Consider the following 57,062-nt stretch of genomic DNA (forward strand, 5'->3'; position numbering starts at 1 on the left):
ACGTCGCCGCCACGCTTCGCGCGGAGATCCTGCCGATGCAGGCGCTCGATATGGCCGCATGGGGCGCCGGCGGTGATCTCACCGGGCTGACGCATCATTCGGATCATGGGTCGAACTATATGGCGATGGTCTATACCGACCGCATCGTCGAGCTCGGTGCCGTCCCCTCAACGGGAACGGTTGGCGACAGCTACGACAATGCCCTCGCCGAGGCGATCAACAACCTCTACAAGACCGAACTGATCCGCCAGCAAGGGCCCTGGCGGACCGTCGAACAGGTCGAGCTCGCGACTCTCGAATGGGTGTGGTGGTGGAACAACTCCCGCCTCCACGGCGAGCTCGACATGCGCACCCCACTCGAGGTTGAACAGGCGTACTACGCTGACCTCGAATCAGCCAATCCGGCACCCGCCAGACAAGGCTCCCGATAGGAACGAAAGTCAGGCCGATTCACTTCAACGCTCGGCTGGCGGCTGTCAAGGACGCATGGTCCGTTTTTCCGCTCGGTAGCACGGAGGTGAGCGCGCAGTTGCGCTCAGTCATGCAGGCGGCTGCAGGGGGTGGTGTGGGCGATGAAGCGTTCGACGCCGCCTTCCAGCAGGTGGCACAGTCGTGCCTGTCGGCTGGCTCTTCGATTATCGAGTTTGGGCCCGGTGGCTGATAGGCAAGTTGACCTTGCTACTGACCTGCCGGCGGCGCCAAACGTCGTCACGCCTGGCGCATTTGACGAGTAATCGAGCAGGGCGACGGTGCTCTCTGGACTCAGCGAGCACCGTCATGACAACGTTGCCTGGCCATCGCTCGGCCGTGTTGAGGAACTGCCACTTCGACTGCAAGGCCGTGTATTTCACAACCGAGATACTGGCTCAAATTCTGTACTATCGGTCTCTCCGGCACGAGCGAAAGTGCGTGGGATGTCTACGCTCGGGTGCCGGCCGGGGCAACTGGATAAGGTCATCCAGGAATGTCCGCAGCTCCCGCACGAATCCTGGGCGGATTGAATGTCATGCACAGGCGCAGAGCCGCCGTCGCATACTCGTACCTGTGGATAACGTTGATAGGACTGGGAGTGGAGCCGCGCCCCTATGCGTCTTCTTCTCGCCATCGACTCGCGGACTTCGATGTCGCGAGGTGCTGTCGCCGTAGCGGCAGCACCGAACGACTCTTGAGCGGCGCCGCGTATATGGAGGTCACTCGCTGGAGCTGCCTTCGCCACGGCACGGCTGTCCGGATAGAGCCAACCGGTCAGGGCTTTTCCACTCGCCTGACGTCCCCACTAGTGTTGCCGAGAACGGCAGGAGCCCACGTGACCGAGACCCTCAATCTGCCCCAGACTGTGTCTGCGGCACGCGCCGACGAGTTCGCCTCAGCAGTCAATAGCGGCGCTAGCAAGCTCTACGTACCCTCCAAGGTCAGCTTCAAGGGCACGGTTGCCGCATCATTGGCGACACAAGCCGTCATCACCTGGGGCACGAAGCCAGCAGCGGCGGCGCTACAGACGAACCTCGATGTCGATGCGCCTAGAGTCTCGGAAGCGCTTGAACGAAACGCGCCCCTCCTCGCAGCGATTCACCTTGCTCCAACCGTCATTGATGCTGCCGGCAATGACATCACTGACCAGGCTCGAACGCTCGCGGAAACCGCGACCGCCTCCTCCTCTGACCTTCCCCAACTGGGTACAGGCGTGAGCGTTGGCACCAATCGCACTGTCATGGCCGTCGACCACATCCCAGACTTTGAGAAGCCGCACGGGCTCTACCCTCACCCTGCTCTTGACGAATTCGCGCGCCCTTTCTACGCGGGTTCCGACCGTATGGACGTGTCCAAGCTGCGTGGCAGAGCGCCCCTCGGGCACCGAGCCCTCGGGGTGGGCCCACTGAACCCGGAAGGCTTCGGGGACAAGTACTCCGCGACAGGGCGAGCTCTCGGCATGCTGTTGTTCGAGCTCGTCCAGAACACAGATCTTCATGCTCGTCGGACCGCGCGGGGGCACACCCTCCCGAAGTCAGTTCGACTCGTGCAGCTGCGCGGATACTCACAGACCCGGGCCACGATGTCGCAGACCAGTGACCGCAACGATCTGTCGAACTACTACCAGCGCGCCCCGTCCGTCGGTGATGATGACCAGCTTCGTTTCTTGACCGTCTCAGTCCTCGATTCCGGACCGGGGCTCGCGCGCACGCTCCTTGCTCGTGAGAACGAGTTCAGTCCCACCCCGGACAAGGAGTTGGAGTACTTCCTTCGCGCTCTTCGCATGACTTCTCGTGGCCGCACTCGAGAACCCATGCGCGGCATGGGTCTTCGGCGTGTGCAACGATTCCTCAGCGCGCTCGGCGGTTACGCGCGTATCCGCAGCGGCCGATTCGAGGTCTACCGGGACTTCACCCGGTTCCCATACTTGGAAGGCGCTGACGACGAGAGGTTCTGGTACGGGGGTCTTCAGCGACCTTCAGAAAGTCCCATGCTTGCCGGCACCAGCTTCACTCTCGTCATCCCGCTTCCGCCATTGGCGTCCACAGACACCTTGTGGGAGGTAGCCGGGGATGACTGACGCCTCAAGGATGCAGGTCATCCAGGACACCTACATCTTCAGTGCCAGGGTTACACCCAGCAACATGCCCGGCCGCACCGTGACAGTCGCCTTCTTCGCGACCGACAAGCGCGCTGGCAGCGATGTCGGCAGCCAGCTACGGGACTTCTTCGCCCGCAACGCTCTGAGCTCTGAGCTGTGGCTGGTGGGGCCTGCGTACGTAGCCGAAGAACTGCGGCGTATCCGCGATTCCGCCTCGCTCACGGAGCGCCTCGAGCACGCCGCGAAGCTTGACGCAGTGCGGGTAGTCGTCTTTGATCACGAAGGCGTGTGGGCTGAGCTCGATACCGACGCTGACAAGATCGTGGATACCAAGACCGCTCAGCAGGTCCGCGACGAGGGACTCAAAGTCATGTTCTGCGAAGGCAGTGGCCTCATGCAGGCGCACGCTGGCCTGCACTACGCTAAGCCAAGCGGCGGACACACCCAAAGCTTCCTGCGGGCAGGCCCCGTCTTGGCCCGCAGCCCCCTCACCTACTTTGCTGCTGCTGCGCTGCTGCCGTGGGCCTCGCAACGGGAGTACAGCCGCGTTTGGGTAGACACCAACGCCATTGCCGGCGTCGGGTTCGCGCTTTCCGCTCTCCAATCCGCCTTCAGCGGTGTACCGACCGTCACGTCCGTTGATAGCTTCGGCGGACACGTTCGGCTTGCAAAGAATCCGCCGAATCCTGTGGATCAACCACTCATCATTATTTCGGCGAGCACATCTGGCGGCCTAGCCGTGCGTATCAGTGAACGCTATGGCGTGCCTTTGGATGACATCGCCACCCTCTTCTTCGTTGGAGCATCGCCGATGGGCACGGTTCTGTGCGACCTTACTCGAACCTCAGCCGATGATGCCGACGAGTACAAGATCGATCCGATCCCAACCTGGTCCGCGGACTCGTGCGAGTTGTGCGAGGAAGGACTGATCACAGTAAGCCTCGAAGGTGAGGACTTCGTCCCCGAAGCAACCCGGGCCACCACCCGGATGCTCAAAGCCGAGTACGGCAGCCAGCAACTCAGCGATTTCATGTACGACTTTGTCGGGCGTGGCGCCATCCGGGTCGGAACGTCCCACGGTTCCTCCCCGGGAGAATCGCGTAGCGTGGATGTGCGCCTCGCGGACGCCCTCCAAGACTCAGAAAGCGCGATCCGAGCGCGCGTTGTCCGCGAGCTTAAGCTGGCGCTTCCAGGGCACATTCGTTGGATCGTGACGCTGAGCGATCCAGACTCCAACGCCGTCGCGGAGATCGCCAAAGAGTTGTGCGATCTCGCGGGCCTGGACGCGACTATCGTTGGCGCAACGGAACTGGACGAGAAGGCGGAGCTTAGTGGCGGACACGCCTTCGTCGTCGCCGGCACAGTCGCCAGCGGTCGGTCACTGTTGAATATCAGCCGCCAATTGAGGTACCTCCACGAGGACCACATCCACTACTTCATCGTGTGCGCTCGGCCGCGCGGGTCGGCGAGCTGGAAGTCATTCAAGAGCGATCTGCAGTACGGTGAACGACCCGGCTATTATCCGCTACGCAGCATCTGGACCGTCGACAACGAACCGGATCGACGCGACCAGAACTCGTGGGCCTTGGAGCTCGAGTTGCTTCGCCGTGCGGACGCGTGTCTGCGTCGCCAACCGTCGAACGGTAAGCGGGCACCGGAGCTCACTTCCTTGGAGGCGCGAATGAGCGAGTTGACGCGCACCTCCGAGGATGACTCGGCGCCGCTGACGCTTTTCCCCGCGCCCGGCTACGGCGTTACGGGCGACGAATTACAGCTCAATCCCAACTTCGCCTTCTGGAAGTTCCAGTTCAAGGACCTCGACCGATTCGCTGATGGGAGAAACCCCAGCCAAGCGGAGGTGTTCTTCACAATGTCGGCCGTGCTCCACGCCTTCCGATACTCAAAGGAGGGGCGCTACGCGCTCTTCGGGATACCCGGACACGGGTACGTGCTCGACCCCATGAACTTTGGCCGATTCAACGACCCAATCATCCAAGCGTCGATCCTCCGCGCGGCCCGCGGGATGGAACTCGATTACTCCTCGCACGAAGAGACCAGCGCGATCATGACGGATCAGATCGTCGATATCCTCGCCGCTCGCGATGACCTCGGTAAAGGCGGCGCGGCGACCGAGTTCGCCCTCGCCATCGCTAGAGGAGTCACGGATCCGACGTCACCAGGGGCACTCCGGCTCGCACCTGCCGACCTCGCCCGCATACTCGCTTTCATCGAGGAGGTTGACCATGCAACGTCGCCGCTCTTGGCCGCTCTACTCCAGTACACCAAACTCAGCGCCGATGGTGAAGGTTTTTCGACCCGGCGTCTGTAGACCGTTTGGGGAACACGACACCACCTCGCCGGCTGTCGGCGGTGCTGCCAGGACTCACCGTCAATCGCGGGTCGAGGTCTTCGCGACGAACTCTCGCAGGCACGTCACCACAGTCCTGGCCGACGCCGACGAGCATCGTGAGCCAACGAGGTTGCAAGTCCGTCGCGTACTCGGCCTCCCTGGACGAGATATGCGTCATGCCAAGAACCTCCCCGCGGAGCCGGAACCACAGGCGAGGTGCAAGGAACACGCCTTCTGCGTCTGGGTCCGAGATCGGCGTGATTCCGCGGATGGCGTGGGCTGCACGGGAAACTCTAGGGCGCGCAGCGGGAAAGTCGGCGTAGCGCGAGTGGAAACGACGCAATTGGGGGTGGCTGAAACTCATGCTAGGTGGCGTGTAGATCGAGAATCCTAAACACACCACAACCACATGGGATGTCGCAGGACAACGTGAACGGCTGAACACCCGGATTTCGGGAGTTCAGCCGTTTTGCGGTTGCTTTGCGCGCCTCCTCGGTGGAAGGCGCGAGCGCGCACATGAGGGGTCTGCGCGTCATGTTCTGACAGCGTGCCACGCACATTCCTCTTCGAGCGGATGTCGCGGGCTGAGCCCGGTTACTGATCCTCCCCCGCGCCCTCGCCGACGCTCTCGGACACATGTGATGGCATGAGCCGCTCGAGCGCCCAGCCGATGTGCTGCTCGATCGCGCGCACAGCGGCGTCCGGATCTCCGCTGGCGAGGACGTCTCGAAGGGCGGTGTGCTTGTCGGCTGCCGTGCCCTGGAAGTAATCGGTGTCGGTGCGCGCGTGCAGGAACACGGATACCTGACTCCGCACGAGATGCCAGGTGCGATTGAGACGCTCGTGCCCGGCGGCTTCGTAGACCAGGTCGTGGAAATCAAGATCGAGGGCGACGGATTCGGCGAAGTGCTCGCGCTCTGTCGTCTCACGCATCTGCTCGATCACCGCGTCCATGGCGTCCAGGATCTCCGGCGTCATCCGCGTCGCCGCGCGTTGCATGGCGAGTCGCTCGATGGCGAGTCTCAGCGAGTAGACCTCTTCGATGTCGGTGGCAGTCATCGTGATGACCCTTGCGCCTCGATGCCGACGGATCTCGAGCAGACCCTCGCCCGCGAGAATCGAGATCGCCTCGCGGATCGGTCCACGGCTCACCTGCATGCCGTTCGCGATCTCCACCTCCTTGAGGCGCTCACCCGGGCCGATCGCTCCGCGGGTGATCATCTCGCGGAGTCTGTCGGCCGCCAGAGCAGCGAGAGCAGGAGTACTGGCGGCGATCGGCGCATCGAGATCCATGCGCGTTCCTCTCCTCGGTGTCCGCGGTGGCACCACGGCTGTTCGGTACCGCCCGAGAGTACACCAGCTGAGGTTCGATTGCTTATTGTTTGTTGTTGACAATCTTGGATCTGCCCTGACAGACTGCTCAGGCAGGCGGCCGCATCGGCGGAGCAACCGCCAGGGATGTCCCATCGCTGGCATGTACGTCGGCGTGCGCGAGGAGGCGCAGCAAATGGTCGAGATGACACGGAGACAGTTCTTCGGTGCCGCAGCGGCGCTATCGGCCGCGGGGATGCTGAGCGCATGCAGCTCGCCATTCGACGACACCACGGCCAGCGGGGGACGCACGCTCGAGTTCGTGACCTTCTACACCGGCCCGGACGGCGCGATCATGCAGGGCATCATCGACAAGTACAACGCGCAGTCCTCCGAAGCGCAGATCCGGATGTCGGCCCCCGCGTACGGCGGCGACTACTTGACCAAGCTCGTCACCGCATCCATCGCCGGGAATCCGCCGGCGATCATGGCGCTGCACAGCTACGAGGTCCCGCCGCTGCGCCGGTTCCTGCACACGATGGACCTCGACCGCATGGGGCTCTCGCGCAACGACTTCCTTCCAGGAACCCTGGAACTCGGTGCGCACGAGGGCAAGCAGCTCGGCGTGACCATGAGCACGGGCCCGCAAGCCATGGTCTACAACCGACGCATGTTCGAGCGGGCCGGGCTCAACCCGGACCGGCCACCGACGGATGCCGCTTCGTTCGTGGCTGCAGGCAAGGCCATCAAGGAGACGGGGCCGTGGGGGTTCATCCGAGAGCCCGCGTCCTGGAGCCCGTGGTTGAGCATGAACTGGCAGAACGGCGGCGAACTCGTCGACGGCGACCGTGCCCTGTTCAACTCGAAGGAGATGATCGAGGCCGTCGAGATGGAACGCCGCTGGATCCACGAGGACAAGATCTCCCCCACGCAGCTGCTCGACGGCGTGCAGATGGGCCAGCAACTCTACGACGAGAAGGTCGGAATGATCTTCATCGGACCGTGGGGCCTCCAGTCCGTCATCGATGTCAACGCCCAGCAGGGCCTGGACCTCGCCGTCGCCCCGATGCCCGCGTTCTTCGATGCCGCGCCCGCCGTGGCCGCGACCTCGCACGTGTACTGCATACCGAAGCAGGCGCGCAATGACGACTGGATCCGCACGGAGTCGGAGAAGTTCATCTCCTGGCTGATCCGCGAGGGCAGCTCGACCTGGGGCCGGGCGCAGGCGCCGGCGTATATCGGCGCGAAGGAGGACATGCTGGCCAGTGAGGATCCCGTCGTCACCGCCATGCAGACCTTCGTGGACGAATCACCCCGCGCACGCTTCGTGCCCTATGCGCCGAGATGGAACCTCGCCTTCAGCTACGCCACCAACGCCACGCAGTCCGCGATCTACCGCAATCAGGACCCCACCGCGCTGCTCAATGCAGCGGCTAAGCAGGCCACGGCCGCGATTCAAGGAGCTCGACGATGACCTCCGCACGTACGCACACCGTAGAGGAGTCCACGGACACTCGATCGGCCACCGTCCCCGGATCCGCTGACCGGTCGCACAGAAGACGTCTGCACCGGGAGCAGACCAGGCGCCAGCGCACGAAGATCGGGCTGCTCTTCGCTGCTCCGTTCCTGGCGCTCTTCCTGTTCCTCTGGGGCGCACCCATCATCAGCGGATTCTGGCTCAGCCTCACGGACACGAACGTCGCCGAGGGCACCGGGGGGTTCGTGGGTCTCTCGAACTACGCCAGCCTGCTCACCGATCCTGACTTCCTGTCGGCCCTCGGCAACACCGCCCTGTTCGTCGTGCTGAACGTGCCGGTCCTCGTGGCAGCCGGTCTTCTGCTCGCCCTGATGCTGAATCAGAACCTCGGCGGGCGCGCCGGAATCCGCGCGGCGTTCATCTCTCCGTACCTGCTGACGGGAGCGGCCGTCGCCATCATCTGGCAGACCGTCCTGAATCCTCTCGGCGGAAACCTGAACCAGATCCTCAGCTCCATGGGGATGCCGGAGCAGGCCTGGTTGAGCAACCCGGGTGAGGCCATGGGCGCTGTTGTGCTCATCACCCTCTGGTGGCGAGTCGGCTTTCCGCTGCTCGTGCTGCTCGCCGCGCTGCAGGACATTCCTGCGCAGCTGTACGAGTCGGCCAGGCTCGACGGTGCGAACGTGTTCCAACGGTTCCGCTATGTGACTCTCCCGGCGATCGCACCGGTGCTGATGCTCGTGATCCTGCTGCGCCTGATCGATTCGTTCAAGGTCTTCGAGCAGGTCTACCTGGTCACCGCCGGCGGGCCGGCAGGCTCCACCCGTGTCGTCCTGCAGATGCTCTACGAATCCGGCTTCCGCGATTTCCAGACCGGCTATGCCGCCGCGATCGGGTGGGCGCTCGCGCTGATCATCCTCGTGGTCACCGCCGTCCAACTCATCATGACGCGAAGGGGAGCACAATCATGACCGCCGTCCTCTCGAACTCGGAGTCCACGGTGTCCGCCGATGCCGGCACCACCCGCCCCGCTCGTACCAAAGGCGCGAGCAGGTCGAGCACCCGCGGGCCGCGCGAACGTCGATCCCGGCGCGTCGCGACGCTGATCGCCACGATCTTCGCCATCGGCTGGACGCTTCCGCTGCTGTGGGTCATCATCGGCTCGTTCAACGGGGCGCGCGCGACGACAGGCGCGGGGTTCCTGCCGACCGAACCGACCCTCGGCAACTGGACGCAGCTCGTCCAGCCCGACGGCCGCGCGGTGAACATCTTCGTCGCCTTCGCGAACAGCAGCATCGTCGCGATCGTCTCGACGGTGCTCGCGCTCATCGTGTGCTCGATGGTCGCCTACGCCCTCGCCCGACTTCCGTTCCGATTCAGCACGGCGCTGACCACGGTCATCCTGCTCACCATGCTGATCCCCGCCGAGGTCGTGCTCGTCCCGCTCTTCCAGCAGTTCGCGGCGCTGGGCATCCTGAACACGTACGGCGCGCTCATCCTCCCGCATGTGGTGTCGCTGTTCGGGGTCGTGCTGCTGCGGCAGTTCATCATGAACCTGCCGATCGAGCTCACGGATGCGGCGAAGGTCGATGGTGCGAACGCGTGGCAGAACTACCGCTACATCGTGCTGCCACTCATCCGCCCCGGCCTCGCCACCCTCGGCATCCTCGTCTTCCTGGCGGCATGGAACGACTTCCTCTGGCCGCTGATCGCGACCAGTTCGCCATCGATGCAGACCCTCCCCCTGGCGCTGATCACGTTCCGTTCGGCGTACGGTGACGTCGACTACGGGGTCGTGATGGCCTCGACCGTCCTCGCCATCGCCCCACCGCTTCTCGTCTTCCTCTTCGCCCAACGCTTCATCGTCGAGGGCATCAGCAACACCGGCTTGAAAGGCTAGTCATGACAGATCTCAAACGACCCACCCACGCGGGCCACAACGTCGAGCACCCGGGGGCTGCGGCATCCAACCCGGACGCGAAGCACATCTCCTCGGCGAGCATCGCCGTCGATGCGAGTGCACCGAGCAGGGCGATCACGCCGATCTGGGCGAGCGTCGGATACGACGAGATCAACTGGACCTACCGTCCGACCGGAAAGAAGCTGCTCCGCGGGATCCGCGAGTTCTCCGCCCAGCCCTTCCACGTGCGACCGCACTACATGTTCTGCAGCGGCAGCGGATTCGGTCTGCCGCACTGGGGCAGCGGAAACGTCTACCACGAGGATGCCGACGGAAACCCGTTCTACGACTTCACGATCCTCGACCAGACGTACGACGCCATCGTCGGCGCAGGGCACCACGTGCTCGTCGAGCTGGGCTTCACGCCGAAGGATCTGGTGCCTGACAAGGCCTATGACGTCTTCACCGCGAACTCCAGCCCGACCGTGTACAGCAGCTACGAAGACGGTCTCTGGTCGTTCCCGCCCAAGGACTACGGCAAGTGGTCGGGCCTGTGCGCTGCGGTCGCCGAGCATGTGCTCGAGCGCTACGGCGCCGAAGAGGTGTCGACGTGGGTGTGGGAGCTGTGGAACGAGCCCGATATCTTCTACTGGCGCGGTACGCCTCAGCAGTACTACGACCTGTACACCGTCACGGTCGACGCTGTCCGCGGAGTGCTGCCGAAGGCGCGCATCGGCGGTCCCTCGGTCACCGGCGGCGACAACGGCGCGAGCTTCCTGCGCGGATTTCTGGAGCATTGCGACCGCACCGATACGCCGCTGGACTACGTGTCCTTCCACACGAAGGGCTCGTTCTTCACCCCGTGGCGCACCTACGGTCCCACGGGTGGTGAGGCACCGGAGCGGGAGTCGCCGACGACCATGAAGATGCTCTTCGAGATCGACCGGCTGCTCGCCGTCATGGAGGAGTTCCCGCGGTACGCGGCGCTGCCGGCGATCATCGACGAGTGCGACGCCGGCGTGCCCGCGCACCACGGCGCCTACGACAACTCCAACTTCCGCTTCCAGAACACGGAGTACTACCCGGTCTTCCAGGCCAAGCTGATGAAGAAGCTGCTCGATCTGAGCGAGAGCCGCCAGGACAACATCGAACAAGCGACCACGTGGTCTTTCTACTTCGAAGGGGAGCGCTACTTCGAGGGGACTCGCGCCTGGTTGACGGCCGGCGGCGTCGAGAAGCCGTTCCTGAACGCCTACCGCCTGTTCGGCAAGCTCGGCGGGGAGCGCCTCGCGGTGACCTCCGACGCCGCCTGGCCGATCGATGATCTGTCCGGGATGCCGTTCGGCATGCCCGAGGAGGTCGACGCGCTCGCGACCCGTTCAGACGACGGCACCATCGCGGTGCTGGTCTGGCGCCACGCGGATGATCAGTACAGCACTGATTCCGCCGAGACCGCCGTGCGGCTGTCGCTCACAGGACTCGCCGCGTCTGGCTACACGGTCGCCGAGTACCGCATCGATGCCGATCACTCCAACGCCCACACGGTGTGGACGGCTCTGGGGTCCCCGCAGGATCCGACTGAGGAAGAACTCGCCCGCATCACCGCCCGCCAGGGCCTCGAGACGGTCGGTGACGCACGCCGGATCGACACCGTCGACGGCGCGCTCAACCTCGAGGCGAGCCTGCCGCTTCCGTCGGTGTCCCTCTTCGTCCTGGAGACGCGATGACGCTCGATCCTCGCCCCGCCGGCGGCACCGCAGCGCGCCGGTCACGGCTGTTCATCGACGGCGAATGGCGTGACGCCGCCGACGAGAGCACCATCGAGTTGATCGATCCGGCTACCGGCGCACTGATCGGCTCGGTGGCGCGCGCCACCGAAGGCGATGTCGATGACGCTCTCGCCGCCGCAGCGCGGGGTTTCGCCCACTGGCGGACGTCGGCACCCCAGCGGCGGGCCGATGTGCTGTCGCAGGCGGCTCGTCTGCTGCGGGAACGAACCGAGAGCATCGCCGCGTCGATCACGGCGGAGCAGGGCAAGACGCTGACAGAGGCGCGAGCCGAGGTCGGGCAGTCCGCGGACTATTTCGACTGGTACGCCTCCGAGGCCATCCGTGACGTCGGCCGAAGCGTCGCCGCAGGGCCGGGGCAGATCGCGCAGGTCGGGCGTCGTCCGATCGGCCCGGTCGCCGCGTTCTCGGCATGGAATTTCCCGGCATCCCTTCCGGCGCGCAAGATCGCCCCGGCGATTGCCGCCGGATGCAGCATCGTCGTCAAACCGGCGGAGGAGGCACCCAGCGCGGCGGCAGCACTCGTCGTCGCGCTGCGGGATGCGGGGCTTCCCGCGGACGTGGTCTCGCTCGTCACGGGCGATGCATCCGCCATCGCCCGTCGGCTCATCGGGTCGCCCATCATCCGCAAGATCACGCTGACCGGCTCGATTCCGGTCGGGCGCGAACTGGTGCGTCTGTCGGCCGAGAACCTCCAGCCGCTGAGTCTCGAGCTGGGCGGGCACGCGCCGGTCATCGTGCTCCCGCAGAGCGATGTCGTCGCTGCGGCGAAGGCCTTGGCCGCAGCCAAGTTCCGCAACGCGGGTCAGGTCTGCATCTCGCCCACTCGCTTCTTCGTGCACAGGGATCAGGCCGAACTGTTCGCACAGACGTTCGCGGAGGTCGCTTCCTCGTTGCGCGTCGGCCCCGGCACGGACCCCGGGGTCGATGTGGGTCCTCTCGCGAACAGTCGCAGGCGGGACGCGATCGAGGTGCTCGTGGACGATCTGCGTGACGGCGGGGCCCGTTTCCTCTCCGGCGGCAAGCGGCCAGACGGGCTGGGCGGCTGGTTCTACGAGCCGACCGTGGTCACGGATGTCGGCGCCGATGCGCGGATCCTCCGTGAGGAGCCGTTCGGGCCGATCGCACCGATCCTTCCCTACGATCGCATCGACGAGGCGGTCGATCGCGCCAACGACGTCGAGCAGGGGCTCGCCGCCTACGTGTTCGGGGCCGATCCGGAGCAGCTCGACGCGGTGGCGGCACGGCTCGATGCGGGGATGATCGGGCTCAACACCACCGCGCTTGCCGCCCCCTCGGCGCCGTTCGGGGGAACCAAGGGCTCGGGCTACGGCAGAGAGGGCGGTACCGAGGGCCTCGACGAGTACACGTTCGTGAGCTACCGGATGAGTCCATCCGACCAAGGGGCTGCCGCGTGAGCCGCGGTCGCGTCCTCATCACGACGGCCTACCTGTTCCCTGACGGGGAGGTCGACCGGATGCTCCGCGACGCCGGGTTCGAAACGACCTTCTCCAAGTACCAGGACCGTGTGCGCACCGGTGCCGAACTCACGGATGCCGTCGCCGACGTAGATGCGATCATCGCCGGGACGGATGCATTCACCGCCGAGGTGATCGAATCCGCACCGCGGCTCCGGATCTTCGGCCGCTGCGGTGTCGGCTACGACAACATCGATGTGGCCTCGGCGACCGCCAACGGAGTCGCAGTGACGTTCACGCCGGGGGCGAATCGGGTATCCGTGGCCGAGCTGGTGCTCGGTCAGATGATCAATGCGGCGCGCATGCTCCCTCAGAACATCGCCGCGGTGCGTGCCGGCGGCTGGCAGCAGCGCAGTGGGCGAGAACTGGCGGGATCAACCCTCGGCATCATCGGCCTCGGCTCGATCGGAAAGACAGTGGCGACCACGGCCATTGCTCTCGGCATGACCGTCGTCGCCTACGACCCCTTCTTCGATGAGGCCTTCATTGCGATGACGGGCGTGCGTCCGGTCAGCCTCGAAGAGCTGCTGACGGCGTCGGATTTCGTGAGCCTGCACATCTTCCTCGATTCGTCGACGCGCGATCTCATCGACCGCAGGGCACTCGCTCTGATGAAGCCGGGGTCGTTCCTCATCAACACCGCGCGGGGTGAGGTCGTCGATGAGGAGGCGCTCGCGGATGCGATCGAGAGCGGTCACCTCGGCGGTGCAGCACTCGACGTGGTTCGACAGGAGCCGTTGCCGGCGGACAGCCGGCTGCGCGGCTTCGACAACGTGATCGTGACCGCCCATATCGGAGCGGCCACCGTGGAAGCACGGTCGCGATCGAGCCTGATGGCGGCGAAGCAGGTGATCGCACTGCTGGACGGCGATCCCGCACCGGAACACCTCGTCAACCCGGACTACCTGGCCGCGGCCGGGGCGCTCCCCGACCGGAAGGCCTGACCGATGACTGCACTCCGTTTCGACGCCAATATCAAGTGGCTCTTCACCGAGGTCGATTTCCTCGAGCGTTTCGATGCGGCGGCCGCCGCCGGGTTCATCGGGGTCGAGTACGCGGCTCCCTATCCCTATCCAGCGAGCGAGCTGCGACGGCGTCTGTCGGATGCCGGCCTTACCCAGGTGCTGATCAATACGCCGACAGGGCAGCCGGGCACGCCGGAGCGCCAGGGAATCGCCTGCATGCCGGACAAGGCGGCGCAGTTCCGATCCGACTTCGAGCTCGCCCTCGAGTACGCGGTCGAGTTGGACAGTCGCTTCATCCATGTCATGGCGGGACTCCGTCCGGATGATGTGAGTCGCGATCGCGCTTTCGCGCGTTTCGTCAGCAATATCTCGTGGGCTTCGCAGGCGGCGGCCGGCACGGACGTGCGCATCGTGCTCGAGGCGCAGAATAAGCGTGACGCTCCGGGCTTCATCCTGGACACTCAGTCGCACGCTGCGGCCGTCGCCGAAGCGGTGGATGCCGACAACGTGGGGCTCATGTTCGACGTCTATCACGCGCAGATCGACGAGGGAGACCTGCTGACGACCTTTCGTCAGGTGCTCCCCTGGGTGTTCCACGTGCAGGTCGCCGACCCGCCAGGGCGAGCGGAGCCCGGCTCCGGCGAGATCAACTTCCGAACGGTCTTCGAGGCCATCGCCGCATCCGACTACGACGGCTGGATCGGCTGCGAGTACGCGCCCGCTGGTGACACGGTCGCCGGGCTGAGCTGGATCACGGAGCTGACCTCGTGAGCGGACGGAGCCCACGCATCGCACTGATTCACGGCACGACCGCGGCGATCGCCCCGAGTGTCGACGCGCTCGCCGAGGAGTTCGACGACGCCGAGGTGTGGAACATCCTCGACGACCGACTGCTCCCCGATGCGGATGCCGCGGGCGGCCTCACGGATTCCCTGGCGCACCGCATGGAGGCCCTCATCGAGCTCGCGCTGGAGGAGGGAGCCGCCGGAGTGCTGCTCACGTGCTCGATGTACGGCGCGGTCGCGCACCGCACGTCGGCGTCAGTGCCTGTGCTCGCGCCGGATCAGGCGGCGTTCGAGGCCGTGCGTGTCGGCGGTTACGACACGGTTCTGCTGGTCGCCTCCTTCGAGTCGGCGATGCACGACTCGATGAGTCGTCTGCGCGACTTCCTCGCGGAGAAGGACTCCCCGTCGCGCGTGATCGGATTGACCGTCCCTGATGCCTTCGCGGCCACAAGAGCCGGTGATTCCGACGCGCTGGCCAGGGCGCTCGTCGCGGCTGTGCAAGGGGAAGCCGGCCGCGTCGACGCCGTGCTTCTCGGCCAGTTCTCGCTGGCGCCGGCCGCTGCCAGGGTCGCCCGTGACACCGGGTTGCCCGTCATCTCAGGACCGCAGGCGGCCGCCAGGATGCTCAAGGCGACGGTGGTGCGGTGAACGCCGCGTCCGAAACCTCTCCCATCCCGTCCCCCAGCGAAACGGAACAACCCGTGGTCTCCATCACCCTGCACAGCACTCTCGCCGTCAAGAAGGCCCTCGACGAGAGCATCCTCGAATCCTTCACGACCGAGACCGGGATCGAGGTCGACGGCGTGTTCGATCCGACGAATGTCTTGCTGCAGCGCATCGAGAACGGCGAGCGGCCCGACCTCATGATCGGCGTTTCCCATCAGCTCGATCCGCTCGGTGCGGTGTTGGACCTCGACTCGCGCACGGCGATCGCGCGCGTCGGCGTCGGGATCGCCGTCGACCCGTCGTGCGTGATCCCCGACATCCACACGGTGGATGCCCTCGTCGTGGCTCTGCGCTCGGCGCGGTCGGTGGCTTACTCGCGTACAGGGGCGAGCGGGGTGTACTTCGCCCGGCTGCTGGAGGAACTCGGAATCGCGAGCGAGGTCAATGCACAGGCGACGATCGTCGAGAAGGGATTCACCGCACTCGCCGTGATCGACGGGCGCGCCGATCTTGCGGTGCAGCAGCTGAGCGAGCTGCTGTTCGTGCCGGAAGCCACGGTGGTCGGGCCGTTGCCTGAGCCTGTGCAGCACTACACCGAGTTCTCGGCGGCGATCGGCGCCGCCCTGCCCGATCCTGCTCCGGCGCGGGCGCTGCTCGACGCGCTGTCGAGTCCGCGTGCCGGGCGGGCGTACGCGGCGACGGGTCTGCGGCCGGTGCACGCGATGGCTTGAGCGGAGCATCAGCTGGCTCGGCACCCCTTGGCCGCTGAGTCCAGTATCGGTCTCGGCGCTTCGCGGCAGGACGTCACGGTCAGGCCGGACCGAGACGCTGTCGACGCGCCGGTCAGATCGGAGCTGTCGGAAGAGAGGCAGCTCGGCGGCAATGATCAGCGAATCCGGGTAGAGCCGGTGCAGCGGGTCGCGGAACGCGCGACTATCGCATCGGCCGCTGCGACTCAGCACGTTGACGGGAATACCCCCCATGGGTATATGGTTGACTCAATCGCATACCCCTCCTGGGTATGCCGAACGGGATGAGGAGAACCGCCATGAGCACCGCCGAATACCAGGTCACCGGAATGACGTGCGGTCACTGCGAGATGTCCGTCCGTGGCGAGGTCAGCCGGATCGCCGGAGTCTCCGGCGTCGACGTCAGTGCCCAGACCGGTTCGCTCGTCGTCACGAGCGACACCCCCTTGGACGACGAGGCCATCATTGCCGCCGTCGACGAGGCCGGCTACGCAGCGGTGCGCGTCTGATGAACACCGCGGGCCGTCTCGGACTCTACGGCGCGGGTCTTGTGGTCGCGTTCGGCGCCGCCTACCTGGCCGCCGGGGCGATCGTGCCCGACAGCACGGTCGCGGGGTGGAGTGAGGCGAGCCACGCGGACGAACAAGCGCACGACACAGAACCGGCGCAGCAGAACCCGCAGCAGCAGAAGGAGCAGGACGTGAGCGGCACGACAACCTCGGCATCCGGATTCACCCTCGGACCGGTGTCCGCACCCGCGGACACGACGACGGACGGCGCACTCTCCTTCCGCATCCTCGGCTCCGACGGCGAGCCCGTCACCACCTACGACACGGCCCACGACAAGCAGCTGCACCTCATCGTGGTCCGCAGCGACGGTACTCAGTACCGCCACGTGCATCCCGAGCTGGATGCCGCCACCGGCGTCTGGTCGCTTCTCTGGACCTGGGACGCCGCAGGCACCTACCGCCTGTACACCGACTTCGCCTCCGACGGCACCGCAGCGACCCTGTCGCGCACCGTCGACGTCGCCGGAACCCTGACGCCGCAGCCGGCGACCGAGGTCGTCCGGGCCGCATCCGTCGACGGCTTCGACGTGGCGATCACCGGCGAGCTCGTCGCCGGATCCGACAGCGACCTGACCGTGGAGGTGACGCGCGACGGCGCACCCGTCACAACGCTCGAGCCGTATCTGGGCGCATTCGGCCACCTCGTCGCGCTCCGCGACGGCGACCTCGCCTACCTGCACGTGCACGCCCACGGCGACGAACCGGAAACCGGCGACACCGCAGGCCCGACGGTCGCCTTCACGGCCGATGTCCCGTCGGCCGGTCGCTACCTGCTCTACCTCGACTTCCAGGTCGACGGGCAGGTGCACACGGCCCCATTCGTCCTGGATGCCGCGGCATCCGACACCGCACGCGACACCGACGGCGGCGGCGACGCCGATGACCACGGCGGGCACTGACGCCGAGAAACCAGATGCGAGACGAGAAACCACCGCTGGAGTGGTTTCTCGCGCGGGAAGTGGTTTCTCGCGAATCGACACCCTGAGGAGACAGCGATGAGCGACACGACGAACGACGTCGCCAGCGTCGAGCTGGAGATCGGCGGCATGACGTGCGCCTCCTGCGCCATGCGCATCGAGAAGAAGCTGAACCGCCTCGACGGTGTCACGGCCACGGTCAACTACGCCACCGAGAAGGCGAAGGTGACAGCCCCGGCCGGCTTCGACACCGCGCTGCTCATCGCCGAGGTCGAGAAGACCGGCTACACCGCCGAACTGCCGGCCCCGCCGGCGGACACCGAGTCCGATGACGCGGAGGCTCCGGATGCCGAGCTCACCGGCCTGCGCAATCGTCTGATCGTCTCGGCGGTGCTGGCCGTGCCCGTCATCGCGATGGCGATGATCCCCGCGCTGCAGTTCCCGTATTGGCAGTGGCTGTCGCTCACGCTCGCCGCCCCCGTCATCGTGTGGGGCGCGTGGCCGTTCCACAAGGCGGCGTGGACGAATCTTCGTCACGGCGCGGCCACGATGGACACCCTCATCTCGATGGGCACGATCGCGGCGTTCGCCTGGTCGCTGTACGCGCTGTTCTTCGGAACGGCCGGAGTTCCAGGGATGACCCACGCCTTCGAGCTCACGGTCGCTCCGAGCGATGGCGCCGCGAACATCTACCTCGAGGTCGCGGCCGGCGTCACGACCTTCATCCTCGCCGGCCGCTACTTCGAGAAGCGCTCCAAGCGGCAGGCGGGTGCGGCGCTTCGGGCCCTGCTCGAACTCGGCGCGAAGGACGTCGCCGTGCTGCGTGGCGGCGTCGAGACCCGCATCCCGATCGCGGATCTGGCGGTGGGCGACGAGTTCGTCGTGCGCCCCGGTGAGAAGATCGCCACCGATGGCGTCGTGGTCTCCGGCACCTCCGCCGTCGACGCATCCATGCTGACGGGCGAGTCCGTCCCCGTCGAGGTCGCCGAGGGCGATGCCGTCACGGGCGCGACCGTCAACGCCGGTGGCCGCCTCGTCGTCCGCACCACCAGGGTCGGCGCCGACACCCAGCTCGCCCAGATGGCCAGGCTCGTCGAGGACGCGCAGTCCGGCAAGGCCGACGTGCAGCGTCTGGCCGACAAGGTGTCCGGCATCTTCGTGCCGATCGTCATCGCGATCGCCGTGGTGACGCTCGCCGCCTGGCTCGGCGCCGGGTTCCCGGCATCCGCCGCGTTCACCGCCGCGGTGGCCGTCCTCATCATCGCGTGCCCGTGCGCGCTCGGCCTCGCCACACCCACCGCCCTGCTGGTCGGAACGGGGCGCGGCGCGCAGATGGGCATCCTGATCAAGGGCCCTGAGGTGCTCGAGTCCACCCGTCGCGTCGACACGATCGTGCTCGACAAGACCGGCACGGTCACGACGGGACGTATGACGCTCGTCGGCGTGCACGCCGCCGACGGCGTGGAACGCGCCGATCTGCTGCGACTCGCCGGCGCGCTGGAGGATGCCTCGGAGCACCCCATCGCGCAGGCGATCGCCCAGGCCGCCGCGCGGGAGTTCGGCGCGCTCCCCGCCGTCGAGGGCTTCACGAACATCGAGGGCAAGGGCGTGCAGGGCGTGGTCGAGGGGCACGGCGTGCTCGTCGGTCGGGAGTCGCTGCTGACCGACTGGGCGCAGCCCCTCCCCGCGGATCTCGCCGCCGCCAAGAAGGAGGCCGAGCGGCAGGGCCGCACCGCCATCGCGGTCGGCTGGGATGGTCAGGCCCGCGGCCTCCTCGTGGTGTCGGATGCCGTGAAGCCCACGAGTGCCAGGGCGATCGCCCAGTTGAAGGCGCTCGGCCTCACGCCGATCCTGCTCACCGGCGACAATCGCGCCGCCGCCGAGCAGATCGCGGCGGAGGTCGGCGTCGACACAGTGATCGCCGAGGTGCTGCCGGCCGACAAGGTCGATGTCGTCACGCGTCTTCAGTCCGAGGGCAGGGTCGTCGCGATGGTCGGCGACGGCGTGAACGACGCAGCCGCCCTCGCTCAGGCCGATCTCGGACTCGCGATGGGAACAGGGACCGACGTCGCGATCGAGGCCAGCGACATCACGCTGGTCCGCGGCGACCTGCGCAGCGCCGCCGATGCGATCCGCCTCTCACGCCGCACGCTCGGCACGATCAAGGGCAATCTCTTCTGGGCCTTCGCTTACAACGTGGCTGCGATCCCGCTCGCCGCGCTCGGGCTGCTCAATCCCATGCTCGCGGGAGCCGCCATGGCGTTCTCCAGCGTGTTCGTCGTCGGCAACAGCCTGCGGCTGCGGTCGTTCCGCAGCCAGGCGACGGACGACTGAGCACGACCCGATCTCTCGGAGGCCGACGGCTCTCCTGGCGGCTGGCCCGGGAGTGCGACACAATCGGGCGGGACGGATGGAGGGCCGATGAGCATGCAGGAGTCGCCGGGGGCGCACGCGCATGAACCGCACGCGCCTGGTCTCGCCCAGCGCCTGAACTGGCTGCGCGCCGGCGTGCTGGGCGCCAATGACGGCATCGTCTCGACCGCTGCCGTCGTCGTCGGCGTGGCCGGCGCGACCGCCGAGGTCGGTCCGGTGTTCATCGCTGGAGCGGCCGCGCTCGTCGGAGGCGCGATCTCGATGGCGCTTGGCGAGTACGTCTCCGTCTCGAGTCAGCGCGACTCGGAACGGGCGCTGATCGCCAAGGAGCGGCGCGAGCTCGCCGAGGATCCGGATGCCGAGTTCAGCGAACTGGTCGGGCTCTACCAGGCCAAGGGTCTGCGCCTCGAGACCGCGACCCAGGTCGCGACCGAGCTCACCGCGCACGATCCGCTCGCCGCCCACCTCTCGGCCGAGCTCAACATCGATGCCGACGACGTCGTGAGCCCGTGGCATGCGGCGATCGCCTCGGCAATCGCGTTCTTCCTCGGGGCGCTGCTGCCGATGGTGACGATCCTGCTCGCCCCGCATCCGCTGCGCATCGGGCTGACGTTCGTCACGGTGCTGGTCGCGCTCGCCGTCACCGGCTACGTGGCTGCCTGGCTCGGCGGCGCGAACCGAGGACGTGCGGTCGTGCGGACCATGATCGGCGGAGCGCTCGCGCTCGCCGCGACCTATCTCGTGGGGAGCCTGTTCGGCACGACCGTGCTGTGACCGCGCGCGGTACCGGACCGGATCAGATCCAGCCGCGCTCCTCCGCGAGCAGCACGGCCTGCTGGCGCGTGGCGACGTGGAGTTTGCCGAGCACGGCGGAGACGTGATTGCGCACCGTGCCGGGCGCGAGCGACAGCGCCTTGGCGATCTGTCCCGTCGTCTCACCCCTGCGCCCGGCGCGCAGCACGTCGAGTTCGCGTTCGGTGAGCGGTGACCGCTCGTCGCTGAGCGCGTCGGCGGCGACCTCGGGGTCGACGTAGCGTCCGCCCGCCGCGACCCGTCGGATCACTTCGGCGACCTCGTCCGCCCCGCGGGATTTCGGCAGGAAGCCGGCGACCCCGGAGGCCAGCGCACGCCGGAGCACCCCGGGTCGCGCGTGGCGGGTGACGACGATGCAGCGCGTGGCGACGACCCGGCTGAGGCGCTCGGCGACCTCGACGCCGTCGAGACCGGGCATCTCCAGATCGAGCAGGCAGATGTCGGGGGCCAGTCGGACGGCGACGTCGACCGCTTCGGTGCCGTCCGCGCATTCCGCCACGACCTCGATGTCGTCCTCGAGATTCAGCAGCGCGGCGATCGCCGACCGGATCATGACCTCGTCATCGGCGACGAGCACGCGGATCATCGAGACACCTCCGGAACCGTCACGACGACGGAGAACTCCGCGCGCCCCCGTTCGACCTCCACCGTGCCGCCGGCCTCGGCCGCGCGTCGTGCGATCCCCTCCAGGCCGGATCCGTCGGCGCTCTCGACCGTCGAGGAGGCGGTGTCGTTCGCGATCTCGTACCGCCACGCGTCGCCGACGCGCGTCAGCGTCAGCCGCGCCCATCTCCCGCCGCCGTGGCGCAGGACGTTCGTGGTCGTCTCGCGGATCACCGGCCCCAGGACGGATGCCGGGGCGGCATCGGCCGCGGCATCCACCGACGCGTCCGCAGAGGTTCCGGCCGCGCGCAGCAGATCAACGGCGTTCGCGATCTCGTCGCGCAGGGGAACGGAGCGGAACCGCAGCGCGAGGTCGCGCGTGCCCTGTCGTGCCTCGTCCACGCTGGTGCGTGCGAGGCGGATCTGCTCGAGCGCCGCAGCCGGGTCCTTCGCCATCAGCCGTTCGGCGAGTTCGAGCTGCAGCGCGATCACCTGAAGGTGGTGCCCCTGCAGATCATGGACATCCGTCGCGACCCTGAGCCGCTCCTGCATCGCGCCGAGACGCGACTCGGCGGCGCGCGCGCGATCGAACGTGATGAGCACGTCCCACCACCACAACGAGGTCACCGACATCGCGGGCAGCAGGATCGCGAACAGGGCGAACATCCAGACGCTGGTCTCGGCACGCGGATCGAGCGAGCCCGCATTCCGGTCGACGATCGCCAGTGCGATCAGCACGACCGTGGCGGCGATGACCAGACGGAGCCGGACGCCGCGCGGCCAGTTCAGCAGCACGAGCGGCTGCAGGATCGCGAACCCGGCAGCGATCCACAGCCCGGTGGCAGGGCCGATGACGGCGGCGTAGATCGCCGCGACCGCGAGCGGCAGGGCGATCCGCTGCCACGGACCCGTCCCCGCGGTGTCGTCGCGGTGCCGGTACTGGAACAGCAGCACGAGCGTCGCGCACCACCACAGCATTCCGCCGAGGATCACGACGGCGAGGACGGCCGCGCTCTCACCCCGCTCGGCGACGACGGCGAGGAGCAGGAGCACGAGGACCAGCTCGAGGAAGATGACGGCCGATGCGGTGTACCACCACGTCGCGGTGATCCCGCGGGTGAGGCGGCTGGCGCCCCCGGCTCCGGCATCCGATCCGGACGTGCTGAGACTCGACATGTGCACCACATTACGGCCATGACAGTTGTCACCCACGGGCCGTGAGACCTGCAGGGGAAGTGGTGACGGACCGGCACTTCTTGCCGCCGCCGCACCGCGATTCACTGGTGTCATGCCGAGCGGATCCGCCGCTCAGAGCCTCACCCAGGAGCACATCATGAACCTCATCGAGACCTTCCAGGAGCTCGTCGCCCAGGTGCCGGAGTTCATCCAGCCTCTGATCGTCGCGGCTGCCGGAGCCGTCCCCTTCATCGAGGGCGAGGGCGCTGCCGCGATCGGCATCATCGGCGGCATCCCGCCGATCGTCGCGGCGATCGCGGCGATCCTCGGCAACTTCGTCTGCGTCGCGATCCTCGTCTTCATCAGCGCCGGTGCGCGCAACGCGGTCGTGACCAGGCACCGCGCCCGAGTTCAGGCGCGCGAGGCGGTCGCGGTCTCGGCATCCGGCGCGCCGGCATCCGTCGAGGTCGAGCCGGAGGAGAGCGAGCGCAAGGCCGCACGCCGCGCCAAGTTCCAGCGCGCGCTGGAGCGCTACGGTGTGCCGGGAGTCAGCCTGCTGGGTCCGTTGCTGCTGCCGACGCAGTTCACGGCGACCATGCTGGCCGCGACCGGTGTGGGGAGAGCGCGCATCCTGATCTGGCAGGGCATCGCCATCATCGGATGGACGACCCTCGTCACCTTGATCCTCACGGGAGTCATCCACGCCGTCGCGTGATCACGCCGCATGCGACGAGTGCCCGGTCCTCCCGCCCAGCAGGGCGGCGAGACCGGGCACTCCTCCTGTGTGCAGTGCGGCGAGCTGCCGGTCGGCTCCGGTGCCGTCGGAACGGACGAAGGCCATCCGCTCTCGGACGAAGTCCGCGTCGCCGGCTTCCTCCAGGTGCGGCCGGATGCGGTGCAGCAGGTCCTGGACGAGTCTCTGCGCGCTGGCCGTCTCCCCCGTGACCGGGTCGATGAGCGCCGCGTCCCGTCCTTCTCTGGCCGCCATCCAGAGCGACGCATCGATGAGGTCGGAATCGAGCGGCAGGACGGCGATCTCTTCGGCGACGAGGATCGCGCGCACGAGAGCGACCAGAAGGAGCGCGTCGTCCGGTTCGAGCTGGGTGTCGAACACGCGGACCTCGACCGTGGGGAAGCGATCGGACAGTCGCGCCGCCCAGGCCAGGGATGCCGCGTCGGGACACGCTCCGAGGCGGATGAGCTGAGCGAGGTGGTTGCGGTAGTGCGCATGGTCGCGGAAGATCGGCGGGCAGCCCATCGTCGGCAGCCGCCGCATCACCACCGTCCGCCAGCTCTGGAAGCCCGTGACGCGCGATTGCCAGAACGGCGAGTTGCCGGACACCGACAGCAGGACGGGCAGCCACGGACGCAGCCTGTTCAGGGCGCGGATGCGGTCCTCGGGGTGAGACGTGGGCCCCGCCCGTGCCGAACGGCGTGCCGGTCGGGCCGGAGGTGCAGTGCTCCGCGCTGGCGAAGCCGACCACGGCATCCCGTGCGGCGGTGAGCTGCGTACGCGCCTCATCGAGGGTGCGCACGGGCGAGGTTGCGTATTCCAGCTGGCAGGTGAGGAACTCGCTGGTGAAGGCGCCTGGTCCGCCGGCATCCGCCAGCGCATGAGCGGCACGTCCGGCGGATGCGGCGGGGGAAAGAGAGAGGGGGTCGAGGAGGAAGCACTCCTCCTCGACCCCGAAGCGGGTCATGACGGGACCCCGGGGACCCTGGGTCAGTCCTTGACCGCGTCCTTGACGTTCTCGGCGGCCTTCTTCACGTCCGCCTTCGCCTGCTGTGCACGGCCCTCGGCCTCGAGCTTCTCGTTGTCGGTGACCTTGCCTGCGGTCTCCTTGACCTGCCCGGCGAGCTTGTCTGCGGCGTTCTTTGCCTTGTCGTCGATGCCCATGTCATCCTCCTTCGTTCGGAGGAACCACTGTGCGCCCGGAAAGCGAATGAGGTCGACGGGGTTGACGCCGGGGGAACGAGGCGTTAGCGGTTCCCACGGCGTCCTTCCCGACCTTCACGGGCCGCGATCCGTGGTTCTCAGTCCATGGACGCGGCCACTCACCTCCCCTATGGTGAAGGTGCATGTGCACCGGGATCGATCGCGTTCGTCTTACCCCAGCAGACGAGCGGTTCTCCCCAGAGCCAGCGATCCGCACATGCGATTGGGCCCCCTCGAGTAGTTCAGTCCCCAATGGGCTATTCGAGGGGGCCGCTATCGAGTCATCTTCCCACGAAATTTCCATTTTGTCCCCCAAATGGGGGACAAAGATCTCGATTTCGCGTTAGGCTGTTCCTGACGCACCCTCCGGTCGTCTTCTGGCCCTCATCGCTCCCCCCGCGGTGAGGGCCACTCCACTTTCTCGGGGCCTCTGCGCGCCGCGGTGCATGACCGGCGTGCAACATTTGGGTTACCTTCTTCGTCCTGCCCGTTTCCGCGAGCGCCGTGCTCCACTAGCGTTAGCCGTGTCGGGGCATCCCTGCGTCGGCGTCAATACCAGCAGAACGGCAGTACATGAGCACCCAGGGCACGGTCAAGTGGTTCAACTCGGAGAAGGGCTTCGGCTTCATCTCCCCTGACGACGGAGGCGCCGACGTGTTCGCGCACTACTCCGCCATCGAGTCCTCCGGCTACCGCTCGCTCGACGAGAACCAGCGCGTCGAGTTCGATGTGGCGCAGGGCCCCAAGGGCCTGCAGGCCGAGAACATTCGCCCCCTCTGAGGCGATTCTTCACAGGACTCCCCACCGGAGCGCGTATCCGCGCATCCGGCGGGGAGTCCTGTGCTTACGGGGTCAATCCGTGAGCAGCAGAGCTTGAAGCGCCGCGGCATCCGCAGCGCGGAAGGCGGCGGCGTCGCCCTCTGACGCGTCGCCGAATCCCCACTCCGCGAAGATGACGGGGAAGCCGTAGTCCAGCGCGCCCTCGACGTCATGATGCCGGTCGCCGATGAGCACCGGCTTCGACGTGTCGACGCCAGCCGCATGCAGACGCTCCAGCGCCCAGCCGATGACGTCGGCCTTGCTGTCGCTGCGCCCGATCGCGCCTGCTCTGGCGCCCGAGATGGCGGTGAAGAGCCCGAGCAGGTCGTTGTGCTCGAGGATGGCGCGCACCTGGTTCTCGGGCTTGGTGCTCGCGGTCGACTGCGGGATGCCGGCGGCGGCGACAGCGCGGATCACTTCGGGGACGCCGGGGTAGATGTCGACGGATGCCGCGTAGCCGTCACGCGCCGCGAGCTCGCGGTATCGGGTCAGCGCCTCGTCGGCCTGCGCAGGTGAGAGCCCGGCGAGTTCCTGGAACGATTCGTACATAGGCGGACCGACCCAGCGGGCCAGGGAAGCCTGCTCCGGTGCCGGGACCTCGAATGATGCCAGCACTTCCAGGAGCCGGGGGAAGATCCCGGGCGTTGCATCGGCGATCGTGCCGTCGACGTCCCAGAGCACGCAGGAATACGGGGAATGGGGCATGCCTCCAGCCTAGGGGCGGTTGGGCCGGACTCCATCGTGAGACCCACCGCGCTCAGCGGCGGGACGAGCGAGATGGCGATCGCGACGCCGGGAAGCGTGTCGGAGATGTCCTTGCGCACCAGCGCGACGACGCCGACCAGTCCGGTCGCGAGAGCGGCGAGCGGATCGATGAGGTGGGGCGACACGCGTCCGGAGACCTGAGAGTTCGTCAGAGCGGTGACGGGTGACGGAACGAGGACTCCGACGAGGTAGCTGATCGCGACCGACGTGAGTGCGCCGGCGACGCGCGATCAGAACAGTCGCGGAACGCCCGACTCGATGCCCTTCATGGCCTCGTAGTCCAGGACAAGGCAGCGGATGCCGCGGTCCTCGGCGAGCACTCGCGCCTGGGGCTTGATCTCCTGCGCGGCGAACACGCCCCGCACCGGAGCGAGGTGCGGGTCGCGACCGAGCAGCTCGAGGTAGCGGGTGAGCTGCTCTACGCCGTCGATGTCGCCGCGGCGCTTGATCTCCACGGCGATCGCCGCGCCCGCGGCATCCCGGATCATCAGATCGACGGGGCCGATCGCCGTCGGGTACTCGCGCCGCACGAGCGTGGCGCCCTCGCTGACGAGGTCGACCTGCTCGGCGAGCAGGCGCTGCAGGTCGGCCTCGACGCCGTCCTTCTGGAGTCCGGGGTCGATGCCGAGGTCGTGGTTCGTATCGTGCAGGATCTCGTAGATCTGCACGCGGAGCGCGTCGCCGGTCTTCTTGTGGGTCACCCGCCAGACCTCGACGACGCCGGCCGACGACTCGTCGTCCCCCGGCACCTCGGTCGCCAGCGAGCACGGCGGGCTCATCCAGTTCAGCGGCTTGTAGCTGCCGCCGTCGGAGTGCACGAGCAGGCTGCCGTCGCCCTTGTGCACCAGCAGGCGCGTGGCGAGCGGGAGGTGGGCATTGAGCCGACCGGTGTAATCCACCGAGCAGCGGGCGATGACGAGACGCACCCGTCGAGCCTACTTCGTCCTCACCCGGCAGGCTTCCCGAGCGCTGCCTGAGCGACCCGCTCCGGCACCTGCAGAGTGTCGATCGTCGGGCGCCAGAGCGGAGTCGCGTGCCATCGCAGCTGCAGACCGTCGGCACCGCGCGTGAGGATCACACGATGCGGCGACGTCAGAACGACCAGATGCGCACGCACGGTGTCTCCGTCGCGCTCGCCGCGGACCGCCACGGCCAGTGATTCGTCACCGGCGCCGAGCACGGCGCTATTCCAGCCAGCGGCATCGACCTCGATCGATCCGGCACCGGGGATGCCGAGCAGCCAGCGGTCCTCGCTCAGGTCGGAGAGCGACCAGCCGTCGGCATCCTGAACCGGATCCGCCTGCGCGAGCAGGGTGCGGGACGTCCAGGAGTCGCGTTCGGGAGCCGGGGCGGTGCCGACGACATCCACCGGGGCGTCCGAGAACGCATCGACCAGACGCAGCAGCGCGTCGAGCGTGCGGTGGGCCTCGGTCGACGCGCCCTGGTAGGCGATCGCGATGCCGCGCTCCGGCACGACGACGCCGAACTGGCCGTAGGCACCGTCGAGGCGGAAGCCGAGTCGGCTGCTCCAGACCTGATAGCCGTAGCCGCGTCCCCAGTTTCCCGATCCGGAATCCGGATCGTCGGGGTCGCGGCTGTCCGACCACGCGCGGGGCATCGCGTCGATGAAGGCAGGCGGGATCACCTGGCGACCCGCGAACCGTCCGCCGTCGGCGAGGCAGATCGCGACCCGCGCGATGTCGTCGATGGTGAGGTGCAGACCGGAGAAGCCCTGATCGATGCCATCCAGTGGAATCCACCATCGCGACCCGATGCCCAGCGGCTCGAACAGGCGTGGGCGCAGGTAGTCGGTGAGCGACTCTCCGCTGACCGCGGTCACGATGGCCGAGAGCGCGTAGCTGGCCGGCGAGTTGTAGGCGAAGTGCGTTCCTGGGGTGTGGTCGCCGGGGACCGTGAGCAGCGCATGGGTGGAGAACGGCAGCTCGAGCGTCTGCTCGCGGCTGTGCCCGGTGTTCATCGTGAGCAGATGCTGCACCGTGATGCCGTGCGGATTCGACTCGTCCAGGTAGCGGTCGACCGAAGCCCCGATGTCCACGAGACCCTCATCGGCGAGGAAGCCGATCGCGAGCGCGGTGAACGTCTTGGACACCGAGTACACGAGCGCGGGCGCGGTGGTCGTCCACGGGGCCCACGCGCCGCGGAACAGCACATGGCCGTGGCGGGCGATCAGCAGCGCGTGCGGGTCGAGCCCAGCGGCCTCGAGCTCGTCGATCAGCGCCTGGATCTCGGCGGTGCGCAGGCCGTGCGCTTCGGGCGCAGCGGTGGGCAGCGCCGTGGGGGTCTCGGTGGGCATCTTCGCTCCAGGATCGGTCAGGCGGTTCAGGCGTTTCGGGGCGGCGCGGTCGATTCTCGCACGACGAGTTCGGTCATCAGGTCGACCCGCGTCGAGCTCGGTGCGCGCCCCTCGGCCAGCGTGAGCAGCATCTGGGTCGCGAGGCTTCCCATCTCGCGCAGGGGCTGATTGACTGTGGTCAGCGGCGGGTTCAGCCACTGCGTGATCGGCAGGTTGTCGTATCCGACGACGGAGAGGTCCTCCGGGATGCGCAGACCGTGCTCGAGCGCGGCGCGGGCGATGCCGAGCGCGAGGTAGTCGGAGCCCGCGAAGATCGCGGTCGGGCGGTCGGGCCGCTCGAGCAGTTCTCTTGCATGCTGATAGCCCGAGTTGGCGGCGAACTCCCCCCAGCGGACGAGCGACGGATCCCACGGCAGCCCGGCCTCCTCGTGCGCGCTGCGGAATCCGTCCACTCGTGCGCGCGAGCAGAGCACGTCGGAGGGCCCCATGATGACCGCGATGCGGCGATGCCCGAGCCCGATCAGGTGCTGCGTCGCGACCAGCCCGCCGTTCCAGTTGTTCGAGCCGACGGTCGGCACGTCGGTGGGCGGGTTGCCCTGCGTGTCGAGCACGACGAACGGGATCGCCCGGGAGTGCAGCTGGTGGCGCTGGCGTTCATCGAGCCCCGAGAGCACCAGCAGGACGCCGAGCGGCCGGCGCGACATCACGTCGTCGATCCACTCCTGCGGCGGTCGATGCGCACCGCCGAGTCCGGACAGCACCACACCGACGCGCGCCGGAGCGGAAACGCGTTCGACTCCGCTGATGATCTCCTGCGCCCACAGGTTGTCGCCCTGATGGAAGACCAGGTCGATCAGCCGCGACGTGCTGGTCCTCGACCCGCCGGATCGTGATCCGACCGGCTTGCGGTACTCGCGCCGCGACAGGGCCTCCTCCACGCGCAACCGGGTCGCCTCGGAGACGTCCATCCGACCGTTGAGCACCTTCGACACCGTCGGCACCGAGACACCCACCTCTGCGGCGATGTCGGCGATCGTTGCGCGTGGCTTTGCCATGGATTCCTTTCGAAACTATCGGCCAGCGTAGTCGTCAGATCTGGCGTTGTCATCCGTGACTTCCGGGCTTGAAATGGGGATTGACGGGAGCGACAACAAACTCTACGGTCGGATCAAGCCTTTCTTTCGGGTAATCGCCCGATAGTTTCGAATCACAGTGAAGTGAGACCCATGATCGACCCATCCCCGACGACGCGGGTGAGCGGACCCTGGCACGCCCGGAGCCTTCCGGTCGCCGAGCGGGCCAGGGCGCTCGTCGCCGAGATGACCCTCGAGGAGAAGACGAGCCAGCTCGTCGGACTCTGGGTCGTCGCCGATGCGGCCGGCGGAGATGTTGCGCCTTTCCAGCGCGAGATGAGCGACGCCGGAGTCACGTTCGACGACGTGATCGAGAGCGGTCTCGGCCAATTGGTCCGTCCGTTCGGCTCCGACCCGATCGAGCCGGCCAAGGGCGTCGAGTCCCTCGCTCGCGCGCAGCGTCGGATCATGGCGGCCAATCGCTTCGGCATCCCGGCGCAGGTCCACGAGGAGTGCCTGGCCGGCTTCGCCGCCTGGCAGGCGACCGCGTACCCCGTTCCCCTGTCGTGGGGCGCGTCGTTCGACCCGGAACTGGTCGAGGAGATGGCCGCGCAGATCGGCGGTTCGCTGCGCTCGGCCGGCGTCCATCAGGGTCTTGCGCCGGTCCTCGACGTCGTGCGGGACTACCGGTGGGGCCGCGTCGAGGAGACGATCGGCGAGGACCCGTACCTCGTGGGCGCGATCGGATCGGCCTACGTGCGCGGCATCGAGTCCGCGGATGTCGTGGCCACCCTCAAGCACTTCGCCGGCTACTCCGGGTCGCGCGGCGCGCGCAATCACGCTCCGGTCTCGGCGGGTCCGCGCGAGATGGCCGACGTCTTCCTCCCGCCCTTCCTCACGGCGCTGCGCGAGGGCGGGGCGCGGTCGGTCATGAACTCGTACGCCGAGGTCGATGGCATCCCTGCCGCGGCCGATCGGACGGTGCTCACTGATCTGCTGCGCGACGAATGGGGTTTCGACGGGATCGTCGTCGCCGACTACTTCGCTGTCGCCTTCCTGCGCACCCTCCATCGGGTCGCCGAGACGGACGGCGAGGCGGCGGTGCTCGCGCTCGCCGCCGGCATCGACGTCGAGCTGCCGTCGGTCCATGCGTTCGGTGAACCGCTGCGGGATGCCGTGCGCACCGGACTTGTCGACGAAGCGCTCGTCGACCGGGCGGTGCTCCGCGTCCTCACGCAGAAGGCCGAGCTGGGCCTGCTCGATCCCGACTGGACGCCGGATGCCGCGCCCGAGATCTCGTTCGACACGGCAGAGCAGCAGGACACCGCGCTGCGACTGGCCCGCGAGAGCGTCGTGCTGCTCGCGAACGACTCCGGCATCCTCCCGCTGCGACCGAGCGCGCGGGTCGCGCTGGTCGGTCCGCTCGCGGATGATCCGTTCGGGATGCTCGGCTGCTACTCCTTCCCCCTGCATGTCGGCGTGCGCCACCCGGACGTGCCCGTGGGCATCGACATCCCCACCGTGCGCGCAGAGCTCGAGCGCGTGCACGGCTCGAGCGTCGCCTACGCCGCGGGGTGCGATGTCCTGCAGGCCGGCCGCGACGGCTTCGACGCCGCGACCGAGGCCGCGCGCGACGCAGACGTGGCGATCGTGGTGGTCGGCGACCGTGCAGGACTCTTCGGCAAGGGAACGTCCGGCGAGGGATGCGACGCGGCCGACCTGCGCCTGCCCGGCGAGCAGCACGACCTCGTCGAGGCGGTGCTCGCCACCGGAACACCGACCGTGATCGTGGTGCTGTCGGGGCGGCCGTACGCGCTCGGGGAGTTCGCGGGTCGCGCCGCGGCGATCGTGCAGACGTTCTTCCCCGGACAGCGCGGCGGTCAGGCGATCGTCGAGGTGCTCACCGGGGCGACGAATCCCTCCGGGCACCTGCCCGTCGGCATCCCGAAGGATGCCGGATCGCAGCCGTCGACCTATCTCGCGCCACCGCTGGGGCGTGCGGACGCACCATCGAACATCGACCCGACTCCCCTGTTCCCGTTCGGGCACGGCGAATCGTACGGCGCGCTGACCTGGGGAGATGTCGCCTGCGACAGCGTCGAGTGGGATGTGGACGGCGCGGTGACGCTCACCGTCGAGCTGTCGAACGAGACGGATCAGGTGCTCTCCGATGTCGTCCAGCTCTACCTGCACGACATCGTCGCGCAGGTGACCAGACCGGTCGCGCGCCTGATCGGCTTCCGGCGCGTGACCCTCGAGCCGGCGGAACGGACGGCGGTGACCTTCACCGTGCACGCCGATCTCACCTCGTTCACGGGCCTCAGCGGCGAGCGGATCGTCGAACCCGGTGCCGTCGAGCTGCAGGTCGCGCGCTCCAGCGCCGACGTGCATCGATCGGTTGCGCTCCGGCTCGCTGGCCGCACACGCACGGTCGATTCCACGCGGACGCTGCTCAGCGCGAGCACGGTCGAGAGCGCCGTCACGGCGGACGGGAGGATCGGATGACCGAGACGCGAGCCGTCATCACGCCGACGCCCACCGGGCGGAGGTGGTGGCGCAGGAGCCGGGGCACCAGCACGCTGACCTGGCGCAAGGCGCTCAAGCGCGACTGGCGCCTGTACACCTTCCTGATCCTGCCGCTGGTGTTCCTGCTGATCTTCCGGTACATCCCGATGGTCGGCAACATCATCGCCTTCCGCCGATTCCGCCCCGGCGGGTCGATTCTCGGCGACGAATGGGTCGGGTTCTACTACTTCGAGGCGTTCATCAACAACGCGCAGTTCTGGCAGGTGTTCTGGAACACCGTGATCCTGGGCACGATCACGCTCGTGATCTGCTTCCCGCTGCCGATCATCCTCGCGCTGATGCTGAACGAACTGCGCTCGAGCCGGTTCAAGCGCATCGTGCAGACGATCTCGTATCTGCCCCACTTCATGTCGATCGTGATCGTGGCGGGTCTCGTGCTCCAGCTGACCTCGCTGACCGGCACGATCAACCAGATCGTCGAGGCGTTCGGCGGCGACGCCATCGCGTTCATGCAGCGACCGGAATGGTTCCGGACCATCTATGTGTCGTCCGAGGCATGGCAGACCGTCGGGTGGGGGACGATCCTCTATCTCGCCGCCCTCACCACGATCGACGATCAGCTCTACGAGGCCGCGCGCATCGACGGCGCCAACCGCTGGCAGCAGACCTGGCACATCACTCTTCCGGGCATCCGACCGACCATGATGGTGCTCCTCATCCTGAACATCGGCTCGTTCATGGCGGTCGGATTCGAGAAGGTGCTGCTGCTGCAGAACCCGCTGATCTACTCGACGGCCGACGTCATCTCGACGTACCTGTACCGCGTGGGCATCCAGTCGGCGCAGTTCTCGTATGCCACCGCGATCGGGCTCTTCGAAGCCGTGATCGGACTCACTCTCGTGCTCGGCGCGAACTTCATCTCCCGTCGATTGGTGGGTACCTCGCTATGGTGACCGACATCTCCCCCGCGGCCGACGTCCTTCCGGCGAAGCCCGATCTCGCTCACGTCAGGGCCGAGAACGGGATCATCAAGGAATCCGTCGGGTACCGCACCTTCCGCGTCGTGAACGCGATCGTGCTGATCCTGATCTGCGTGGTGACGCTCTACCCGTTCGTGAACCTTGTTGCGAAGGCGTTCTCGTCCGAGGGATACATCGCCGCCGGGCAGGTGAACCTCATCCCGGTGGGGTTCAATCTCGAGACGTTCAAGGCCGTGATGGGCGACGGCCTGTTCTGGACAAACTACGGCAACACCGTGCTCTACACGGTCGTCGCGACGATCATCTCGATGTTCCTGACCACGACCTACGCCTATGCACTGAGCCGTCCGGCCCTGAAGGGCCGCGGGTTCTTCGTCGGCATCGCCGTGTTCACGATGTTCTTCGGCGGAGGGCTCATCCCGAACTACATCCTCGTCGCGAGCTGGCTCGGCTGGCGCAACAGCATCTGGGCGGTCGTGATCCCCGGCGCGCTGAGCGTGTTCAACCTGCTCGTCATGAAGTCGTTCTTCGAGAACTTCCCCACCGAACTCGAAGAGGCGGCCTCGATCGACGGCCTGTCGACGTACGGCGTCTTCTTCCGCATCGTCCTGCCGCTGTCGAAGGCGGTGCTTGCGACCATGACGCTGTTCTACGCCGTGGCGATGTGGAACTCGTGGTTCGGCGCGTTCCTGTACCTCGACGACAAGGACCTGTTCCCGGTCACCGTGTACCTGCGCAACCTCATCGCGTCGGCCACCGGGGCGCCCGAGATGGAGGTCGCCGGCGAAGCGGCGCAGGTGGCCTCGAACATCCAGGCCGTGACCATGCTGCTCACAGTCCTCCCGATCGTCTGCCTCTACCCCTTCATCCAGCGCTACTTCGTCTCCGGCGTGATGCTCGGCTCCGTCAAGGGCTGATCGCCACCCTCCCCATCACCCTGCGTCGAACGACGACGTTCCATACGAATCACAGGAAGAGAACACCATGAACAAGCACATCCGCTCGGCGGCCGTGGCCGGCTTCGCCGTCGCCGCCCTTGCGCTCACCGCGTGCACGGGCAGCGCGGCGCCGGAGGAAGAGGAGAGCGGCGGCAGCGCCACGATCGGCGCCGAGCAGTCCGTCGGCGCCATGGAGGAGTTCGAGGCCGGCACGAGCTTCAAGGCCACCGAACCCGTCGACTTCTCCCTCATGTACCGCGACCACACCGGTTACCCGGTGCAGGACGACTGGTCAGTGTTCTCGCACCTCGAGGACGACCGCAACGTGACCTTCTCGCGTACGGACATCCCGATGGCGGACTACGAGCAGAAGCGTTCGCTGCTCATCGGTGGCGGCGAAGCGACAGACATCATCTCGGTGACGTACTCCGGCCAGGAGACGCAGTTCGTCTCCGGCGGTGCCATCCTTCCCGTCTCGGACTACTTCGAGTACATGCCCAACTTCCAGCAGAAGATCGAGGACTGGGGGCTCGAAGAGGAGCTGGAGGCCGGCAAGCAGGAGGACGGGAAGAACTACCTCCTCCCCGGCGTACGCGAGGTCCCCGACATCCAGTACTCGGTCATGATCCGCGACGACCTGTGGAAGAACGCGGGCATCACCGAGGACCCGGAGACCTGGGACGAGTTCGCCGAGCAGCTGGCGACGGTCAAGGCCGCCAACCCCGAGCTCCAGTACGCGCTGTCGGACCGCTGGACCGATCAGACCCCGCTCGGATCGCTGCTCAACGTCATGGCTCCGAACTACGGCACGGCCGCCGGGTGGGGCTATGCGAACACCTACTACGACCGCGATGCGGAGGAGTTCGTGTTCACCGGCGCGACCGACGGCTACCGCGACCTCGTCGGCTACGCGGCCGACCTCGTCGAGCAGGGCCTGCTCGACCCCGAGATCACGCAGAGCGACGATCAGGCCATCCAGAAGTTCGTCTCCGGAGCGTCGGCCGCGATCTCGGGCAACACCCAGGCGCTCTCGGACTACCGGACCAAGCTGACGGATGCCGGCAAGGGCGATCTCCCGATCCGACTGATCTCCGTGCCCGGCGGTCCTGCCGGATCCAACGTGCCCGGCGGCCGCTTCACCTCGGGGATCATGATCAGCAGCGACGCGGCGGAGCAGCCGTACTTCAAGGCGCTGCTGCAGTTCGTGGACTGGCTGTACTACTCCGATGAGGGCCTCGAGTTCGGTCTGCTCGGTGTCGAGGGCGAGACGTTCGAGAAGGCATCCGACGGAACCCGCGCGCTGCTGAGCGACGTCGGCTGGAGCTCGATCAACCCGGATGCCCCGAAGAAGCTGAACGCGGACTTCGGGTACAGCAACGGCGTGTTCGTCCTGGCCAACGGATCGTCCGCCGAGCTCACGCAGTCGATGATGACGCCGGAGATCGCGGACTGGACCGCCGCGCAGCTCGAAGCGAAGGAGGTGCTGCCCGTTCCGCCGGCCGCACGCCTGAACGAGATGGAGCTCGAGCAGACGACGCTCGTCGAGACGCAGCTCAAGGACGCCGTGCAGGCGGCCACCGCCGCCTTCATCACCGGTCAGCGCTCGATCGACGAGTGGGATGCGTACGTGACCGAGATGCAGGGCCTCGGTTCGGACCAGCTCATCGAGACCATGAACACCGCCCTGGCGCGGACGCAGAACTGATCACCGGGCGGCCGGTCGTGCGCGACCGGCCGCCCTTCACCGCCGGACCGGAGGCATCGACATGACGGACACGCGCACCAGGACCGACCCCGCAGACGAGGTCGGCCGCGGCCCGCTCTCCCGCGGCGCCGCCTTCGTCTACCGGATGCTGGTGCTCGAAGGACTGCTCCTGCTCGCCCTGCTGCCCGCGATCGCCGTGGTGGTGCTGCTCGGCCGCGATGCGTCCAACGTCCCGTTCTTCACGCTCGCCCTGCTCCCCCTCGCCCCGGCCCTCGTCGCCGCGCTCGCGGCGCTCCGGGCATGGGAGCGCTCGCCGGATCTGTCGCCCGCCCTCGCGTTCGTGCTCGCCTACCGTCGCGACCTGCTGCCGACGCTGAGATGGGCGGTGCCCGCGACAGCCGGGCTCGCCCTGCTCACCTTCAACCTCGTCCACCTCGCCGCCGTCACCGGTGGGGCGATGATCCGCCCCGTGCTCGTCGTGATCGTGGCGATCACGGTCGTCTGGTGCGGCCACATGGCTGTCCTCACCTCCGCCTTCCACTTCCGGACGAGGGACGCCGCGCGCATCGCGCTGTCGCAGCTCGTGTCGCAGTGGCGGTTCTCGCTCGGCATCCTGTCCCTCGTGCTCATCGCCGGGACCCTGGTGCTGATGGTGTCCGAGTTCGCCCTGCTCCTGGTCGCATGGGCGTTCGCCGCCCTCCTCGCCCTCCTCGCCCGCCCCGTGATCACCGACGTCACCGAGAGGTTCACCCGATGACATCCCCCGCACGACTTCCCCGCCTGGATCACATCGCGTTCGGCGGGGACTATTCCCCCGAGCAATGGGATCGCGACGTCTGGACGGCCGACTACGCGGCGTTCGACGCGGCGCAGATCACGACGCTGACCGTCGGCGTGTTCACATGGGCGCTCACCCAGCCCGATGAGGACACGGTCGACTTCACGGTGCTCGACGAGATCATCCAGCGCGCCGCAGACGAAGGCCGCCGGATCTGCCTCGGCACCGGCACCGGAGCGCTTTCGCCCTGGATGGCCCGCCGCTACCCTGATGTCACGCGCACCGACTACGACGGGCGCCGGCACGGCTACGGCCAGCGGCACAACGCCTGCTGGAGCTCGCCCAACTACCGCCGGCTCGCCGCCGGTATCGCCCGGCGCCTCGCCGAGAGGTACGGATCGCACCCCGCGGTCGTCGCGTGGCACATCGGCAACGAGTACGGCGGGCGGTGCTACTGCGAGCTGTGCGCGGCGGAGTTCCGGATCTGGTTGCGAGCACGCTACGGCAGCCTCGACGCACTGAACGAGGCGTGGAACACGACGTTCTGGTCGCACCGGTTCACCGACTGGGACGAGATCGAGCCGCCGAGCGCGCTCACCGAGCACTGGGGAGGCCCGGGCAAGACCGCGTTCCAGGGCATCACACTCGATTACGCCCGGTTCTCGACCGACAACGCGATCCGTCAGTTCGCGGAGGAGAAGGCGGCGATCCGGGAGCATTCCGACCTGCCGGCGACCACGAACTTCATGGGCTTCTACGAACCGTTGGACTACCACCGCTGGTCGGAGCAGCTCGACTTCGCGTCGTGGGACAACTACCCGCGCGCGATGGACCAGCCGTGGACGACCGCGCTCGCGCACGACCTCATGCGCGGGCTGAAGGACGGTGCGCCGTTCTGGCTCATGGAGCAGACGCCGTCGGTCACGGCATCCAGAGACGTGAATCCGGTACGACGCCCGGGGGTCATGCGGCTGTGGTCATGGCAGGCGGTCGCGCACGGCGCGGACTCGGTGCTGTTCTTCCAGATGCGCGCATCGCGCGGCGCCTGCGAGATGACGCACGGTGCGGTGCTCGACCACTCCGGTCGTCTCGACACCCGCACCTTCCGCGAGGTCGCAGGACTCGGTGCCGAGCTGGGCGCGCTCGGGGATGCCGTCATCGGAGCGCGCACCCCCGCGCGCTGCGCGCTCGTCGTCGACTGGGACTCGTGGTGGGCCGTCGAGATGGCGGATGGGCCGAACCGGCTGCTGCGCTACGCGCCGACGGTGCAGGAGTGGGGTCGTGCGTTCTGGGATGCCGGTGCGCAGGTCGACGTCGTGCCGGTGACCGCGGATCTCACCGGCTACGACGTCGTCGCCGCTCCCCTTCTGCACATGATCAAGGGCGATGTCGCCGAGCGGTTCGCCGAGGTCGTCGAGCGCGGCGGGACGCTCATCACCGGCTGCCTGTCCGGCCGCGTGGACGAGGATGATCGTCGGTTCCTCATGGACGCCCCCGGTCCCCTGGGCGGTCTCTGCGGCATCCGGGTGGCCGAGACGGATGCCGCAGAGCCCGACGCCCCCAACCGGATCGTCTTCTCGGACGCGACCAGCACGGGCACGCACGTGTTCGAGATCCTGATCGCCGAGGATGCCGAGGTCGTCGCCCGCTACGGCGATGACTTCTACGCCGGTGAGCCGGCGGTGACGCGGCGCACCGCGGCATCCGGCGGACAGGCCTGGTACATCGGCACCCCGCTCGCGCAGCCCGGTCTCGCGCGGATCGTGCGGTCGGCGCTGGAGAAGCACGCCCTCCTCGGGCCGTATGCCGACGTGCCGGGGCTCGAGCTCGCGACGCGGGTGGCGCCGGATGGCGAGCGGATCGACTTCGTGCTGCACCACGGACCGGACCCCGTCACAGTCGCGCTGCACGCCGACGGCACCGATCTGCTCACCGGAACCGCGTTCACGGCCGGTACGCGCGTCGAACTGCAGCCGACGGATGTGCTCGTGCTCGCGGTCAGCGCACCCGGGTCTTCTGAGCCTCGGTGAGCGGGCGAGCGGCGCCGGACGCGATGCCGGATGCCGCAACCAGCGCGACCAGGATGAACAGCGTGTTCAGTAGGCCGATGTGCTCGCTGATCAGGCCGAGGATGGGCGGGCCGCACAGGAAAGCCGCGTAGCCGATGGTCGCCGCGGCGCTCACGCGGGCAGCGGCCTTGGCCGGGTCGTCCGCCGCCGCCGACATCCCGAGCGGGAAGCCGAGCGAGGCGCCGACGCCCCACAGGGCTGCTCCCACGAAGACCAGCGGCATGGTGGGCGCGAGGATGAACAGCAGGATGCCGCCCGCCGCAGACACGGCGAGCACGCGCAGCACCAGCACGCGTCCGAAGCGATCGACCAGCGGGCCGCCGAAGACCCGCACCGTGGTCATCGCGACGGAGAAGACGGTCAGTGCCAGAGCGCCGTTCTCGGCGCCGAAGCCGTGGTCCTCGCTGACGCCGAGCGCGAGCCAGTCGTTGGCGCCGCCCTCGGCGAAGGCCATGCCGAGGATGACGATCCCGAGCACATAGGTGCGCGGCTCGCGCCAGGCCTCGAGCGCGGTGTGCATGCGATCGCGCCAGTGCGGCTTCTCCCCCGGCTCTGCCGGGTCGAGCGCTTCGGCGCGGTTCGGTACGTTCGCGATACTGACGAAGGCCGTGACGAGGATCACGACGGCGATGATGCCCGCGTGCGGGGCGACCTCGACGCCGAGCCGCGTCGCGGCCCAGGCGGCTCCGGCGCCGATCACGGTGCCGAAGCTGAAGAACGCGTGGAACAGCGGCAGGATCGTCTTGCCCGCGTGCTGCTCGACCGCGGTGGCCTCGACATTCATCATGACGTCGAGGCAGCCGTTGCCGAACCCGAACAGCACGAGGCCGATGATGACCACGGGGAACGAGCCGAGGACGGTCGCGCCGAGACCGACCACCGCGAGCCCGATCGCGAGCACGACGAGGAGCATCAGCATGCCTCGCCGCGCGCCGGTGCGGGCCATGACGGCGGGGCTCGTCGAGACGCCGATGATCGACGCGACGCCCATGCCGAGCAGCAGGAGGCCGATCTGCGCGTTGTCGATGTCGAGCGCGGCCTTGATGTCCGGCACGCGTGCAGCCCAGGTCGCGATCGAGACGCCACTGGCGAGGAAGATCGCGAAGATCGCGTTGCGCCAGCGCACGTACTGGGATCGGGTCAGCTCGGCATCCATGTGACACAGCGTATCGAATCGATTCGAGCCGTGGAAACATCGGCGTATATCCTCGGAGCATGGACTCAGCCCATCGCCGAGCGACGATCGCCGATGTCGCACGTGCAGCCGGCGTCGCGCCCTCCACGGCATCCGTGGTCTTCAGCGGCAAGGCCCAGGTCGCCGAGGCCACGCGCGAGCGCGTGCTGGCGGCCGCGGCATCCCTCGGCTACGCCGGACCAGACCCGCGGGCCGCGTCCCTGCGCACCGGGCGCAGCGGAATCGTCGCCGTCGTGCTGGACGGCCCGCTGCGGACGGTGTTTCTCGACCCGGTGACCATGCCGATGATGGATGGCATCACGGACGGATTATCCGACCTCGGTGCCGCCGTGCTGCTGCTGCGAGAGGATGCCGCCGAGGAGGCGGCCAACCTCGCCAACGCCCCCGTCGACGCCGTCGTGCTGATCGGATGCTCTGGGCGGACCAGGGCATCGTTGGAGATCGTGCGTGGCCGCGGCATCCCCGTCGTCGTCATCGAGGGGGATGCCGGTGAAGGAATTCCCCAGATCACACTGGATAATCAGGATGCCGCACGCGATGTCGCCCGTCACGTGCACGGCCTCGGTCACCGCGCCGTCGCGGTGCTGACGCTGCCGCTGGACAGCTCGCGCGATCGAGGGGCTGTGACGCCGGACCGGCTGTCCGGGGCGACCGTCGACGTCACGCTCGACCGCCTGGCCGGCGTGCGCGAGGTGTTCCCCGATGCGCCGGCGGTGTCCGCCGCGCACAGCTCGATCGATGAGGGGCTGATCGCCGGCCGTGCCCTGCTCGCCGACGACGAGACCCGCCCGACCGCCGTGCTCGCGCAGAGCGACCTGCTCGCGGCCGGTGTGATCCGCGCCGCCGAGGAGCGCGGGCTGCGCGTACCGCAGGATCTCAGCGTGACGGGTTTCGACGGCGTCACGGTCGACGGTCTCGGGCGGCACATCCTGACCACCTCCGTGCAGCCGGCGACGCAGAAGGGCCGGGCCGCGGGGGAGCAGGTCACCCGGATGCTGCGCGGCGAGGACACCGCGTCTCAGCATCTGACCTGCCGATTCCGTGCCGGGACGACGACCGCGACGCCGGCCGCGCGCTGACGCGTCAGGAGTGCGGGAAGCCCAGCGGGACCTCTTCGGGCGCGAAGTCGTAGATCGCGTAGCGGCCGCACTCCACGACATTCACCTGCATCGCGCCGAGTGACAGCTCCCAGCTCTGGGTCTCGGCATCCACGAGGAGGAAGCTCACCGCTGTGCTGTCGAAGTCGCGGCGGTTCACGAGCCACGAGTATCCGTTCAGCTGGTGGTCCACCTGCACGAGCCTGGTCGGATCCTCGAGATGCAGCTTCGGCAGCCGTACGGTCCAGAACTGCCCCGCACCGACCTGGCCCGATTCGTCGATCCAGTCGACGACGCAGGCGAGATCGGCGTCCGGCGCGGTGGCTGCGCTGACGATCCGCGGCACGCTGAGACCAGCGCCGACGAGCAGCAGGACGGCGACGACCGCGGTCGTGACGCGCGCGATCGCGGGGGAGAGCCGCGCCGGCGTCTTCGGATCCGCGACGAGCACGAGCAGCGGCGCGAACACGACGGGCTCGAGGTAGCGCGCCGCGTTCGTGCCCAGCGCGATCGCCCCGATCGTCACCAGCAGCGGCAGCACCCAGGCGGATGCCGCGACAAGACGCTCCGCTCGAGTCGACGCCCGCACCGTGCGGCGGATCGCGAGCACGACGAGGGCGGCGATGACGACCCAGCCCACCCATCCGAGCGGGGTCGAGAGGCGGTCGACGACGAGCTCTCCGTAGTAGGCCGCTGACTCGGGCCACAGCTGCGGTTTCGCGTAGCCGAGGCCGGAGTTCTCGATCCATGCCGTCAGCGGAATACGTCCCAGAAGTCCGACGGCCGTGCCGCCGATGAGCCACCACAGCAGCGACAGCATCCGGCCCCGGTCGTGCGCCCGCAGCGCGGCGAAGCCGAGGATCGCAGCGAGCGGCACCGTCGTCCAGACCAGGTACAGCGGGTTCGACAGCGTCGCGATGGCCGCCACGACGCCGAGCGCGATGAACATCCCGCGTCGGCGGCCGCTCCGGTCGCAGACCCGGCGCGCGACCCCGATCGACGCGAGCATCGCGATGACGGTCGCGGAGTAATAGGTCGTGGTGAGCAGCAGCGACGCCAGCTCCGCCGAGTCACGCGACGCGCTGGTCTCGGTGACCGCGATCACTCCGAACACCGCGACGGCGGCGAGCGACCACGCGACGGGTGCGCGGCCCGGCGCACGCCGACCGGCGACCAGCCGCACCGCGCCGTACAGCGCGACGATGTTCACGATCGCGTTCAGCAGCAGCAGTGCGTCGATGCCGAACGGAAGCAGCCTGAGCAGTGCGAACAGCGCGGACTCTGGCACGAAGAGCACGGTCGACATCGACCAGTCCCCGCCCTGACCCTCGAGGATCGACCGGACGAACATCGGTACGACGAGCGAGTCGCTGTCACGCAGCAGCAGATCGCCGCGGGCGGTCGATGCGACCTGGCCCGTGACGATGACGGCGATCGCCGCAGCGCCCAGCCAGCCGAGGAGTTCGCGCAGCCATCCGTGTTTCACGGCATCCACTCTCGCATGCCGGTCTGTGGGCGAGTCGGATCAAGGCGGGGCGGGTGTGCGCGGAGACGTGCCGATGCTCCGCGAGGGCGCCCTTGTCCTGCCACTCGTAGACTTCAGAGCGTGACCGAGCCCATCCTGCCCCGCATCCGTCCGGAGATCGCCGCTCTTCCGCCCTACCGCCAGGGCAAGCAGGCGGGTGCGGATGCGTTCAAGCTCTCCAGCAACGAGAACCCGTTCGACCCGCTGCCGTCGGTCGTCGAGGCTCTGCAGAGCACGGTGCCGATCAACCGCTACCCGGATGCCACGGCCGGAGCCCTCCGCGCCCGGCTGGGGGAGCGCTACGGCGTCGAGGCCGATGCCGTCCACGTCGCCGCCGGCTCCGTCTCGATCCTGTACCAGCTGGTCGTCGCCGCAGCATCCGTCGGCGACGAGGTGATCTACGCCTGGCGCTCGTTCGAGGCGTATCCCGGCATCCCCCTGATCGCGGGAGCGACGAGCGTGCAGGTGCCGCTGCGTGCGGATGCCACCCATGACCTCGATGCCATGGCGGATGCCGTCACCGACCGCACCCGCGCCATCATCGTGTGCACCCCGAACAACCCCACCGGTCCCATCGTGACGAGCGCGGAGTTCGCTGCGTTCGTCGCCCGCGTGCCGTCGGATGTGCTCATCATCCTCGACGAGGCCTACGCCGAGTTCGTCACGGCGCCCGGCGCGGTCGACGGTCTTCAGGAGCGCCTCTTCGAGACGCATCCCAACGTGGTGGTCCTCCGCACCTTCTCGAAGGCGTTCGGTCTGGCCGGGCTCCGCATCGGCTACGCGATCGGTCACCCGCGGGTGCTGGATGCCGCACGCAGCACCGGCATCCCGCTGTCGGTGACGTCGGCCGCCGAGCGCGCGGCGATCGCCAGCCTGAATGCCGAGCCGGAGCTGCGCGAGCGCGTCGCCGTGATCGCCGAGCGGCGCACGCGCCTGCGCGACGGCCTGCGCGCGCAGGGCTGGGAGGTGCCGGATGCCCAGGGCAACTTCGTCTGGCTGCCCACGGGCGAGCGGACGGACGAGATCGCCGCGGTGTTCGTCGCATCCGACCTGATCGTGCGGCCGTTCTCGGGCGACGGCATCCGCATCTCGGTCGGAGAAGACGCATCGATCGAGCGGGTGCTCGCCGTCGCGGCATCCGTCCGCTGACCTGCCGTCCCGGCGGCGGTACACCTGCACGACACGGGAACGGATGCACGGCCGGAATTCGTTCTCCGGTCGTGCACCTGTTCCCGGGCCGTGCATCTGTACCCGCGGGCGCACGCCGCGACCCGCTCGCAACTCGTGATTCTGCGCATTCCAGGCAGAAACTAGGGGCCCCTAGCTATGCGTGACGCGGCATGCGGGCGCGGGTAGCGTGGGGCGGGTGACCTCATCTGAGACCCCTCTCGTCCGCGTCCTCGAGGCGGACGGCAGCTTCGCACCGAGCGCCGCCGCCGAGCGGTACCTGCCGATGATCGACGCCCTCACGGATGCCGAGCTCGAGCAGTTCTACCGCGACATGGTCGTCATCCGCTCGATCGACACCCAGGCCACCAACCTGCAGCGGCAGGGACAGCTGGCGCTCTGGCCGCCGAGCCGAGGTCAGGAGGCCGCGCAGGTCGGCTCCGCACGCGCGGCGCGCTTGCAGGACACGATCTTCCCGTCCTACCGCGAGCATGCGGTCACCCGCATCCGCGGCGTCGATCCGGTCGACATCATCAAGCTCATGCGCGGTGTCTCGCACGGCGGGTGGGATCCGAGCGATCCCAAGAACGGCAACACGCGCCTGTACACGCTCGTGCTCGGCTCGCAGACGCTGCACGCGACCGGCTACGCCATGGGGCTCGCGTTCGACGGGCGCAGCGGCACCGGCGACCCTGAGCGCGACGAGGCCGTCGTCGTCTACTACGGCGACGGAGCCTCCAGCCAGGGCGACGTGCACGAGGCGATGGTGTTCGCCGCCAGCTACCAGGCGCCGACCGTCTTCTTCCTGCAGAACAATCACTGGGCCATCTCGGTGCCCGTCGCCACGCAGTCGCGCGGCCCGCTCGTCGAGCGCAGCGCCGGCTACGGCATCCCCAGCGTCCGCGTCGACGGCAACGACGTCCTCGCGAGCTACGCCGTCTCGCGCGTCGCTCTGGACGAAGCCCGCAGCGGCCAGGGCCCACGGGCGATCGAGGCCGTGACGTACCGGCTCGGCGCGCACACCACGAGCGACGACCCCACCAAGTATCGGGGCAGCGAAGAGGAGCAGGACTGGGCTGGGCGCGACCCGATTCCCCGCATGCGCGCTTTCCTCGAAGGGCGCGGGGCCGCGGCAGCCTTCTTCACGGATGTCGAGACCGAGGCCGCCGACGCCGCCGAGGACCTGCGCGTGCGCACCCTCGAACTGCAGCCGCCGACCGCCGAGACGATGTTCACGCACGTCTACAGCGAGCCGCATCCGCTGATGGACCAGCAGCGCCAGTGGCTGGCACGCTACGAGGCATCGTTCGAGAGGGAGCAGGCATGACCATCGAGACGATGCCGTTCAGCAAGGCGCTCAACGCCGGCATGCGCAAGGCCATGGAGGACGACCAGAAGGTCCTGCTCATGGGGGAGGACATCGGAAAGCTCGGCGGAGTGTTCCGCATCACCGAGCACCTCCAGCGCGACTTCGGACCGCAGCGGGTGCTCGACACTCCGCTGGCGGAATCCGGAATCGTCGGCACCGCGATCGGTCTGGCGATGGCCGGGTTCCGTCCCGTCATCGAGATCCAGTTCGACGGGTTCGTCTTCCCCGCGTTCGACCAGATCACCACGCAACTGGCGAAGCTCACGAACCGGCACGACGGCCGACTGAGCCTGCCGATCGTGATCCGCATCCCGTATGGCGGGCACATCGGTGCCGTCGAGCACCACCAGGAGAGCCCGGAGGCGTACTTCGCGCACACCCCCGGCCTGCGCGTGGTGAGCCCGTCGACCCCGAACGACGCGTACTGGATGATCCAGGAGGCGATTCGTTCGAACGACCCGATCGTCTTCATGGAGCCGAAGAGCCGGTACTGGAGCAAGGGCGAGGTCGACCTGTCGGCATCGGCGGTACCGCTGCACTCTTCCCGCGTCGTTCGCCAGGGCACCGATGTCACGCTCGTCGGGCACGGAGCCATGGTCACCACGCTGCTCCAGGCCGCGGCGCTCGCCGAGGCCGAGGGCACGAGCTGCGAGGTCGTCGACGTCCGCTCGCTCTCTCCGGTCGACTACGGGCCCATCCTGGACTCGATCCGCAAGACCGGGCACATGGTCTACGCGCAGGAGGCCCAGGGGTTCGCGAGCGTCGGCAGCGAGATCGCCGCGACCGTCATGGAGCAGGCGTTCTACGCGCTGGAGGCTCCGGTGCTGCGCGTGTCCGGCTTCGACGTTCCGTTCCCGCCGGCGAAGCTCGAGGGCGTCTTCCTCCCGGATGCGGATCGCATCCTCGAGGCCGTCGACCGCTCTCTCGCCTACTGATCCCATCCGCTCCCTGAGCCTGTCGAAGGGCATGACCATGAGCACGCAGAACTTCACCCTCCCGGACGTCGGCGAAGGCCTCACCGAAGCCGAGATCGTCACGTGGAAGGTCGCCCCGGGCGATCACGTCGCCATCAACGACGTCATCTGCGAGATCGAGACGGCCAAGTCGCTTGTCGAGCTGCCGTCGCCGCACGCCGGCACGGTCGGCGAGCTGCTCGTCGCCGAGGGGACGACCGTGGAGGTCGGCACGCCGATCATCTCGTTCGTCTCGGATGCCGACGCCCCCGCCCCGGAGGCCCCTGCTGCTCCTGCGGCCGATGAGGGCGGCGGGTCGGTGCTCGTCGGCTACGGCAGCGGCACGGGGGCGACCTCGCGGCGCAAGCGCGTCGCGCAGCGGCCGGTGCGCTCCTCGGTGGGTGTGATCGCGAAGCCGCCGATCCGCAAGCTCGCCCGCGACCTGGGCGTCGATCTCGCCTCCGTCACGCCGACCGGCGCCGACGGCGAGGTCACCCGTGACGACGTCGTGAAGCATGCGTCCCAGGCCAGCGTGTTCCGCAACATCGAGACACCCGAGTGGGGCGAGGTGCGCGAGGAGACGAGGCCGGCCCCGCAGGCCGCGCCGGTCGGCATCGCGCGGGGCGTGGCGCCGACTCAGGCTCAGGACGCGGAAGCCCGCAGCGAGGCGATCCCGGTGAAGGGCGTGCGCAAGGCGAGCGCCAACGCGATGGTGCAGAGCGCGTACACCGCACCGCACGTCACGGTCTGGAAGGACGTCGATGCGACGCGCACGATGGAGCTCGTCAAGCGCCTGAAGACGTCGCCGGACTACGCCGACATCCGCGTCTCTCCGCTGCTGATCGTCGCCCGCGCCGTCATCTGGGCTGTGCGCCGCAACCCGATGGTGAACGCGGCATGGGTCGAGACCGAGAACGGCGCGGAGATCCGCGTCCGACACTACGTGAACCTCGGCATCGCCGCGGCGACGCCGCGCGGCCTGCTGGTGCCGAACATCAAGGATGCGCAGGACCTCAGCATGAAGGATCTCGCGCGCGCGCTGAACCGCCTGACGCTCACGGCGCGCGAGGGCAAGACGCCGCCGGCCGACCAGCAGGGCGGGACGATCACGATCACGAACATCGGAGTGTTCGGGATGGACGCGGGCACCCCGATCATCAACCCCGGCGAGGCGGGCATCGTGGCGATGGGCACGATCAGCCAGAAGCCGTGGGTCGTCGACGGCGAGGTGCGCCCGCGCTACGTCACGACGGTCGCCGGCTCGTTCGACCACCGTGTGATCGACGGCGACAGCATGAGCCGTTTCGTCGCGGATGTCGCCGCGATCCTCGAGGAGCCCGCACTCCTCGTCGACTGACGGCGTCCCCTCGATCGGATGCCGAGGCGAGCATACGCGATTTTGAGAATCATTCTCAGGAACGTACGATGGAGGCATGAAGAAGTCCGTCGCCGCCATCGCGCTCGTCTCCGCATCCGCTCTCGCCCTGGCGGGATGCGCGTCGACTCCTGCGTCCGAGAGCGGCACCGACGGGCTCACCGTGGTCGCGACCACGAACATCTACGGCTCGCTCGCCGAGCAGATCGGCGGCGACCGCGTTTCGGTCACCTCGATCATCGACTCGGCCTCGCAGGACCCGCATTCCTACGAGGCTTCGGCCCGCGACCGCCTCACCGTGCAGGAGGCCGACCTCGTCATCGAGAACGGAGGCGGGTACGACTCGTTCATCGAGGACCTCCTCGAGGGATCGGATGCCGTGACCATCACCGCCGTCGAGTTCTCGCATGACTACCCCGGAAACGAGGGCCACGACGAGGATGCCGAGGCGCACGACCACGAGGACGAGCACGCCGAAGAAGAGCATGCAGACGAAGAGCACGTCGACGAGCACGAGGGCCACGACCACATCGAGGGGTTCAACGAGCACGTCTGGTTCGACCCGCACACGATGATCCACGTCGTCGAGGACATCGCCGCAGAGCTCACCGCCCTCGACCCCGACGGCGAGGCGGACTTCGCCGCCGCCGCGGATGGCATCATCGCCGACCTCGAGGGCTACGAGGCCGACCTCGCCGAACTGAACACGCAGTACGCCGGCACGGGCGTCTTCATCACCGAGCCGCTGCCCGGATACATCGCCGCAGCTGCCGGCCTCACCGACGTGACGCCGGAGGGCTTCGCCGAGTCCGTCGAGGAGGGCACGGACGTAGCCCCCGCCACGCTGCTCGACGCGATCGAGGTCATCGAGTCCGGTGACGCCGCCGTCGTGCTGACCAACGCGCAGACCGGGGGCGCGGAGACCACGCGCGTGGAGGAGACAGCTGAGGCCGCCGGCATCCCCGTCGTGGCCTTCACGGAACTGCTCGCGGACGGATCGTCGTACTCTGAGTGGATGGCAGACGCGATCCAGAACCTCGCCGACGCGCTCGCATCGTGAGCGCGGCGGGTACCGGACCCGCGCACGACGACGCCGCCCCGATTCTGACGATCCGCGATGCCGCCATCCAGCGCGGTGACCGCGAGTTGTGGGCCGGCCTCGACCTCGACGTCGAACCGGGTGAGTTCATCGCCGTGCTGGGTCCATCCGGCTCGGGCAAGACGACACTGCTGCGGGCCGTCCTCGGGCTGCAGGAGCTCTCCGCCGGGAGCATCCGCGTCGGCGGATCGCCCGTGCAGCGCGGAAACCCGCGCATCGGATACATCCCGCAGCAGCGCCCGTTTCCGCCGGACACCAGCATGCGTGCGCGGGACGTCGTCGCGCTCGGGGTGCAGGGCACGCGCTTCGGCTTCCCGCTGCCGCGTCGCGGAGACAGCGAGCGGGTCGACGAGCTGCTCGCCGCCGTCGGCGCGTCCGGTTTCGCCGACCGCAGGGTCGGACTGCTTTCGGGCGGCGAGCAGCAGCGCCTGCGCGTCGGTCAGGCACTCGCCGACCACCCCGATCTGCTGCTGTGCGATGAGCCGCTGTCGGCCCTGGACCTCGCCAACCAGCGCGCCGTCACCGAGATCATCGAGCGTCAGCGCCGCGACCGCGGAGCCGCGGTGCTGTTCGTCACGCACGACATCAATCCGATCCTCGGCCGTGTCGACCGCATCCTGTACATCGCGGGCGGTCGCTTCGTGCTCGGCACACCGGACGAGGTCCTGCAGAGTCGTGTGCTGACCGATCTGTACGGCACCCCCGTCTTCGTGCTGCGGGCCGGGGATCGCCTGGTCGTCGTCGGAATCCCGGATGCCGAGCCGCACCACGAGGAGCACGAATGATCGCCCCCATGGTCGACTGGAGCGACGTCTTCTCGTTCGAGGACTACGGAGCGCTCGTCGCGCTGCTGTCGAACTCGATCATCGCCGGAGCCGTGCTCGGGCTCGTCGGCGGACTCGTCGGCGTCTTCGTCATGCAGCGGGACCTCGCCTTCGCGGTCCACGGCATCAGCGAGCTGTCGTTCGCCGGCGCGGCGGCCGCACTGCTGTTCGGCGGGAGCGTCGTCGTCGGCTCGATCGGGGGAGCGCTCGTCGCGGCGATCCTCATCGGACTGCTGGGGTCGAAAGCGCGCGATCGCAATTCGATCGTCGGCGTGCTGATGCCGTTCGGCCTGGGCCTCGGCATCCTGTTCCTGTCGCTCTACGACGGCCGCAGCGCCAACCGGTTCAGCCTGCTGACCGGCCAGATCGTCTCGGTGTCCAACCCGGATCTCGGGTGGCTGATCGGCATCTGCGTCGTGGTGCTGCTCGGGCTGCTGCTGATGTGGAACCCGCTGCGCTTCGACTCGCTCGACGCTGTGGCCGCGTCGGCGCGCGGCATCCCGACACGGGCGATCAGCCTGGCGTTCATGGTGCTGCTCGGGCTCATCGTCGCCGTCGCCGTGCACATCATCGGCGCGCTGCTCGTGATGGCGCTGCTCGTCACTCCTGCGGCCGCAGCGATGCGGGTGGCGGCCGGACCGCTCACGGTGCCGCTTCTCGCCGCGCTGTTCGGGTTCATCTCCGCGGTCGGCGGCATCCTGCTGGCCCTGGCCGGCACGCTGCCGGTGAGCCCCTACATCACGACGATCTCGTTCCTGATCTACGTCGTGTGCTGGGTCGTCCAGTATCAGCGCGGTCGCGTGCGCCGCACCGCCTGATCCCTCAGGCTTCGAGGTCTCCGTACATCGATGCGATGTCCTTCGCCGTGAGCCACCGCTCATACGTCGCATCCTGCGGCCATCCGTCCGGGACCTCCTGCCACTCCTCCTGACGGCCGTACGGCAGAACGTCAGCGATTCCGAAGTTCACGCTGAACCGTTCGGCGCCCCGCCCGGTGGTGTGCCAGGTGCGGTACACGTCATCGCCGTCGCGCAGGAACACGTTGAACGCGAATCCGTCGTCCGGACCGGCGTCCACGTCGGCGCCGAACGTCGTGCCGGCCGCGGAGTACCAGGTCATCCGGTTCCCGACCCTCTTCTTGTACGTGAGGATCTCGTCCATCGGGCCATTGGTGATGATGACGAACCGACTTCCCGAATCTCGCGGCACTGCGCGATGCCGTCGCGGCGGCGATCCTCGAGCGGGTCGCGGCGGGGATGACGAGCGGGGCAGCGGGCGGCGCGGATCGCCTCCGCACGGTCGGAACCGCCTACATCGACTTCGCGCTCGCCGAGCCGGGGTGGTTCGCGGTCGCGTTCTTCGGGTCGCGGTCGCTCACCCCGGAGGCGACAGCCGCCACGCCGACCTTCCGCGCGCTCGCGGGCGCGCTCGCCGATCTCGTCTCCGAGGGTGCGCTGGACGTGGAAGCCGCCGAGGCCGCCGCGTGGTCGTGCTGGGCGACAGTGCACGGCTTCGCGGAGCTGTGCCTGGGTGGTCCGCTGGCAGGTTCGCCGCGCGAAGAGCAGCGTCGGCTGGCGGCGTCCGCCGTGGAGGCGACCATCGCCGGCATCCTGGTCCGCCCGTCGAGCTGACGAGCTGCCATCGCCGAGTGCACGGGGTGCGCTCGCGGGAACGGCCTGCGTGCGCGGCGGAGTCGTTCACTCGGCACGAAGCCGCGCATTCGCGGGTGTCGGCGATGGCATCGGAGCGGTGAGACGGCTCCCAGCCCCGCGCAAGGCCCGCGGCCTAGACTCGGGGTATGGCTCAGCGCAACACGTGGCAGCGCGAGCGCGTGCGCGACGCCCTCGCCGATGCGCGCGGGTTCGTCAGCGCCCAGTCCCTGCACGCCACCCTCCGGGATGAGAACACCGGCATCGGGCTGGCGACGGTCTATCGCGCGCTCGCGGGTCTCGCGGCATCCGGCGATGCGGACTCGCTGCAGAGCCCCGAGGGCGAAGCCCTCTACCGCGCCTGCTCGACGCAGGGCCACCACCACCACCTGATCTGCCGCTCGTGCGGTCTCACCGTCGAGATCGAGGCCACGGAGGTCGAGGCCTGGGCGCAGCGGACTGCCGCGCTGCACGGCTTCACCGAAGCGGCGCACGTCGTCGACATCTTCGGCCTGTGCACCCCGTGCGCGAAAGCGAAGCAGGCGCTGGAGTCGGCGACCGCGTGAACGTGCTCACCGCCCCCGGCCGCGCAGAAACGCGCCGCACGTCGCCGATCGTCGGCGTCGCGGTGGGTCTCGGCATCCTCGTGGTGCTGTTCGCGATCGACCTGTTCCTGCCCCAGCTGTACTCGGTGTCGCTGCCGAACCGCGTCCAGGACGGGCTGACCCTGTCGCTGAGCGTGCTGATCGAGGCGCTGCCGTTCGTGATCCTCGGCGTCCTGCTGTCGATCGTCGTGCAGGTGTGGCTGCCGGCCGACGCGATCCAGCGCTGGCTGCCTCGGCGCGCCTGGGCGCGCCGAGCCGTGCTGTCGCTGCTCGGGATGCTGATCCCGGTGTGCGAGTGCGGCAACGTGCCCTTCGCTCGCGGACTGATGATGCGCGGACTGGCGCCCGCTGAGGCGCTGACGTTCCTCATGGCGGCGCCGATCGTGAACCCGATCGTGATCCTCACCACCCACGCGGCGTTCGGCTGGGACGGCGGGATCCTCGTGGCGCGCCTGGTCGGCGGATACCTCATCGCCAACCTCGTCGGCTGGATCTACAGCCGTCACCCGTCACCCGACGCCCTCCTCACCGAGCGCTTCGTCGCCACCTGCGACCGCGTGACGCATGAGCACGGCACCCCGATCCGCCGCAGCCTCACGCAGTTCCTCATCGAGCTGCGCGCGGTGATGCCGGCGCTCGTGATCGGCTCGGCCGTCGCCGGGGCCGTGCAGGTGCTCATCCCGCGGGACGTGCTGCTGGCGATCGGATCGAACCCCGTGCTGTCGATCGTCGCGATGATGGCTCTCGCGATGACCGTCGCGATCTGCTCGAACGTGGATGCCTTCTTCGCCCTGTCGTTCGCTTCGACGTTCTCGCCCGGAGCGATCGTCGCGTTCCTGCTGGTCGGTCCGCTCGTGGATATCAAGATGCTCGCGCTGATGCGTACCACGTTCACCACCCGCACCCTGGTGGGGATCGTCGGCATCGTTCTGCTGAGCGCGTTCGTCATCGGGATCGGGGTGAACGTCTTTGTCTGAGCAGGTCTCGCGTCGGCGTGCGCTGTGGTCGCGGTGGCTGGGCGTCGGCCTCGCCGCCGGTCTCGCGGTCGTGACTCTCGGCCTCGCATTCACGGGGCGCCTCTCGCTCTACATCAGCCCGGAGTCGGTCTGGTTCGCCGTGGCCGGCGCCGTCGTCACGCTCGCGGGCGCGGTCTGGTCGTGCACACTCCCGCTCGGCGAGGAGATGGACCACGACCACGACCACGGAACGGATGCCGCGGCCGACGCCGCTTCGCCCCGGCGCACGCTCGCGGCGGTCGGGAGCATCACGGCGGGTGTCGTGGCTTCGGGCGTCGTGGTCGCGGGGCTCGTGCTGCCGCCGGCATCCCTGTCCGTCGAACTGGCCATGTCTCGCGCGGGCGAAGCCGGCACGCTGTTCGCCGGCGCGGACACCGTGACGCTCGGCGTCGCCGACACGTCGACGTTCGGAGTGGGGGACTGGGCGAGCGTTTTCGCCACGGCCACCCGGCCGGAGAGCTATGACGGCTCGACCGTGACGCTCACCGGATTCGTCACCCCGGGCGACGGCGACGACGAGATGAACCTGTCCCGCCTGGTCATCACGCACTGCGTGATCGATGCCCAGCCCGCGTCGATTCCGGTGGTGTCGGCTTCCTGGTCGAGCGACTACGACGTGGGGCAGTGGGTGGAGATCACCGGCACGATCACGGCGGATGCCGACGGCACTCTGAGCGTGGAGCCCACCGAGGTCACGGCGATCGACGAGCCGGGGGATCCGTATGAGTACTGATTCGCCGAACCCGCCGCGCACCAGAGCCGAGTTGCGTGCGCTGCGCGCCGCTGCCGACGCGGCCGCCGCGGATGGTCTCGTAGGGGATGCCGAGGCGGCTAATCAGGACCCTTCGAGTCAGGCGGCTCGGGATGCTGCGCCGTCTCTGGACGCGGATGGCCGCGTCTCGGCGTTCGACGCGGCGATTCGCGACACCTCGCGGGGCTTCGTGCCGGTGCCCGATTCCACGCCGATCATCGAGGGGACGCAAGCGGTCGCTTCGGATGCTGCGACCCGACACAATGCGACCACTCCCGCAGCTCCCGCCGAGACCGGCGAGCCGGCCAGCGCGACGACCGCGGACGCACCTGGCTCCGCTGATACGCCTCCCGCCACGGACACGCCGCCGGCCGGAGCACCCACCGAGCCCCGCGAGTCCACCGAGCCCCGCGCACCCCGCACCCACCGCTTCGGCATCCTGCTCGGCTCCGTCCTCGGAATCCTGGCGCTGATCGGCGCGACCCTCGGCATCCTCAGCGTCACGCAGGGACCGCGCCTTGTGGACGAGCAGATCGACCCAGCGCAGGCGATCGAGGTCTCCGGCAGCCGGCTGATCCTCACCACGAACCAGCCGCTGACGGCCATCGACCCCGAGCAGGTCACGGTCGAACCCGCCGTCCCCTTCACCGTCGACGCGGCGGGACGCAGCCTCGGCATCCGCTTCACCGTCCCGCTCGATGACGAGACGACGTACGACGTGCGCATCGCCGACGTCACGAGCACCGGCGGCGGCCCGTCCGCGGATCTCGTGACCTCCTTCACGACGCCGCCCTCCGAGGTCTTCCTTCTCAAGCGGGATGCCGAGGGCGAAGACAGCATCTTCCGCACCGACCTCACGGGCGCAGGCGTGCCGGTGTACTCCGCCGAGCGCATCGACGACTTCCGCGCAACCACCGCGCAGCTCGTCGTCGCCGTCGAGGACGAGGACGGCTCTTCGATTCTGGTGATGAATCGCGACGGATCCGAGCCGCGCGAGCTGACTCTCCCCGGCGATGGCTTCGTGACCGGCGTGCAGGTGTCCGACCGCGGAGGCCTGGTCGGCTACACGTACTCGGACCGAGAGCTCACCGACACCAGCGGGCGGGCGAGCGTGCTCGTCACGCAGCCGCTCGACGGTTCGGGTGAGCCGCGGATCGTCGAGGTCGCCGATGTCGAGGCCAGCATCGCGGAGTGGGAGTTCGTGCCGGATTCCGCCGCGGTCCTGTTCATCGACTGGCAGGGCGCGCTCGCGCTCGAGGATCTCTCGTCGGATGCCGGAACGCAGGCCCTCGGCACGGCGATGAGCATCATGGGCGTCTCCCGCGGCACGTACACCGCGATCATCGAGCGCACCGACGGCAGCGTCGTCGAGCTGAACCTCGCGGACGGATCGGAGACGCCGCTGCCGGCATCCGATCCGGACTACGGGGTCGCGACCACCATCGCGCCGTACCCCGGAGGGACCCTGCGGCACATCGTCACCCGGGACGAGAACGGTCTCCCGACGGGCCAGTCCGTGATCCGGGTCGATGACGACGGCGCGGCGACGCCGCTGCTCGAGGTGCCGAGCACCGACACGATCCTGCAGGTGTGCGCATCGCCGAGCGGGCAGTACACGGCCGTCACCGTCGCGCCCGATCTCGCGAACAACCCGTACGACGACTTGCTCGCGCCGCTGCCGCAGACGTTGCACACGCACGTGCTCGACACCGACACGGGAGAGGAGATCGTCCCGGTGACCGGATTCGACATCTCCTGGTGCCCCGTCGGACCGGTGTTCTGACCCGTGCTCCACAGGGCTGCGCGCGAGGAGCTCGACGGCCTGCCGCTGGAGGTCGCACCTCGCCTGCTGGGCGGACGACTCCGCACCGTCGTCGACGGCACGGTGGTGACGCTGCGGATCACCGAAGCCGAGGCGTATCACGGACAGGGCACGGGGCTCGTGCCGGACCCGGGGTCGCACGCCAGGATGGGGCGCACGGCGCGGAACGCCACGATGTGGGGAGACCCGGGTCGCCTCTACGTGTACCTGAGCCACGGGATCCATTCCTGCGTCAACGTCGTGTGCGCGCCGGAGGGCGTCGCCGGCGGTGTGCTGCTCCGGGCGGGCGAGGTGATCGAAGGGGCGGATGCCGCGGCATCCCGATCCGGACGAACGGGGCGGGACCTGGCCAGAGGGCCGGGGCGATTCGGGCAGGTCTCGGGGCTGCGGCATCCGCGTCATGACGGCATCGATGCCGTGACCGGCGCCGATCACGAGGGCGCGACAGCCGAACTGTGGCTCGACGACCCGCTCAGCGCGATCGCGAGCGGACCCAGGGTCGGGGTCGCGGGTGTCGCCGGAACCGACGCGTTCCCGTGGCGCTTCTGGATCCCGGGGGATCCGACCGTGTCGCCGTTCCGGTGGGGCCGCGGGGCGGCCGATGCCGCGGTCCGCTGAGTCCGCCGAAGGATGCTAGACTGTCTCTTTGTCTGCGCACACTCCTGTGCGCAGTTCGCATGCTGTTCCGGATTCCGGCTCCCTGAGCCTGTCGAAGGTCAGCGCGCAGACAAGGGATCTTGGGTGAGGCCGTCCGGTCTCACGGTATTGAAGGAGTAATCACATGGCAGCAGTGTGCCAGGTGACTGGAGCTGTTCCCGGCTTCGGTCACAACGTCTCGCACTCGCACCGCCGGACGAAGCGCCGCTTCGACCCGAACGTGCAGAAGAAGACTTACTACGTCCCGTCGCTCGGTCGTAAGATCACGCTCAACGTGTCCGCCAAGGGCATCAAGGTGATCGACGCGCGCGGCATCGAGAAGGTTGTCGCCGACCTCAAGGCGAAGGGTGTGAAGCTCTAATGGCCAAGAAGGCACAGGACGTCCGTCCGATCATCAAGCTCCGCTCGACGGCGGGCACCGGTTACACCTACGTGACCAAGAAGAACCGTCGCAACACCCCCGACCGCCTCGTGCTGAAGAAGTACGACCCGGTGGTCCGCAAGCACGTCGAATTCCGAGAGGAGCGTTGATCCATGGCTAAGAAGAGCAAGATCGCTCGCAACGAGCAGCGCAAGGTCATCGTCGAGCGCTACGCCGAGCGTCGCGCCGAGCTGAAGAAGACGCTCGTCGACCCGAACGCCACCGACGAGGCCCGCGAGGCCGCTCGCGTCGGTCTGCAGAAGCTGCCGCGCAACGCGTCGCCGGCTCGCGTCCGTTCGCGTGACGCGATCGACGGCCGCCCCCGTGGCGTGCTGACGAAGTTCGGCATCTCCCGTGTGCGCTTCCGCGACATGGCCCACCGTGGCGAGCTGCCCGGTGTGACCAAGTCCAGCTGGTAAGCATCGCATTCGAAAAGGCGGGGTTCTTCGGAACCCCGCTTTTTTCGTGCCCGGACGCCGCGTCCGTTCGGGAGGAGAGCACCCGTTCGGGAGGGTCGAACAGCCCGCGGCATCCTCCCGCACAGCTCATCTCCTCCCCAGGATGCTAAGACTGCCGGCCCGCTCGCTCTGCACAGAAGCGGAGGGCTGGCCTGATCTCCACACGTTCGCCGGATGAGGCGGATGCCGTGCCTCGGAGCGGATCATGCTTTCGATGTGGATATCGTCGAAACAGTACGAGCGCGCGGCATCATGCGCGTACAGGCGCTGATGGATGCCGGGGCGAGTCTCGCAGCCATCAAACGTGCGAAGCAGGCGGAACTGATCCGCACGGTCGCCCGCGGCTGGGTCGCCGTCGAAGGCGCCGACCCGGTGCTCGTAGCCGCCGCCCGGCACGGGATCGTGTACACGTGCGTCAGCCGCGCCCAGCGCTTGGGGCTCTGGGTCTCCGCGAGTCCGGATGCGCCGCATGTCGCGGCGCCGGCGCACGCCGGCCACATCAGGACGCGAGCGAAGGTTCACTGGGGCGCTCCTCTGATTCCGCGGCATCCCGACGACCTGGAAGACCCCGTCGAGAACGCACTGGTCATCCTGGCGGGGTGCGTGCCCATCGAGGAGGCCGTGATCGTCTGGGAGTCGGCGTTGCGCCGCCAGCTCATCGACGCGCATGTTCTGACCAGGTATG

Annotated in this window: 54 protein-coding genes and 2 pseudogenes (1 of these 56 running past the window's edge); 42 read left to right on the forward strand and 14 right to left on the reverse strand. The window is 68.2% G+C overall.

What is annotated here, in order from left to right; translation table 11 throughout:
• From ACWAT3_RS03320 to ACWAT3_RS03330, 3 genes are all read left to right on the forward strand, one after another.
• On the forward strand, positions 1-431 hold a 431-nt coding region (locus ACWAT3_RS03320; protein ID WP_460795884.1), incomplete at its 5' end, for a transposase.
• An 875-nt stretch (positions 432-1,306) separates the two neighbouring features.
• Complete coding sequence (locus ACWAT3_RS03325) at positions 1,307-2,551, forward strand: hypothetical protein (protein ID WP_460795885.1); 1,245 nt, start codon at positions 1,307-1,309, stop codon at positions 2,549-2,551.
• Complete coding sequence (locus ACWAT3_RS03330; protein ID WP_460795887.1) at positions 2,544-4,901, forward strand: hypothetical protein; 2,358 nt, start codon at positions 2,544-2,546, stop codon at positions 4,899-4,901. Before ACWAT3_RS03325 ends, ACWAT3_RS03330 begins: the two co-directional genes overlap by 8 nt.
• A gap of 615 nt (positions 4,902-5,516) precedes the next feature.
• On the opposite strand, the gene ACWAT3_RS03335 is transcribed toward ACWAT3_RS03330, so the two are convergent.
• On the reverse strand, positions 5,517-6,215 hold the full coding sequence (locus ACWAT3_RS03335; RefSeq protein ID WP_460795889.1) for a GntR family transcriptional regulator: 699 nt from the start codon (positions 6,213-6,215) through the stop codon (positions 5,517-5,519).
• Between the two features lie 214 nt (positions 6,216-6,429).
• On the opposite strand from ACWAT3_RS03335, the gene ACWAT3_RS03340 reads away from it, so the two are divergent.
• The 13 genes from ACWAT3_RS03340 to ACWAT3_RS03400 all read left to right on the forward strand — a co-directional run bounded on the left by ACWAT3_RS03340 (position 6,430) and on the right by ACWAT3_RS03400 (position 20,673).
• Entirely contained in the window at positions 6,430-7,707 is a 1,278-nt protein-coding gene (locus tag ACWAT3_RS03340) for an extracellular solute-binding protein (protein ID WP_460795891.1), read from the forward strand.
• Positions 7,704-8,681, forward strand: a complete 978-nt coding sequence (locus ACWAT3_RS03345) for a carbohydrate ABC transporter permease (RefSeq protein ID WP_460795893.1) — start codon at positions 7,704-7,706, stop codon at positions 8,679-8,681. The genes ACWAT3_RS03340 and ACWAT3_RS03345 overlap by 4 nt, the downstream gene beginning before the upstream one ends.
• The gene (locus ACWAT3_RS03350; RefSeq protein WP_460795895.1) at positions 8,678-9,610 is read left to right on the forward strand and encodes a carbohydrate ABC transporter permease; all 933 of its coding nucleotides are present in this window, start codon (positions 8,678-8,680) and stop codon (positions 9,608-9,610) included. Before ACWAT3_RS03345 ends, ACWAT3_RS03350 begins: the two co-directional genes overlap by 4 nt.
• Positions 9,611-9,612: 2 nt before the next feature.
• Positions 9,613-11,337, forward strand: coding sequence for a GH39 family glycosyl hydrolase (locus tag ACWAT3_RS03355; RefSeq protein WP_460795896.1), 1,725 nt, complete (start codon positions 9,613-9,615; stop codon positions 11,335-11,337).
• On the forward strand, positions 11,334-12,815 hold the full coding sequence (locus tag ACWAT3_RS03360; protein ID WP_460795898.1) for an aldehyde dehydrogenase family protein: 1,482 nt from the start codon (positions 11,334-11,336) through the stop codon (positions 12,813-12,815). Before ACWAT3_RS03355 ends, ACWAT3_RS03360 begins: the two co-directional genes overlap by 4 nt.
• On the forward strand, positions 12,812-13,819 hold the full coding sequence (locus ACWAT3_RS03365; RefSeq protein ID WP_460795900.1) for a phosphoglycerate dehydrogenase: 1,008 nt from the start codon (positions 12,812-12,814) through the stop codon (positions 13,817-13,819). Before ACWAT3_RS03360 ends, ACWAT3_RS03365 begins: the two co-directional genes overlap by 4 nt.
• Before the next feature lie 3 nt (positions 13,820-13,822).
• Positions 13,823-14,611: a hydroxypyruvate isomerase family protein gene (locus ACWAT3_RS03370; protein WP_460795901.1), complete on the forward strand. Its 789-nt coding sequence runs from the start codon at positions 13,823-13,825 to the stop codon at positions 14,609-14,611.
• Positions 14,608-15,273, forward strand: coding sequence for an aspartate/glutamate racemase family protein (locus tag ACWAT3_RS03375; protein ID WP_460795903.1), 666 nt, complete (start codon positions 14,608-14,610; stop codon positions 15,271-15,273). The genes ACWAT3_RS03370 and ACWAT3_RS03375 overlap by 4 nt, the downstream gene beginning before the upstream one ends.
• 53 nt (positions 15,274-15,326) lie before the next feature.
• Positions 15,327-16,022, forward strand: coding sequence for a substrate-binding domain-containing protein (locus ACWAT3_RS03380; RefSeq protein WP_460795904.1), 696 nt, complete (start codon positions 15,327-15,329; stop codon positions 16,020-16,022).
• 317 nt (positions 16,023-16,339) lie between these two features.
• Positions 16,340-16,549 carry a heavy-metal-associated domain-containing protein gene (locus ACWAT3_RS03385; protein ID WP_460795906.1) on the forward strand — a complete coding sequence of 70 codons (210 nt, stop codon included), beginning with the start codon at positions 16,340-16,342 and terminating at the stop codon, positions 16,547-16,549.
• Positions 16,549-17,508 carry a heavy-metal-associated domain-containing protein gene (locus ACWAT3_RS03390; protein ID WP_460795908.1) on the forward strand — a complete coding sequence of 320 codons (960 nt, stop codon included), beginning with the start codon at positions 16,549-16,551 and terminating at the stop codon, positions 17,506-17,508. Before ACWAT3_RS03385 ends, ACWAT3_RS03390 begins: the two co-directional genes overlap by 1 nt.
• A 96-nt stretch (positions 17,509-17,604) precedes the next feature.
• Positions 17,605-19,860, forward strand: a complete 2,256-nt coding sequence (locus ACWAT3_RS03395) for a heavy metal translocating P-type ATPase (protein ID WP_460795910.1) — start codon at positions 17,605-17,607, stop codon at positions 19,858-19,860.
• A 93-nt stretch (positions 19,861-19,953) separates the two neighbouring features.
• Entirely contained in the window at positions 19,954-20,673 is a 720-nt protein-coding gene (locus ACWAT3_RS03400; protein ID WP_460796775.1) for a VIT1/CCC1 transporter family protein, read from the forward strand.
• A gap of 22 nt (positions 20,674-20,695) precedes the next feature.
• Here ACWAT3_RS03400 and ACWAT3_RS03405 read toward each other — a convergent pair whose 3' ends face one another.
• Together ACWAT3_RS03405 and ACWAT3_RS03410 are read right to left on the reverse strand one after the other, a co-directional pair.
• On the reverse strand, positions 20,696-21,298 hold the full coding sequence (locus ACWAT3_RS03405) for a response regulator (protein ID WP_460795912.1): 603 nt from the start codon (positions 21,296-21,298) through the stop codon (positions 20,696-20,698).
• Entirely contained in the window at positions 21,295-22,491 is a 1,197-nt protein-coding gene (locus tag ACWAT3_RS03410; protein WP_460795914.1) for a sensor histidine kinase, read from the reverse strand. The genes ACWAT3_RS03405 and ACWAT3_RS03410 overlap by 4 nt, the downstream gene beginning before the upstream one ends.
• 157 nt (positions 22,492-22,648) lie before the next feature.
• On the opposite strand from ACWAT3_RS03410, the gene ACWAT3_RS03415 reads away from it, so the two are divergent.
• A complete protein-coding gene (locus ACWAT3_RS03415) occupies positions 22,649-23,206 on the forward strand; it encodes a small multidrug efflux protein (RefSeq protein WP_460796777.1) in 558 nt (185 codons plus the stop codon).
• Here ACWAT3_RS03415 and ACWAT3_RS03420 read toward each other — a convergent pair whose 3' ends face one another.
• The 3 genes and pseudogenes from ACWAT3_RS03420 to ACWAT3_RS03430 form a co-directional block, all read right to left on the reverse strand.
• Positions 23,207-24,094, reverse strand: a complete 888-nt coding sequence (locus ACWAT3_RS03420) for a carboxylate-amine ligase (RefSeq protein ID WP_460796779.1) — start codon at positions 24,092-24,094, stop codon at positions 23,207-23,209.
• A pseudogene (locus ACWAT3_RS03425) lies at positions 24,000-24,191 on the reverse strand (glutamate-cysteine ligase family protein); the annotation flags it as partial. The gene ACWAT3_RS03420 and the pseudogene ACWAT3_RS03425, both read right to left, overlap by 95 nt.
• A 23-nt stretch (positions 24,192-24,214) precedes the next feature.
• A complete protein-coding gene (locus ACWAT3_RS03430) occupies positions 24,215-24,388 on the reverse strand; it encodes a CsbD family protein (RefSeq protein WP_460795916.1) in 174 nt (57 codons plus the stop codon).
• A 612-nt stretch (positions 24,389-25,000) separates the two neighbouring features.
• Here ACWAT3_RS03430 and ACWAT3_RS03435 point away from each other — a divergent pair.
• Complete coding sequence (locus tag ACWAT3_RS03435) at positions 25,001-25,207, forward strand: cold-shock protein (protein ID WP_046014597.1); 207 nt, start codon at positions 25,001-25,003, stop codon at positions 25,205-25,207.
• Between the two features lie 72 nt (positions 25,208-25,279).
• Here the strand turns inward: ACWAT3_RS03435 and ACWAT3_RS03440 are convergent, their stop codons facing one another.
• The 5 genes and pseudogenes from ACWAT3_RS03440 to ACWAT3_RS03460 all read right to left on the reverse strand — a co-directional run bounded on the left by ACWAT3_RS03440 (position 25,280) and on the right by ACWAT3_RS03460 (position 29,380).
• Positions 25,280-25,951: an HAD hydrolase-like protein gene (locus ACWAT3_RS03440; protein WP_460795918.1), complete on the reverse strand. Its 672-nt coding sequence runs from the start codon at positions 25,949-25,951 to the stop codon at positions 25,280-25,282.
• A gap of 32 nt (positions 25,952-25,983) precedes the next feature.
• Positions 25,984-26,223, reverse strand: a pseudogene (locus ACWAT3_RS03445) (DUF389 domain-containing protein); the annotation flags it as partial.
• Positions 26,224-26,241: 18 nt separating this feature from the next.
• Positions 26,242-26,937, reverse strand: a complete 696-nt coding sequence (nucS, locus tag ACWAT3_RS03450; RefSeq protein WP_460795919.1) for an endonuclease NucS — start codon at positions 26,935-26,937, stop codon at positions 26,242-26,244.
• Between the two features lie 20 nt (positions 26,938-26,957).
• A complete protein-coding gene (locus ACWAT3_RS03455) occupies positions 26,958-28,325 on the reverse strand; it encodes a serine hydrolase domain-containing protein (RefSeq protein ID WP_460795921.1) in 1,368 nt (455 codons plus the stop codon).
• 26 nt (positions 28,326-28,351) lie between these two features.
• Positions 28,352-29,380: a LacI family DNA-binding transcriptional regulator gene (locus ACWAT3_RS03460; RefSeq protein ID WP_460795922.1), complete on the reverse strand. Its 1,029-nt coding sequence runs from the start codon at positions 29,378-29,380 to the stop codon at positions 28,352-28,354.
• A 171-nt stretch (positions 29,381-29,551) separates the two neighbouring features.
• Here ACWAT3_RS03460 and ACWAT3_RS03465 point away from each other — a divergent pair, with 171 nt between their 5' ends.
• From ACWAT3_RS03465 to ACWAT3_RS03490, 6 genes are all read left to right on the forward strand, one after another.
• A complete protein-coding gene (locus tag ACWAT3_RS03465) occupies positions 29,552-31,903 on the forward strand; it encodes a beta-xylosidase/alpha-l-arabinosidase (protein ID WP_460795924.1) in 2,352 nt (783 codons plus the stop codon).
• On the forward strand, positions 31,900-32,877 hold the full coding sequence (locus ACWAT3_RS03470) for an ABC transporter permease (RefSeq protein ID WP_460795926.1): 978 nt from the start codon (positions 31,900-31,902) through the stop codon (positions 32,875-32,877). Before ACWAT3_RS03465 ends, ACWAT3_RS03470 begins: the two co-directional genes overlap by 4 nt.
• A complete protein-coding gene (locus ACWAT3_RS03475) occupies positions 32,871-33,821 on the forward strand; it encodes a carbohydrate ABC transporter permease (RefSeq protein WP_460795928.1) in 951 nt (316 codons plus the stop codon). Before ACWAT3_RS03470 ends, ACWAT3_RS03475 begins: the two co-directional genes overlap by 7 nt.
• Positions 33,822-33,888: 67 nt before the next feature.
• Positions 33,889-35,547, forward strand: a complete 1,659-nt coding sequence (locus ACWAT3_RS03480; protein WP_460795929.1) for an ABC transporter substrate-binding protein — start codon at positions 33,889-33,891, stop codon at positions 35,545-35,547.
• Positions 35,548-35,608: 61 nt separating this feature from the next.
• Entirely contained in the window at positions 35,609-36,304 is a 696-nt protein-coding gene (locus tag ACWAT3_RS03485; RefSeq protein ID WP_460795931.1) for a hypothetical protein, read from the forward strand.
• Positions 36,301-38,355, forward strand: a complete 2,055-nt coding sequence (locus ACWAT3_RS03490; RefSeq protein ID WP_460795932.1) for a beta-galactosidase — start codon at positions 36,301-36,303, stop codon at positions 38,353-38,355. The genes ACWAT3_RS03485 and ACWAT3_RS03490 overlap by 4 nt, the downstream gene beginning before the upstream one ends.
• On the opposite strand, the gene ACWAT3_RS03495 is transcribed toward ACWAT3_RS03490, so the two are convergent.
• Complete coding sequence (locus ACWAT3_RS03495; protein WP_460795934.1) at positions 38,324-39,550, reverse strand: MFS transporter; 1,227 nt, start codon at positions 39,548-39,550, stop codon at positions 38,324-38,326. The two genes, ACWAT3_RS03490 and ACWAT3_RS03495, sit on opposite strands and share 32 nt — an antisense overlap.
• 59 nt (positions 39,551-39,609) lie before the next feature.
• Between ACWAT3_RS03495 and ACWAT3_RS03500 the strand changes: the two genes are divergently transcribed.
• The gene (locus ACWAT3_RS03500; protein WP_460795936.1) at positions 39,610-40,668 is read left to right on the forward strand and encodes a LacI family DNA-binding transcriptional regulator; all 1,059 of its coding nucleotides are present in this window, start codon (positions 39,610-39,612) and stop codon (positions 40,666-40,668) included.
• Between the two features lie 4 nt (positions 40,669-40,672).
• On the opposite strand, the gene ACWAT3_RS03505 is transcribed toward ACWAT3_RS03500, so the two are convergent.
• Positions 40,673-42,172: a hypothetical protein gene (locus ACWAT3_RS03505; protein ID WP_460795937.1), complete on the reverse strand. Its 1,500-nt coding sequence runs from the start codon at positions 42,170-42,172 to the stop codon at positions 40,673-40,675.
• A 120-nt stretch (positions 42,173-42,292) separates the two neighbouring features.
• Here ACWAT3_RS03505 and ACWAT3_RS03510 point away from each other — a divergent pair, with 120 nt between their 5' ends.
• From ACWAT3_RS03510 to ACWAT3_RS03540, 7 genes are all read left to right on the forward strand, one after another.
• On the forward strand, positions 42,293-43,360 hold the full coding sequence (locus ACWAT3_RS03510; protein ID WP_460795938.1) for a histidinol-phosphate transaminase: 1,068 nt from the start codon (positions 42,293-42,295) through the stop codon (positions 43,358-43,360).
• Positions 43,361-43,577: 217 nt separating this feature from the next.
• Complete coding sequence (locus tag ACWAT3_RS03515; protein WP_460795940.1) at positions 43,578-44,705, forward strand: thiamine pyrophosphate-dependent dehydrogenase E1 component subunit alpha; 1,128 nt, start codon at positions 43,578-43,580, stop codon at positions 44,703-44,705.
• Complete coding sequence (locus tag ACWAT3_RS03520) at positions 44,702-45,682, forward strand: alpha-ketoacid dehydrogenase subunit beta (protein WP_460795942.1); 981 nt, start codon at positions 44,702-44,704, stop codon at positions 45,680-45,682. The genes ACWAT3_RS03515 and ACWAT3_RS03520 overlap by 4 nt, the downstream gene beginning before the upstream one ends.
• A 37-nt stretch (positions 45,683-45,719) precedes the next feature.
• Entirely contained in the window at positions 45,720-47,057 is a 1,338-nt protein-coding gene (locus ACWAT3_RS03525) for a dihydrolipoamide acetyltransferase family protein (protein WP_460795943.1), read from the forward strand.
• 76 nt (positions 47,058-47,133) lie between these two features.
• Entirely contained in the window at positions 47,134-48,135 is a 1,002-nt protein-coding gene (locus ACWAT3_RS03530; RefSeq protein WP_460795944.1) for a metal ABC transporter solute-binding protein, Zn/Mn family, read from the forward strand.
• Positions 48,132-48,959, forward strand: a complete 828-nt coding sequence (locus ACWAT3_RS03535) for a metal ABC transporter ATP-binding protein (protein WP_460795946.1) — start codon at positions 48,132-48,134, stop codon at positions 48,957-48,959. Before ACWAT3_RS03530 ends, ACWAT3_RS03535 begins: the two co-directional genes overlap by 4 nt.
• Positions 48,956-49,816 carry a metal ABC transporter permease gene (locus ACWAT3_RS03540; RefSeq protein WP_460795947.1) on the forward strand — a complete coding sequence of 287 codons (861 nt, stop codon included), beginning with the start codon at positions 48,956-48,958 and terminating at the stop codon, positions 49,814-49,816. The genes ACWAT3_RS03535 and ACWAT3_RS03540 overlap by 4 nt, the downstream gene beginning before the upstream one ends.
• A gap of 4 nt (positions 49,817-49,820) precedes the next feature.
• Here ACWAT3_RS03540 and ACWAT3_RS03545 read toward each other — a convergent pair whose 3' ends face one another.
• Complete coding sequence (locus ACWAT3_RS03545; RefSeq protein WP_460795948.1) at positions 49,821-50,207, reverse strand: DUF899 family protein; 387 nt, start codon at positions 50,205-50,207, stop codon at positions 49,821-49,823.
• Positions 50,208-50,254: 47 nt separating this feature from the next.
• Between ACWAT3_RS03545 and ACWAT3_RS03550 the strand changes: the two genes are divergently transcribed.
• From ACWAT3_RS03550 to ACWAT3_RS03595, 10 genes are all read left to right on the forward strand, one after another.
• Positions 50,255-50,629: a TetR-like C-terminal domain-containing protein gene (locus ACWAT3_RS03550; protein WP_460795950.1), complete on the forward strand. Its 375-nt coding sequence runs from the start codon at positions 50,255-50,257 to the stop codon at positions 50,627-50,629.
• A 167-nt stretch (positions 50,630-50,796) separates the two neighbouring features.
• Positions 50,797-51,213 carry a Fur family transcriptional regulator gene (locus ACWAT3_RS03555; RefSeq protein ID WP_460795951.1) on the forward strand — a complete coding sequence of 139 codons (417 nt, stop codon included), beginning with the start codon at positions 50,797-50,799 and terminating at the stop codon, positions 51,211-51,213.
• A gap of 2 nt (positions 51,214-51,215) precedes the next feature.
• Positions 51,216-52,229 carry a permease gene (locus ACWAT3_RS03560; RefSeq protein ID WP_460796781.1) on the forward strand — a complete coding sequence of 338 codons (1,014 nt, stop codon included), beginning with the start codon at positions 51,216-51,218 and terminating at the stop codon, positions 52,227-52,229.
• Positions 52,222-53,001, forward strand: coding sequence for a TIGR03943 family putative permease subunit (locus tag ACWAT3_RS03565; RefSeq protein WP_460795952.1), 780 nt, complete (start codon positions 52,222-52,224; stop codon positions 52,999-53,001). Before ACWAT3_RS03560 ends, ACWAT3_RS03565 begins: the two co-directional genes overlap by 8 nt.
• The gene (locus ACWAT3_RS03570; protein WP_460795954.1) at positions 52,991-54,802 is read left to right on the forward strand and encodes a hypothetical protein; all 1,812 of its coding nucleotides are present in this window, start codon (positions 52,991-52,993) and stop codon (positions 54,800-54,802) included. The genes ACWAT3_RS03565 and ACWAT3_RS03570 overlap by 11 nt, the downstream gene beginning before the upstream one ends.
• 3 nt (positions 54,803-54,805) lie before the next feature.
• Entirely contained in the window at positions 54,806-55,459 is a 654-nt protein-coding gene (locus ACWAT3_RS03575; RefSeq protein ID WP_460795957.1) for a DNA-3-methyladenine glycosylase, read from the forward strand.
• A gap of 163 nt (positions 55,460-55,622) precedes the next feature.
• Complete coding sequence (gene rpmB, locus ACWAT3_RS03580) at positions 55,623-55,859, forward strand: 50S ribosomal protein L28 (RefSeq protein WP_120226966.1); 237 nt, start codon at positions 55,623-55,625, stop codon at positions 55,857-55,859.
• Positions 55,859-56,029 carry a 50S ribosomal protein L33 gene (gene rpmG / locus ACWAT3_RS03585; RefSeq protein WP_046014935.1) on the forward strand — a complete coding sequence of 57 codons (171 nt, stop codon included), beginning with the start codon at positions 55,859-55,861 and terminating at the stop codon, positions 56,027-56,029. The genes rpmB and rpmG overlap by 1 nt, the downstream gene beginning before the upstream one ends.
• Positions 56,030-56,032: 3 nt before the next feature.
• Entirely contained in the window at positions 56,033-56,338 is a 306-nt protein-coding gene (rpsN, locus tag ACWAT3_RS03590) for a 30S ribosomal protein S14 (RefSeq protein WP_264156413.1), read from the forward strand.
• 309 nt (positions 56,339-56,647) lie between these two features.
• Positions 56,648-57,062: the 5' portion of an endonuclease domain-containing protein gene (locus ACWAT3_RS03595; RefSeq protein WP_460795959.1), read on the forward strand. The gene runs 350 nt beyond the window's last position; only the first 415 of its 765 coding nucleotides appear in the window; the start codon lies at positions 56,648-56,650; the stop codon falls past the right edge of the window.

The sequence above is a fragment of the Microbacterium sp. GXF0217 genome (assembly GCF_054798195.1).

Coding starts and splice junctions, on each gene's coding strand:
- ACWAT3_RS03330 (WP_460795887.1), top strand. CDS start 2,544: ATGACTGACGCCTCAAGGATGCAGGTCATCCAGGACACCTACATCTTC.
- ACWAT3_RS03335 (WP_460795889.1), bottom strand. CDS start 6,215: ATGGATCTCGATGCGCCGATCGCCGCCAGTACTCCTGCTCTCGCTGCT.
- ACWAT3_RS03340 (WP_460795891.1), top strand. CDS start 6,430: ATGGTCGAGATGACACGGAGACAGTTCTTCGGTGCCGCAGCGGCGCTA.
- ACWAT3_RS03345 (WP_460795893.1), top strand. CDS start 7,704: ATGACCTCCGCACGTACGCACACCGTAGAGGAGTCCACGGACACTCGA.
- ACWAT3_RS03350 (WP_460795895.1), top strand. CDS start 8,678: ATGACCGCCGTCCTCTCGAACTCGGAGTCCACGGTGTCCGCCGATGCC.
- ACWAT3_RS03355 (WP_460795896.1), top strand. CDS start 9,613: ATGACAGATCTCAAACGACCCACCCACGCGGGCCACAACGTCGAGCAC.
- ACWAT3_RS03360 (WP_460795898.1), top strand. CDS start 11,334: ATGACGCTCGATCCTCGCCCCGCCGGCGGCACCGCAGCGCGCCGGTCA.
- ACWAT3_RS03370 (WP_460795901.1), top strand. CDS start 13,823: ATGACTGCACTCCGTTTCGACGCCAATATCAAGTGGCTCTTCACCGAG.
- ACWAT3_RS03385 (WP_460795906.1), top strand. CDS start 16,340: ATGAGCACCGCCGAATACCAGGTCACCGGAATGACGTGCGGTCACTGC.
- ACWAT3_RS03390 (WP_460795908.1), top strand. CDS start 16,549: ATGAACACCGCGGGCCGTCTCGGACTCTACGGCGCGGGTCTTGTGGTC.
- ACWAT3_RS03395 (WP_460795910.1), top strand. CDS start 17,605: ATGAGCGACACGACGAACGACGTCGCCAGCGTCGAGCTGGAGATCGGC.
- ACWAT3_RS03400 (WP_460796775.1), top strand. CDS start 19,954: ATGCAGGAGTCGCCGGGGGCGCACGCGCATGAACCGCACGCGCCTGGT.
- ACWAT3_RS03405 (WP_460795912.1), bottom strand. CDS start 21,298: ATGATCCGCGTGCTCGTCGCCGATGACGAGGTCATGATCCGGTCGGCG.
- ACWAT3_RS03410 (WP_460795914.1), bottom strand. CDS start 22,491: ATGTCGAGTCTCAGCACGTCCGGATCGGATGCCGGAGCCGGGGGCGCC.
- ACWAT3_RS03415 (WP_460796777.1), top strand. CDS start 22,649: ATGAACCTCATCGAGACCTTCCAGGAGCTCGTCGCCCAGGTGCCGGAG.
- ACWAT3_RS03420 (WP_460796779.1), bottom strand. CDS start 24,094: ATGCCGGCGGACCAGGCGCCTTCACCAGCGAGTTCCTCACCTGCCAGC.
- ACWAT3_RS03430 (WP_460795916.1), bottom strand. CDS start 24,388: ATGGGCATCGACGACAAGGCAAAGAACGCCGCAGACAAGCTCGCCGGG.
- ACWAT3_RS03435 (WP_046014597.1), top strand. CDS start 25,001: ATGAGCACCCAGGGCACGGTCAAGTGGTTCAACTCGGAGAAGGGCTTC.
- ACWAT3_RS03440 (WP_460795918.1), bottom strand. CDS start 25,951: ATGCCCCATTCCCCGTATTCCTGCGTGCTCTGGGACGTCGACGGCACG.
- ACWAT3_RS03455 (WP_460795921.1), bottom strand. CDS start 28,325: ATGCCCACCGAGACCCCCACGGCGCTGCCCACCGCTGCGCCCGAAGCG.
- ACWAT3_RS03460 (WP_460795922.1), bottom strand. CDS start 29,380: ATGGCAAAGCCACGCGCAACGATCGCCGACATCGCCGCAGAGGTGGGT.
- ACWAT3_RS03465 (WP_460795924.1), top strand. CDS start 29,552: ATGATCGACCCATCCCCGACGACGCGGGTGAGCGGACCCTGGCACGCC.
- ACWAT3_RS03470 (WP_460795926.1), top strand. CDS start 31,900: ATGACCGAGACGCGAGCCGTCATCACGCCGACGCCCACCGGGCGGAGG.
- ACWAT3_RS03475 (WP_460795928.1), top strand. CDS start 32,871: ATGGTGACCGACATCTCCCCCGCGGCCGACGTCCTTCCGGCGAAGCCC.
- ACWAT3_RS03480 (WP_460795929.1), top strand. CDS start 33,889: ATGAACAAGCACATCCGCTCGGCGGCCGTGGCCGGCTTCGCCGTCGCC.
- ACWAT3_RS03485 (WP_460795931.1), top strand. CDS start 35,609: ATGACGGACACGCGCACCAGGACCGACCCCGCAGACGAGGTCGGCCGC.
- ACWAT3_RS03490 (WP_460795932.1), top strand. CDS start 36,301: ATGACATCCCCCGCACGACTTCCCCGCCTGGATCACATCGCGTTCGGC.
- ACWAT3_RS03495 (WP_460795934.1), bottom strand. CDS start 39,550: ATGGATGCCGAGCTGACCCGATCCCAGTACGTGCGCTGGCGCAACGCG.
- ACWAT3_RS03500 (WP_460795936.1), top strand. CDS start 39,610: ATGGACTCAGCCCATCGCCGAGCGACGATCGCCGATGTCGCACGTGCA.
- ACWAT3_RS03520 (WP_460795942.1), top strand. CDS start 44,702: ATGACCATCGAGACGATGCCGTTCAGCAAGGCGCTCAACGCCGGCATG.
- ACWAT3_RS03525 (WP_460795943.1), top strand. CDS start 45,720: ATGAGCACGCAGAACTTCACCCTCCCGGACGTCGGCGAAGGCCTCACC.
- ACWAT3_RS03530 (WP_460795944.1), top strand. CDS start 47,134: ATGAAGAAGTCCGTCGCCGCCATCGCGCTCGTCTCCGCATCCGCTCTC.
- ACWAT3_RS03540 (WP_460795947.1), top strand. CDS start 48,956: ATGATCGCCCCCATGGTCGACTGGAGCGACGTCTTCTCGTTCGAGGAC.
- ACWAT3_RS03550 (WP_460795950.1), top strand. CDS start 50,255: ATGACGAGCGGGGCAGCGGGCGGCGCGGATCGCCTCCGCACGGTCGGA.
- ACWAT3_RS03555 (WP_460795951.1), top strand. CDS start 50,797: ATGGCTCAGCGCAACACGTGGCAGCGCGAGCGCGTGCGCGACGCCCTC.
- ACWAT3_RS03570 (WP_460795954.1), top strand. CDS start 52,991: ATGAGTACTGATTCGCCGAACCCGCCGCGCACCAGAGCCGAGTTGCGT.
- rpmB (WP_120226966.1), top strand. CDS start 55,623: ATGGCAGCAGTGTGCCAGGTGACTGGAGCTGTTCCCGGCTTCGGTCAC.
- rpmG (WP_046014935.1), top strand. CDS start 55,859: ATGGCCAAGAAGGCACAGGACGTCCGTCCGATCATCAAGCTCCGCTCG.
- rpsN (WP_264156413.1), top strand. CDS start 56,033: ATGGCTAAGAAGAGCAAGATCGCTCGCAACGAGCAGCGCAAGGTCATC.